This window comes from Eggerthia catenaformis OT 569 = DSM 20559 (genome assembly GCF_000340375.1).
Lineage (GTDB): Bacteria > Bacillota_I > Bacilli_A > Erysipelotrichales > Coprobacillaceae > Eggerthia > Eggerthia catenaformis.
Genome location: NZ_KB446648.1, coordinates 58,576 through 102,882, shown reverse-complemented (window position 1 = coordinate 102,882; position 44,307 = coordinate 58,576). Strand labels below are relative to the sequence as shown.

The window sequence follows — 44,307 nt, the reverse complement described above, 5'->3', positions numbered from 1 at the left end:
TGCCATCCCCAATCCGATGCTTTAAGATATGGATTCTTTAATCCGCCGATAAGGTTTCCTCCAATGTCGGGAGCATTAGGATCAACTGATACACAGTTAGACATGTAGTAAGAGAATGTATACATATCAACTGTTCCTGCTCTTAAAATAGCCTGATCTTCATCAGTAATAAATGATGTATCAATACCATGATTCTTTAGATAAGCAACAGCGAGAGGATTATATACTCCTAATACTTGTACGTCACCACAGAAATCATTAAACATAAGATCTTTTTCTTGTGCTGCCAGTTCATCTAATGGATTGCATGTAAGAGGATACCATGTAATATGACAAATCATACATCCAATCATAAAATTAGGATTAATTTTATGTCCTTCAATGACTGCTTTAGCACTTGCTACAAATTCATTATGTAAGCCTTCAAATCTTTTTTGCGGATCATCTTCCAAATGATTATTAGGAATAGGTTCAGTTCCGGCTAAATCTTTAGAAGTAACATAACCAATTCCATTATACTGACCTAATGGTTCAGTTGCTCCATTAATCTCATTAAAAGTCAGCCAATACTTTACTTTATTTTTATATCTCTCAAAACATACTGTTGCATATCTAAGATATAAATCTATTGTTTTTCTATTAGTAAATCCTCCATATTTAGATGTAATAGCCCAAGGTATCTCATAATGACAAAGAGTGACTAATGGCTCAATATCGTATTTAAGACATTCATCAAACATTGAATCATAAAAAGCTAGACCTTCTTCATTAGGCATACTGTCATCACCGTTAGGGAATATCCTTGCCCAGTTAATAGATGTTCTAAATGTCTTAAATCCCATTTCTGCGAACATTTTAATATCTTCTTTATAATGATGATAAAAATCAATAGCATTATGTGACGGATAAAACTTATCCTCCATAATATGCGGACAGAAAGTTCTAGGTTCTGTATGGCTTCCGCCTAAAAGCATATCTGCATCAGATAGACCTTTTCCTCCTTCTAAATAACCGCCTTCACACTGGTTAGCTGCTACTGCACCGCCCCATAAAAAATTACTAGGAAAACTCATATTTATTACCTCCATTTATTTTTATTATATATAAAATAATAATAAATAATGGATTATTTCAAAAAGAGAAAGGAGGATTACTCCTCCTAGGCATCTGATCTTGAAAAGCCATTTTTCATTGCCATGCCGGCTTCATACAACACTTTTGATAATACATCATTGGTTTCTTCTTCTAACATATCAATAATAAATTGATTAGCTTCTTCTTGTGTACATTTCTGATTTAAGATCATTTCATCATATTTATGAATCAGCTGATGACCTTTAGAATGAACAGATAACTGATATCTTTCTATATGAGAAGAACATAAACTATAATGTGCATCGCTTAATGCTCCAATAAGTCTATTTGCCCAATAGAAATTATGTGTATCTACAGTTTCCGTTGTATTAGATACATAATCCGGAACAGATGAAATCTGTGTATAGACAGGTACAAAAGCATTAAAAACATTTGAACCGAATGTAAACCATTCAATGACCTGATTTTCTTTTGGCATATATGGTCTAATCTGTACCAGTGATAAAAAGCTGGTTCTATTAATACCGATTGGTCTAAAGATTGTTTTCTTATCTAAATCCTTACTATAAGGATCATAGATAGTCCCCTGATAATGATCACTTAAAACATATTTAACATCTTCTACAGTAATCTTTCTTTCCGGTACAAGTGCCCAGGGAAGAGTATCTGATAATGGAGATTGCTTAAGTGATGGATTTAGATATTTTTCTATACTCCATGCTCGTGGTGTATTATAGGTATGATCACTATCACTATGACTGCCATAAGCAAGTCTTGGATTAAATGTATTATTCATTGATAAATCAAGATAATACTTTTCTGTAAATTCCTTTAAATCACTTGAACATAAGTGATCCTTTTTATCACCGTAAGCATCTTCAAAATCAAATGAATCTATTCCCTGCTGATTTGGCATAACAACATAATGGTCATCCGGTACCCTTTTAGCCATCCAATGATGTCCTCCTATTGTTTCCAGCCACCATATTTCTTCCTGATCCTGAAAAGCAATACCATTCATCTCATAAGTCCCATAAGTCTTTAATAAATTTCCTAAATAAAGAACACCTTCTCTGGCACTATGAATATATGGTAATACTAAAACCACTATATCCTCTTCACCAATACCATTTTTAACGAGAGGATCCGCTCCCAGCACTCTTTCATTTGATGTAATTGTCTCAGTCGCACTCATAGAGATATTCTCTTCATTTACTCCTGCCGCTGCCCAAATACCTTCTCCTGATAATGCATTTGGCATAGCAGTATATTTCATTGGTCTATTCTTTAATGGAATTTCTACACCTGAAATAACCGACTTATAAACTTTCGGCTGATTTTCCGGCAGAACCACTGTAAATTTCTTTTCTGTAAAAACACCTGACTGGGAATCATCGTTTCTGGCAATCATTGTTGACCCATCATATGATGCCTTTTTCCCTACTAAAATTGTTGTACAAGCCATAAGATTTCCTCCATTTTAATTATGTATATGAAAAATATAAGTATCCAGTCTGCGGAATGCTTCCTTGATTTGTGATAACGGAGAAGCAAGATTCATTCTTATTCCATAAGGATGACCAAACATCTTACCATCCTGCCATGCAACACCAATATCCCATCCTAATTTTTCTAATTCTTCAATAGTAAGATGGTGAGTCTGACAATAATCAGTACAATCAAGAAAAAGCATATATGTTCCCTGCGGCTTACTTACTTTAATATCGGGATAATTTTTTATAATATGATTATAAGCATAATTTATATTATCTGAGAGAACTTGCCTAAGTTAATCAACCCACTGATATCCCTTTGAGCTGTAGGCACCTATCAATCCATGCATAGAAAGAACACTCATATTATTATAGTGAGAAAGACTTGACTCTTTATCTATTCTTTCTCTTAAATAATCATTATAAATAATATGATAAGAACCTACCAGTCCGGCAAGATTAAAAGTCTTGCTGGGTGCATATAAGGCAATAGTATGTTCTCTGGCATACTCATTAACCATTTGCACAGATATATGCTGATAATCATACAATGTTAAATCTGACCATATTTCATCACTAATAATATAAACATGATGTCTTTCAAAAATCTCCATACATTTTTCTAATTCCTCTAATGTCCATACTCTTCCTATTGGATTATATGGAGAACAAAGAATAGCAGTATGTATTTTATAATCAATAATCTTCTGCTCCATATCTTCATAGTCCATTCGCCAAAGATCATGATCATCCAGTACTAAAGGACTATGAACGATATGGTAGCCATTATTATTTAAAGAATTAGTAAAGCCAATATAAGCAGGTGAATGTAATAAGACATAATCACCCTTAGAACAAAGAACATTCATAGCACTTATTAATCCGCCTAACACACCATTTTCATATCCTATATGTTTTCTTTTTAATCCGGTCACATGATTTCTTTTAGTATGCCAGTCAATAATTGACTGATAATATTCTTTTGTTGGAGAAAAATAACCAAAGGCCGGATGTTTTGCACGCTTAATAATAGCTTCAGTAACAGATGGTACAGTAGGAAAATTCATATCAGCAACCCACATAGGTATAACGGAAAATCCTTCTTTTGGCTGTGACGGTGTAAAGCCCGGATTTAATCCTAATCCATCAACTGCGATTGCATCCTTACCATGACGATCTAGAATGCTTGTAAAATCATATTTCATTTTTTGTTCATCCTATCTTTTAATTTTTTTAATTTATTAACTATATATGTCTGATTATTGGTAGTAAAATGAGTCATCTTTTTTAAGCTTTTCCATTCTCTTCTATTAATAGATTCTGCTACCTGAGAAATTTTTATAGTAATATAATTAGAATAATTATCCCATTGTTCTCTAAGTTCTTCAGTCTCTTCTCCCACTCGATCATAAATCCACTGAATCCTATTACCTAGCTGTTTTTCAGTCATATTAAGATGATAGACAACTTCTGATAAAGTAGATAATGTTACACCTAAATCAATAGATATTAATCCCATTAATAATAATGATAAGCTCTCAGCAAATAAAGAATGATGAGGAGGAAAATGATTGTTTACAATAGGAAAAACAAATTTTACTATTATAATACCAGCTATGCCGAATGCAACGGATATCGGTAATGCTATTCTTCCTTTAATATTGAACGGTATATTTGAATAATCCCACCATCTGGCATGATATATCTTCTCCAATATATAACTGGTTACATACTCTATAACAGCACTGCCGATCATGCAAATTAAAAATACAATGATTAATGAACTGTTTACTGATAACCTATGATGCCCAAAAATAAAATAAGCTAACATAACAGCTGAACCATAAATAGGACAATAAGGACCAAATAAAAAGCCTCTATTTTCCCATTTTCCTGTATTTATCATACAAAATAAGCATTCCCATACCCATCCTAAAAAACTAAAAAATACAAAACCTATAAAATATCTGCTTATAATCATTTTATCACCTGAATTAAGTGTACTCTATTATTCCCTCTTTGTAAAATATAGTATTTATATTTATACTAAAAACAGATGATCTTTCGATCATCTGTTACTTGTAAGCTCTACATATAAGTCACGATACTGTCTGGCTGAATTCTCCCATGATACATCTTTATCCATATCTCTTTGTACCATTTCATCAAAACACCATCTATTTGTAAAATAAAATGTCTTTGCTCTATTAATCGCATCCAGCAGTAGTCCGGCATCATAATAATTAAATGTGAAGCCATTTCCTGTATTTGTATTCATATTATATGGCTCTACAGTATCTTTAAGTCCGCCTGTTTCCCTGACAATAGGAATAGTTCCATAATGCATTGCAATCAGCTGTGTTAAGCCGCAAGGCTCAAACAATGACGGTACAAGCAATGCATCACATCCGGCATAAATCTTATGTGCTCTTGCCTCATCATACATAATATTTGAACATAAATTACCCTTATATGCATTTTCATAATACCTAAATGAATCTTCATACATAGCGTCACCGGTTCCTAAAATAACAACCTGTGTATGCTCATCCATAACCTGAGGAATAATACTATTAACTAAGTCCAAGCCCTTCTGATTGGTTAATCTTGATACTAAGCCAATCACAAATTTATGATCATCAGTTTCTAGCCCTAATTCTTCCTGCAATGCCCTCTTATTTTCCTTCTTATTTCTTAACACATTGCTTAAATCATAATTAACTGCTAAATAAGGGTCAGAAGCAGTATTCCAGATATCATAATCAATACCATTCACAATACCTCTTAATTTGCCGGAATGGTATCTTAAATGAGCATCCAGATGTTCACCAAAGAAAGCTGTTTGTATTTCACCTGCATAAGTATTAGATACTGTAGTAATCATATTAGCATATGTAATACCGCCTTTTAACATATTAGCATCCAGCCAGTTTTCTACCATTGCATCTTTATTAAATACATAATCAGGAAGATTAGTCCAATATTTTAATGTCTCAATATTATAAATACCCTGGAATCTTAAATTGTGGATAGTTAAAATAGTTTTAGCACTGGCAAGAGGTGTCTCATTAAACATTTCCCGTAGATAAATAGGTACTAAGCCTGCCTGCCAGTCATGGCAATGAATAACATCAGGTACCCAATTCAGATAATTCAAGGCAGCTAAAGCGGCTTTTCCAAAGTAACAAAACTTAGGAATATCTTCTATCAGAGAAGTATAAGGATTTCCTCCGGCAAATAATTCCTGATTATCAATAAAATCATAGACTACTCCATCCCATACATATTCCATAATACCAACATAGAATGAACGTCCATCAGAACATAAATCCATATCAAATGAACCGACATAAACCATTTTTTCCTGATACTCCCAAGGAATACATCCATAGCGAGGAAGAATAACCTTAACATCACAATTCTGTTTAGCAAGCATTTTAGGCAATGCATACATAACATCTCCCAATCCGCCTGTTTTTACAAACGGATAACACTCAGAACCAATAAATGCTACACTTCTTCTAGGCTGAGGAATATATTCTTCAACATATAAAGATACTTCTGCCGGAATCTTTATAACTTCATCTTTAACAGTTTCTTTTACTTCATCTTTTTTAGCCTCAGTCTTCTTAGCAGTCTTTTTCTTTGTATTAGTTTTTGTAGCTTTCTTTTCTTTCTTGACAGCTTCTTTTATCTCATCCTTTTTAGTTTCAGGTGCTTTTGAAACAGTCTTTTTCTTTGTATTAGTTTTTGTAGCTTTCTTTTCTGTAATCTTTGCATTCTTTACTGACTCGGTTTTCTTCAAAGCAGCTGATTTATTTTCTTTACTATCAGTCTTTATTATTTTTTTAGTTGTTTTCTTTTCTTTTGTCATAAAGACCACCTCCCTCTATCTATTATTTATTATAGCATAATCAGAACTAATATTAATTTTTTTAAGTCATTTTTGAAAAAATTATTATCTATCCATGATTCGATTAATCTTAATTTTTTAAAATCATGCTTATTATAATTATAAAGTCAAAAGAATCATCTGATATCAGATGATTCTTTTCTAAGTATAATATAGGAGATTAATTAAATTTTTTCTTTAGTGTGATAGCACCTGCTAAAGAGATGAATATCACAATAATATAACCAATAATATGAGTAGAATCTGAAGTATCAGCTTTAGAAGGTTTCTTCTTCATATTCTCTTTTGCCTTTTTCTCAGGCTTTTTTGTAGCAGGTTTTGTCTCCTCTACCTTTACCATATCCTTAACTGTGAATTTAGCAGTTGCCTGACCGTCTACAGATACAATCTGAATTGTATGTTCACCAACAGAAAGAGTCTTAGTATATTCTTTAGAAAGAGTAATAATTGTACTTCCTTCTGTAACTTTATAATTTTTAGAATCCACAATCTTATTGTCAATTAATAACTGCTTAAATTTCTTAATATCAGCTGAAGATCTAAATACTGCTTCCTGACCTTTAATAACATCACCTGGTGTCATCTTATAAGTAATATTTTTCTTAACTAATCCCGCAATAGCATTATTAATTTCCTCAGCAATAGCTTCCGCTTTTTTCTGCTGAGAAATCTTCAAGTCTCTCTTCTTAGCGGCTTCTATAGCTCTATTCAATCTTTCTACACTTTCTTCAGTATATGAAGATAAATCCTTAGGAACATTCTTTAATGCTTTATCAACATTACTGTAATCAGCTTTCTTTTCTTCAAGCTTACTGATAGCATCTCTGATATTTTTAGCATACTGATCAACCTTATCCTGTTCATCAATCTTTAAGCCTTCCTGAACTGCTGCTAATGCTTTTGTAACAGCCTTTGCCGTTTCTTCAGTATAATTCTTAAGATCAGGCACTTCTTTCTTAGCTTTTTCTACCTCACTGTAATCAGCATCCTTTAATTCTAATGCCTCATACGCATCTTTCAATCGTTTAGCTAAATTATTAACTTTTTCTTGTTCCTTAATAGTTAGATCAAAGCTGATTTCGTTTAAGACTTTTTCTAATTCATCAATTGTTTTATCAACATAATTTTTTCTATAAGCAACAGCTTTTTTAGCCTTAAAATAAATCTCATTGATAGCTGTATAATCAGCAGGCTTTAACTTAAGCTGTGCAATAGCACTTTCAATCGCAACAGCATATAAATCAACAGTTGGCTGTTCTTCTTCATACTTATCTCTGATAACGGCTTTAACTGCCTTATCTAGCTTATCATAGCTTTCAGCAGTATAATTATTCTTCTCTTTTTCATATTTCTTAGCTTTTTCTAAGGCTTCATCAACTTTTGAATAATCTGCACGTTTCTTAAATACATCCGGATTATTATTTGCAAAAGCATCTACCCACTGGAAGAAATTCTTTTCTTTATATGCCTTACCCGGATTATCACACCATAAGCAAATCATAGAACCGACAGTTTTAACCGGATTTCCTACATTTTCAGCAAATTTATGCTTAGAGACACCTCTCATCGCCATATTGAATCCATACCATGACTGATTCCATGGACTCTCTGTACCAATCACATAATACCAGTTATCATTTGTATTTAAGATTTCATGATCTTTTTTGGCTAAGTAAGTTGTTTGAGCAGGCTGATACCGATGTCCATTATATGGGAATCCTGAAGTCCAATAAGCAACTAAGATATTAGGATCAAACTGACCATCATTATCTTTTTCACCATAGTAAATACCATCATTAAATACCATTGGTCTTACCTTACGATCAGTTGCATACTTAGCCAACTCATTGATATAAGCAATAAATGTCTTATATAAGCCTAATTTCTGTAAATCAGCAAATCCCTGGCAATTTGAATCATGATTACCATATTCATCAGCACCAATATTGAAAAACTGACATCCTTTTTTAGAGAAATAGTCCATATACTTCTTAACCAAAGTCTTAGTAAATTCAAGAGCTTCTTTATTCTCCATGCTTATAGTTGTAGCAGAAGGTTCATCAGACTGATCATATTTTGGATCTTTACAATCATATCTTACCTGAGTAAGACCGGCTTTTTCCATAACAGAAAGGATTGTATCCATATGACCGGGAGTGTTAATTAAAGGAATAATCTGAATACCCTTCTTCTTGGCGAAGTCTAAAATATCATTCATTTCAGTTTCTGTTAAGAATCTGTCAGCATTTTCTGTATCCTCGGCATACTTAGATGTCATATACTCTTTATTTCCGGCTTTAATATATTTTTTAATATCTTCACCTTTATATGTCTTATTATTTGCTTTAATATCCATATTATCTAAAGCAAATCTTAATCCATTATTACCTAAAATTAACTGTAAATGTGTATAATCTTTTTCTTTCAGGCGAGCAATAGCATTCTTGATATCCTGTGCAGAGAAGAATTTTCTGCCGGCATCAATAGAGGCCACTTTCATAGTACCTTTAACAGACATTGTTCTTTTCATCTCTGGGGCAACAGGATTTTCTTTTTTAAATACATCAGGGTTGCTGTCTGCAAAAATATCCATATATTTAAAGAATTTATCTTCTTCATAAGGCATACTAGGAATATCACACCATAATGCAATCATTGAACCTAATGTTTCAAGATTTTTATTATCATTTGGATGTTCTCTTACATAATCAAATGTTACATCTTTCATTTTTACAGTAGATGCTTTACTTGGATCCATGCCTTCGTATGGGAAAGCAGTATAGGCTCCGCCGCGTGATGGACAATCCGCTCTTTCCCTACCTAATACATAGTACCACTTCTCATTAACATTAACGATCTTATGACCTTGTTTAATAATTGTTTTTGCACTTCCTGAATCCGGAGCACCCCACCATGTATGACCGCAAGACCAATAGAAAACTCGAATCTTACTAGAAAATTTATGAGCTGTATTATCATTATAATACAGTCCGTCATTGAAGCAATAAGGAGTCATACCGGCAGCATCTACCTGATCAGCCAATTTATTAATAAATTTAACTAATGTCGCATACTGTGCAGGCCTTTTTGATAAATAGTCATATCCGCCTTTATATCCGCTAACTGCATCATTACCAATTTCATCAGCACCAAAATTAAATTCTTTGATACCTTTACTCTTAAAGTAATCTAAATATTTCTGTAAAAAGCTTTTCATAAATTGAGCAGCTTTTTCATTATCATAATTCATAGTTGTTAGTGAAGTACCTTTATCACCTGTGAAACGAACATTTCCCAGATCTTTCATTTCCTCCATAACAGTAACAATAGAATCCATATGACCAGGCATATTAATACCAGGAATAATCTTCATGTTTTTAGCTTTTGCATGAGCTAAAATCTTATTCATATCGGATTCAGATAAAGTCTTAGCAGCATCTTGAATATTCTGAGCTTTCTGTCTCGTCATATATTCAAAATTCCCCTTAGTGATAGCTTTGTTAATATCTGCCGCTTTGTATACTTTATCATTTACATGGACATCCATATCATTTAATGTAAATCTGAATGCATCATTGCCAAGCAAAAGATGCAAATGAGTAAAACCTTTGCTACTTGCATGATCAATAATTCTATTAATCTGATCAGCAGAAAAATACTTACGACCGGCATCTAAAGAAATCATCTTATATTTCTTACTGTAGTCTTTTTTCTGTGGTTCTGCTTTAACAGTCAGAGGTGTAGCCATCCCGGCAATAACCATAATAGAGACAAACGAAGACAATAAGACTTTCTTTAGTTTTTTAAAACCATAAGCTGAAATCATAACCCTCCTTTTGGAGCTAATTCTACAAGCTCCAATTCCTCCTTTTTTATTGAGTTTTTCAAACAAAATACAAAAATACATAAGCGCTTACACACTTACATAGTAGCATACCAAAATCACCATTTCAATATATTTTTTCATATTATAAAAATTTTCATATTCATAATGTGATGTTTTTTTATAATATTGAATTATTTTAATAAACAATTAAAATATCCTCCTTATAAAAGTATTTCATAAAGAGGATATATGACCATTAACTTCTATTATATTCTTATGAGAGGAAACCTGATTTTCGCTCATTCATATACTGTATAATTTCATCAGAGGTTAGCTTTCTTACCTCAGTATGAGGATATTCTTTATATTCATCGATAATAAAGACAGGCGCCATCAGCTTACATTTTTTATCTTTATTCTTTTTCAAAAATAAAATTAAATCTTCTTTTCCGGCAAAAATTTTATAGGAAAGTCTTCCCTTTGTATTTTCTATCTCATAAATACCGCATGCTTTTTTTACCGTATAGTCAGCCGTCCGTAAATATAGCTTCGCAATTTCTAATGATTTAAATGGGAAATTCCATCTTTGTAAGCCTTTATTAGGATCATGTTCAATACAAATACAGCGCCCGCATGTTCCACAAATATATTGTGTATGATTCTTTAAACATTCTAAAGGATTTAATAATGGGGTTCTTCTGTTTTCTTCACAATAACATTCTTTACACATATTTTTCATCTCCATCTCTTTTTATTAATCATATCATTTACTGTTTTCTTTGTCAGTAATGCCTTGAATTATTTAATATAATCTATTTATATTGAAATTTATTATATTTCAGTTCATAATATAGAAGAAGCCGGGGGGGCGAAAGCTGAGATAGACATTGTCTAATCCCTTACTATCTGAACTGGGTAATGCCAGCGTAGAGAGCGCGTTCTTAATGGCTTCTTTATGGGGCTTTTTTTAATGCCCGGAAAGGAGAAAATATTATGGAAAGAAAATTAAACACACGAACAATGGCATATATTGCTTTGTTCATTGCGATGCATATTCTTTTAGAATATGTCTTCAATTTGGTTCCTGAGTTGCCTCAGGGAGGAAGAATCACTTTAAGTCTTCTTCCGATTTTTATGGCTTCTTACCTGTTAGGAGCCAAAGAGGGAATACTTGTTGGATTCTTATGTTCACTTATGCAGTTTGCTTTAGGACTTGCTAAATTCTATGGACCTTGGTCTGTCTTATTAGATTATATTGGTCCTTTGTCAGTCGTAGGCATGGCTGCTTTAATTAAGAACATTAAAATTAAGGAAACAGAACTTCCTTTAGGTATTATTATTACAATGATTTTAAAGTACATCATTCATGTTTTATCCGGAGCTTTGTTGTTTGCTTCTTATGCTCCTGCTAATATGAATCCATGGCTTTACTCTATTCTTTATAATCTTCCTTATAATCTGGGAACAATGATTCTTTGTTTTGTAGTCTTTACAATTATCTATCCAAGAATGAAAAAGCTAAAACGACATGTCATTAGATGATATCGAATTCAATGTTTTTGTACTCTCAATAATTTCCTATCAGTAAAACTCATGACACCTCTGTTTAAGACAGATGATTGGAAGGGAAAACAAAAACTTTTTTCACTTACTGCAAGGGAATATTTTGATATCGGGTTGCCGCGAGGAATGAGCAAACATAAGGTACAAAACATCAGCAGAGATAGTTGTATTACCTCTCTTTATGACAGAGGGTTAAAAGAAGTTGCGTTGTGCAAAATAGGATAACAATATTAAGGTTTGCGATATTGTTCAATTAACGATAAACTGTGGTAAAATGAGTTAAATTCACATCAAAAGACCGATTTTTGTCTTCCAAATCATATTTCTCGAAGAACTATCCCTACATGCCATCACAAACGGAGAGTGCATATACACTTCTGAATTTCCAAAATAATATGTCTTACTGTCATTATATATCTCCATTACCGGCTCAGGAGATGGTCCGATTTCAACCAAACCTTTATCTGAAACCTCAAAAAGCTTTGCAATTGTTTCGGTAAATCCTTTGTATTTCTTGGTATTTAAAATCAATTTGCCGTTTTCTTCATACAGTTCTGAATCCAATGCCGAAATAAAGCTCTCTTGATAATAACACAAATGCTCTTTGGTATGTTCCTTAAAATCCTTTGAAAATACATCCAACAGAATGTAGTGCGGTTGTCTCTTATCTTCCGCCGGTTGTTCCGGATTACCAAAACCGAATGCACAGTGAAGCACAATGATTTTTTCTTTTTGTTGATAAATTCCTATGATTCCATGATTTCTAAATGCAACACCTTCTAAACACAACGGATATCCTATTACCATTCAATCCCCTCCCCTTTGCTCATCTAATTGACCTTTCACTAACCGCTCCTTATTATCTACATTCTACCGTCCGAAAAGATAATTTCTCTGACGATATGTGCATTTGATTGCCATTTCTTATGATATTGATTACTCAATTCTTCCAGTTCTTTGTTCTTTTTGGCACTGCTTGTAAAAAATGCACATTGTTCTACTTCAGGATTCTGCATAATTGGAAGTATGCAGTCTGTTGTAACGGAAGACGGACATACCGTTTCTGCAACAGACTTAAGGCAAGGAGCGATTTGAAGCGGACTGAAATCCAACAGGCTCTTCATATTTTCTAAGCATAGATGCTGTAATTTTGATTTTGATAAGTCAGGAAGTTCCTGAACATTCTTTAATTGACACACTTCTGCAACCTTCAAGTTCGGCAAATTGGCAAGTATGCCCAAATTGTTCAGTTTTGGAAGATGAAACAGATATAATCCTGTAATGGTCGGATTGCCGTACAATTCAGAGAAATCCTCTGTATTCCCTCCTGAAACCGCTAAATTTTGAAGTCTTGGTAACTGATTGAGAAAAGAACAGGAAGGTAGTGTAATTCCATGCAATTTCAGACTATGCACCTGTTTCAATTCTGAAATACATTCGATGTTTTTATTGCATTTTCGTAACCCTAGCACCTTCAGCTCAGCAAAACGGGACAGAGGTTTCAAATCAAATGACTTTGACGAAACTTCCAAATAAAGCGTTTCTACGGACTCCGGAATTTTAAAAAGAAACTCTTTGTCCTGTATTTTAGATGCCTCAATGCAAAGATGCCTGATTCCTGATAAAGAATAGATTTCTTCAATACCCAATATTTCTTTGGATGTTTCAACAGATAAGTTACGAACATTATCCATAACATGAAGAGAACGCAAATCACAATCACCATATGTATAAATACGCAGCTCCGTATTTGGAAATTTGGAAAAGTATTCCTCATTTAACCTCTGCATGGTAGGTAAATCCAAAGGAAGAACATTGGTCTGTAATGTATCCACACTTCCTCTTTTGACAATTTCTTCTATCTCATCAGTTGTCAAAGCACCTCTAAAATCAATTCTTTCTTCCAAATAGAAAACTCCCACTCTACCTCCTCCAATCAACATCATTTACCGGACTGAATGACAAATATCATTCCAAATCACAAAACTCAAAAAACAATTTTTGATATGTGATGTTACATCAAGTTGTAACTCCAATCGAAAACTAATATGTTCCGGTTCCAACTAAAAGTTCTACAATATCTGTGTTATAAATTCTTATCTTCTGCTATCTACTTTCTACCCCTGTCTTCTGTTTGTGTTATGATAAAATAACTCCGACTGTTCTTTTGTAAGCAAGTTATCTTGCACAAGACGGTTCACAAAATTTTCTTCGTATCTTTCAAAATCCTCTATACAACCTACATTCTCAGCAAGGAGCAATAAAGCTTTCGCTATAATTTCAGAGTTTCGATTTCTTCCAAGCTCTGCTTCTATCTCTTCACACAAATTGTCTAAAATCTCATAATTTTCCTTGTCCGCCTTTTCAAAATCTCCGTTCCAATCGATTGTATCAAGTCTTTCTTTGAAATAAAGCAAATCTGTATCACTCATAGTATTCTCTCCCATCCTCTCTGTATGACCTTACTATATCAGCACTCTTTCAAACTACAACCATCATTTCAACTCTTGTTCAACCTAAGCGATGTCATCCTCAATTTTCCTAACTTTGAGAAGAAGAGAAGAACAAAGGCATGGAGTTTTGTTGTATGGAATGTATGACAATCTGATTCGCTTTCGTATCAATCACCTTACCATGACGATCCGTTACATCTGTTTGTCATCACAAGCCGGCGGAATACTGAAAAAGGTATCCCCTATCTTGATTCTTGCGTAGAAGATTCCGTCTTGATAATAGTATCCCTCAAACGGAGGATATTTGTCCAAAGTCTTCAGCACTTTATCTGGCAGACATCTAAAATCATAATCCCTCAATGCCCCCGCACCAATCAGTTTCTCTGTTCGGTAGGCTTTGATTTCTTTTTCATATTTTTTGCAGAATGTTTCCTGTTCCGCTTCATAAAGCTCTAAATCGCCTTCCTCCATTCGGTAATATCGGTCATATCCCGCAATCCAAGAGATATGAACACACAGCAGATGTTTCTGTATTTCAGGACAATACCCTATTGCAAAAAATTGCTCTCTATTGATTATCTGATTTTCTATGGTAATATTCCGTATCAAACAGTTCACTGTTAATAAATCCTTTCTCTACCTATCATTTTAATTATCTTTTCATCAAAAGATTGCTCTTGGTTGACTTTCTATCGCTCTGCTTTGTATCAAATCATTCGTATCTATAATACTTATCTACACCAATACCAATCGTATCCCAGTGTTTATTTTGATTATCTTGACGCCACAACCCTATACCGGTATTCAAAAAACAATAACAATAATCTGCTTCACTGTCGTCAACCTCACCGTCTTGTTCCATCATCATCTTAAGCAATTCATCTGCACTTGTTTCAAAAGCCGATACCCCATAAAGATACGGTCTGAGATTCCCGTCAATTCCGCCAAGAAATTCAATGAATTCAAGCAATCCGCTTTCATCAAAGTCCAATCCCAATTCACTGTCAAAATAATAATGCCTGCCAGATTCTCCGTCACAGTTCGAAAAAACTCTATCCGGTATTCCAATCAGCTTTTGCACCTCATTTATGTTCATCCCCAACATAATTTCCTTGTTGTCAATTGTTATCTTCTCAAGAGGAAATACTTCTACTCTCATTTCATTCTCTCCTAATTACATTCTATCAGCTTGTTTCTTATCCCTTTTATGGCAAGACCACCCTTGAAACATCATAATTCGTTTTGTTTCCCTCACTTTTAGAAATTCTTTAATTCATCGAATAAGTTCAACAATCGCTCTTTATCGACTTTCAAGTCCTCCGGTAGCAAGTCTAACATTTCATCAAGCGCAGTATAAATATCCTCTCGCTCAACGGTATAGATAAAGCAGTTTCGCTTATCCATCTTATTGAATCCCTCGGTATACTCCCTTACCAAAGTTTCGGCACTTGTCATAGCGTCTTTATCGGAACCTTCTGCAATCTTTACGATTCCTGCTCTTGTTTTTCTATACAAAGCAGCGGCTTTCTTCGCATTGGCAGGTGTAATATTCTCCTGTCCGTCCCACGAACGAAACGGATTGTCCAAGTTCTGAGCAAGCCACTCGGGTTTTCTCGGCTTGCTAATCCAAAGATGCAGTCCGTCTTCTTTTCGCTTTTTATAAAGTTTCTTCGTTACTTTTGCAGCATCCTCCGGCAAGCTGTCCATCCAAAACATATACAAATTCGGAAGTCTATCGGGAGTTGGAATATCCTCTGCTGTAAAACCGAACAAGTCCATTGTTGTAAAAACTTCCAACTGCTGAAACTCCGGCAACTTATCAAAATGAACAAGATTTCCCGGTTTTCCCCACAATCTTAACTCTGTAAGTTTTGGATATGCGTTCAAAACTTCCTCAATATCGAGTTCTTCGATTTTGATAACATGTAATTTCCCTAAAGCTTCCAAGCCTTTCAACTTAGGAATCACTTTATCATATTGTAACAGCAAGGCCTCTTCGTTTCCATTCGCCTGTATGTTGCAATTTTTCCTTACTTCTCCCAATAAAATAAGTTGCTCCAAACCGTCATTTAAGATAAGTTCTTCTACCCCTGTCATATCAATTGAAAGCGTACAAACTGATGTTTTGGAGAAATCAAGTTTTGTTTGGTTATGGTTTTCGAGAACCAGTTCAGAAATAAATGGAGTCGATTGCAAATACTCGTATAAATTTTTGTGCCATTTGTTTAATGTTAGATGAGTCAAACAAGGAAAAACCTTTAATTCCATTGCATCTTCAAAAGGTTTCCACTCATCATTCAAACGGCGCTTGGAAATGCCACACTCCTCTCCTGCAAAGATGACTTTTTCTTCGCTCTTATCCGCTTCCTTAAATGCATCTCTCTGTTCTTTCGGTATTTCCTGCCATTTAAGCTGTCTGTAGACCTCATAACCGTTTCCCCATGTTGCGTATGAATTTGTACTCTCATCAGTTAAGGGAGTAACGTTGCCAACAAAAGTATAATTTGTCGGTACATTCACATCAACATTCGATAGATGTATCCCTCGGTTCCAGTACATAAAGTCCTTATAAAGCGGTTTTATGGAAGATAATTCCTCCTCTTTCAGAGGCTCTTCCCCCGACCAATCCAGCGAAAGAATAACCGCCTGTGGTTCCTTGTCATCTTCTTCTATCTTTGTGATTTGACAAGCTGTATATTTCTTTAGGTATTTATTATAGACGCAGTACACATCTCCTGCCTTTGCTCTCATATCAATTCCTCCTTCTATTTTATGTAGGCTCTCCGGTCGTTCGTTCAAAACTCCCTGTTCTATGGTTTGCCGATATGACACTAAAATTCAATAGAATGATTTCATTCTTCCTTGAAAAATTAAGTGTTTTAGATACTTAAAAATGATGAACAGACTCTGTGAAAGTGTAAATAAACGGATGAATGAAAGTATCAAAAGGATCATTTTTAGAAATTACATCGGTTCCATCATTTTATCCGATTTTCATATCAAATAATATCGCACGGAATATTAACAAATTCATCCGCTATTCCCACAGATTGTTATTTCCTGTAAAGTTCCGGTTTATCAACTAACAATCCGTATTTCAAACGTGGAAGTTGAATCATATCGTTATATAATGCTTTCACTTCTTTACATGGTTTTAGTGTTAAATGCTCTATCCGTTCAAGACTTAAAATAGGGGTGTAATCCTTGCTTTTTAGTATTCCGGCTAAAAAATTAAAATATCTTAACTGCTTCATCTCATGCAGAAAATCAAAAGAAGTTACATGAATATTTTTAGGAGCAAAACAATCTCCCTCAATCGACAAGCTTTCCAACTTTGTAAGATTGGCAAGCAAACTGTAATCGTCCACTCTCTGAAAATTTTCTACCGACAAGGCAATTAAGTTTTGTAATTTTGTAATAGGCTCTATGCTCCCAACACTTGCACCTGAGCCTATGTGCAGATATTCCAGATTAGCAAGGTTGGTAATCTTGGAAAGATCCGGATATACTCCCCATTTGATATATAACTTTTGAAGATTTTGTTGTGCACAAACAGCATCAAACAGCTCTTGAGGCATCCTTGTACAAAAAATCAGCTCTGTAAACGCTGTCGGATTATTCTGCAAAAAATCACACCATTCCTGTAAGACACGCTTCTTTTCCTTTGCTGTCTTATACTCCGGTGTAGAGCTGTCCCCTAATTGCGTACAGTTTATTGTCAATGCTTTTTCTCCGGTGTACTCCGATACTTCAACAATACATTTGTTCTCCGGTTCATCACGATGAAAGTAATCAAAACCGTATTTTATTTGCTTTTCGTTTAGAATCGCCATAGATATCACTTCTCCTTCCATCTCCTACTCCAACTGTTTATCTACTTCAGTTCAACCGAACTGATTATCCTATTTTGATTATCATGAAGTTGCTTGTACTGATACTTATGAAAGCTATTCGCAACCTACTCTCTATCAACAACACTCTTCAGCGATATGTATCATAGTAGTTTCATACTGTATGGATCGTTTGTGTCAAATTTCGGTCATACTCACTTCTTCAAAATATTCTTCCAGATGACCATATATTTCCATATCTTCATCTGAACTGTCTCGCAAGACTGCATACTGATGTCCCTCCTCCTCATTGACAAAAACAAAATTATATTCACCGTAATAAGCCTGATATCCTTTGTCAGCTAATATCAAAATTTCCCCTTTTTTGAAGTTGAATATCTCTTTTTTAACACGGTAAGTTTTTCTGACTTCCATTTTCATCCTATTCCTTCTCCTTCAAAAATGCACTGTCATTACTGCCATCAACCTGCAAACGTGTTTTTTTGTATCAACCCATATCTTCTCTTACAACAAACTTAACTGCAACAGACTTTACATCATACTCATCTTATGTTCCGAAATCAGAGCATTTCTATTCACGCTTTCTGAAATGACAACATTCTTATTTCGGATTTCTTTTCCCATCATTCAGATGATTTGTGGTAACGGAGTACCTCGTCTATCATTTTCTCAATTTCATCATGATACTGCCGCTTGAACAATAATGTTTCTTTTACCGGTATTTCATTTTTTTCATCCTGTATCAACTGTTCCAAAACAAGTCCAATATCTTCCCTCACATTGCCGCTCTTTCGTATTTTATAGCAAAGGCAATCAACCGCCCAATAAAACTTTGTTTTTTCTACATGATAGATTTCAATCGGTTTATAACATCTGATGACATGGGAAAATCGAGTTCTCACATCTTCTGTACAATACAAATGATTGTGAATCAAATACAACTCCTGTTTTCCATATAATTTTTCTGCTGTTGTGCTTATATTTTTTGCAATCAAATGTCTGACAACAATCAAAATCAGCAACGCAACCATACCCAATAATACCAATAGGATGATATGATCTGTTGCGAACCATAATGTAGGTCCGATAACTACCGACATTGTGATAACCGCTCCAAACACAGGAATCACATCTTTTAACAAAAATATCATAACATCAATCGTAATTCTTTTCCTCCAATGATATCCGGTAATCTTATCGTTGTTTCGATTCACTTTACTCCCCACCTCATATATTATTATTTCACTTTTTTGAATTGATTGTTTTACTTTTTTTGTCAGCGAAAGTACAATCATATTTATTTTTTCTTCTTAGGTTTTGGGTTTGGCAATTCTTCATACATGGTCTTAAATAGTCCGATTAAATATTCTTTGTTATCTACATTATCTACCAAAAGCATTTCCTTTGCTCCATCATATGGTAACTGATATTCTGCATTCGGCATATAATTTATCGCTGCTTGCACCGGTTTCACAAGCAACCTATCATCATATATTCCACCAACAATTTTTCCGTTGTAGTAAATAATATATTCTCCCATCATTGCCCGATATGTTATTTCTTCCAACTCGGATAGTTGTTCTAAAATAAAATCTAAATATTCTTTCCTTGAAGCCATTTTTAACTCCTCTCTTATTCCCTAAAACTTCAATAGTCCATTTTCGTCAAATTGAAAATTTGAACCCCATGCAACTTCCCAATAATATCCATCCAAATCAGAAAAATATGCGTGATATCCACCCCAAAAGGTGTCTTGCGGTCCTTTTACAATGGTTCCCCCGGCATTTCGTACCAATTCAATAACATCATCAACATCTTCTTTATGTTCAACATTGTACGCTAATGTAATTCCGGAAAATCCATTTCCCTTTGGCGGATTGTCTTCATCAATATCTTTTGCTAACTGTTCTAAAGGAAACAGTTCAAACTTTGTTCCCGGAGTATTGAAAAAACATACCGGCGGATTATTTTCTTTGCAATCAGTCTGGTATCCCAAACCGTCTCTATAAAACTTTATTGATTGTTCCATATTTTTAACACCTAAGCAAATACAAGTAATCTTGTTCATTGTTCTCTCCTAAACTCAATTTTTCTCTCTAACTATTTGCCAATATTATACCATTTTGAAACTGTTTCTTCTACTACCCGGGTTGCTTACTGTTTTTCAATCAGCTGATATTGGTTAATCCTTACTTCAACAGAAATGATTCCTCGTAAACTTCCAATAAATCCGACAAAATCGCATCCGCAGCTTCTTCGGATAAATCATACTATTCCACTACCGATTTAATATTCTCATAAATCACAGCTAAATTCTCAGGACTTTGGTTTTGATAATCTTCTACGGTCATTATCTTGTATTCATACAATATTTCGTCAATCTCCTGTCTGGCAATGACATGAAAGGTATCCTTGACAAATTCTCCGTTTTCATCCCGATAATACCCTGTCCCAATTGGAGAATGAAGAAACGGGATAATCTCTACATCATTGTTCGCAACTGCATTTAAGGTATAGAGTCCTGAATGATTCGGTTCACTCATATACTCATCGTCTTCATCCCCGGCAGTAAATCTCCAACCGCTATCTCCGTTATAATCGGGATTCTCACGATACATATAGCCGACCTTTTCTCCGTCTACCATAATTCTGTCTGTTGCAATACAACCTTCTCCCTCATTCCAATGAAAAAGTTCTTTCATATCTTCTGATTTTATGTTCCAATTTTTCTCCATGGTTCTCCTCCGACAAATTGATATCCACATTTTTACAGGCAAATTGTTATCCTTGATTGATGGTTCATTGATTGAATATGACTCCAAATGGATTTAAAGTTCAGCAAAGGACTGTTTTAAGTCAGACAGTTCCTGTAACTTTCGTTCCAACACCACCGGATTCATTCCGTTTTGAACTGCAATTTCATAATACTTGTCAAATTCAGGATGATGATCTTGTTTTACAACTGCTAACAGTTCTGCAAAATATCCCCAAACATTATTATAGCTTCTTGTGGAAGAATAATCTTCTCTTTTCGGCATCCACTTGAGTGTTACAAAAAATTTGTACAGTATCTTACTCCACGTTTCTATATCATCATAGCAAAAAACTTGGTCTCAAACAAACTTGCGAAACGCCTGTCCCAAAATTTAACATCATCAGGCAAATACCACGTGTTGCGGGTATCACGACAAATCAATTCTACTGCTATTTTTTCAAGTATTACAGCCGGATCTCCACCGGCACAATCATAACTTCCGGCAACCATACTTTGTGAGCCTTCTTCTTTTAATTCTTCATAGGCTGTCTTGCTGTCAAGAAGCACCAGTGCAAGTTGAGCACGATGCCCAAATGCTTTCCCTGCACTCAATATTCGATATTTCTCAATCTCGTTCATAGTTCCTCCCAAAATCGTGTTTCCTTATAAGGATTTCTTTTATTGAGCCAATCCGTTATATAGATATCCATTTCTCTCTAAAATTCATTTTTTATTTCCTGTTCCGTTCATAATTCATCTTTACTGAAAAACATTATTTTCTTGATTTATAGAATTTCTGATACTTTGGATCATCAGACTGAAAATATCGGTTGCCTACACCTTTTTGTTTAAGCAGATTTTTCGTTTTTGTACTCTCAATAATTTCCTATCAGTAAAACAGTAGGTGTGAAACTGGACAACAAGGCTGATTTTTAGACAATAGACAAGTAGAAAAAGTTACAAATCCTGTGTATAATTAAGAAATAGAGCTAGAGGTAAATCGGAAATTGTGAAGTAATTATGAAATGATCGAATAGGAAAAATTGCAAAAAGAACAAATGTATAATGATTTTGACGATGATTTATTTCAAAGATGAATTACTGCCAAAAAGCTGTTTTGGGCATATAACAAAATAGAAGATGACGAACTGAGCTTGCAAAAAAACAGCTTTTAGCAGTAAGATATTGATTGATCCGGATTTCAGATGTAAATTCGAAAAAAATGTCTGTCTTGGTGGCGATGTAAAAATTCTTTCTGGTGTCACGATTGAAGATAACTCAATTATTGGAACTGAGAGTATTGTGACAAAGAGTATTCCAGATAATATAATCGCTGTAGGAAATCCATGCAGAATAATTCGCAAAATTACAGAAGAAAATAAAATTGATTACTTAAAAAAGAGGAATTAAAAGATGACAGAAAAAGAAAAGATGCAAAAGCAGATGCTCTATAATGCAAATTATGATAAAATTCTATTAACTGAACGTACAAAAGCAAAAGAATTGTGTTATCAGTTCAATCAGCTTCATCCGTCTGATGAAAAAAGCAACAGGAGATTATACGTCAACTGCTCGGAAAAACAAAAGGTGCTTTCTGTATAGTAGCTCCATTCCGGTGTGATTATGGTTATAACATTGAAATAGGAGAAAATTTCTTTGCTAATCATAATACGATTATTTTGGATGGTGGGAAAGTTTCATTTGGGGATAATGTGTTCATTGCCCCGGACTGCGGCTTTCATACTGCAGGACATCCCATTGATTCTGAACGACGCAACAAAGGGCTGGAATATGCTTATCCGATTAAAGTCGGTAATAATGTCTGGATAGGTGCTGGAGTTCAGGTTATGCCAGGAGTGACCATTGGTGATAATGTAGTAATTGGCGGTGGAAGTGTTGTGATAAAAGATATTCCAAACAACTCTGTAGCAGTTGGAAATCCATGTAAAGTAATTCGTGCAATTACAGAAGAAGACAAAAAAACTTGTTGGGATAGATAACTTCCAATTTGTAAGGATGACATTCCCATTTGAATTGTCAAGTTAAGTGCAATACAGTTGAATAATAGAATGTACCTTTGTCAATGATGCGAGACCTTTTTTGAACAAAAAAGCATTATGTATGAGAAGCTACTTTTAGGTTTTGGAGGGGTGCTAGCACCCCTCCAAGAATTTTCGGGTTTCCATGGGAGTCTTCCATCCAAGTGTTTGCATCGGAGTGTTGTATGATTTCAGGAGAGTATCCGAAGTGTTTTATTGCCATTTCTATGAACTGTATCGTTGAATAGGAGCTTTGTTCCAAAAATGGATAAATGAATCTCTCCCTGCTTGCCTCGTCGATTACGGTGTACTGATAGAATCTTTCCGGTATGTCTCCTGTATAGTACTCTTTGGGAACGTGTTTGACATCTAACTGCCATTTGATGCCCGGTTTTTCAGGAGTATTGTAAGGCTTTGGAATATACGGCTTTTTCTTCTTCACCTTATTCTTGAAATAACCGAGTTTTCTCAGCACTCGGAAAAGGGAAACTGGATTGCCTCCTCGGTAAAGTTTCACTGCATAGTATCTTGTATCAAGTGTGTGTGGTAAATACCTCTGTGTTTTTGTTATAATATCCATAGAGAGCTTATCCTTTCTTTTGTTGTTGTGGTAGCTACATTGTACTGGATAATGATATGTACCCTCTTTACTGGACAACCAGTAAGGAGGGTACATATCAAATTTTATGAATCTATTTTTTCCTAATTATTAATTCTCTATATAATTCTGTGCTTTTATATATTTCAAAATTGGTTTTATCCAATAATACATTTTTATCATATAAAGTAGATGTTATTTCATATAATTGACATAACAATAATTGTTTTTCTATTGTTTCATTATCTTCCTGTTTATATTTATTTATTATATAATTCATATAAGCTTTTTTATTTTTATATTCTTGAAAAGAATCATCTTTTTTAAATAATTGTTTCATCATTTCAATGAAATTACTCATAACTATTATAAATGAAATCATTTTGGTGATTGATACTAGTGATATGTTATTTATATGCCCACTTTTTATTATAAAAACCTTTATTAGAAAATATACAGACATGTAAAAACAAAAAAATATATTAGTAAAGCTCGTAATTCTATAAATATTTAATAAGCTAAAATCATCTCTAAGTTTATTTAACAATGAGCATATGCCATTAAATACAATCATTATTATCAACCATAAAACAATCCATTTAAATTCCCAAACTAAATTATAATATTTAATTAGTTCTGAATTAATATCTATAAACTTCATTGGAATCAGAAAAAACACTATTGTTAAAAAATTTATTAAGAGAGTTGCCATCTCCATAGTAGTAAAACCTCTTGGTGCGAAATCCTTTAATTCGTTTTTTGCAATATCTAAAAGTTTATCTATCATTTTTTATATCCTCCTTATTTGTGATATTATTTTATAATAATTAATTATTTAATACAATGCATGGCAGAAATCACTTATTATTTCCATAAAAAAATGATTTAAATTCATTTGATGAACTCAAATCATCTTCATATATTTCTATTATCTTGTTGTCATAAAATATCAAAAATTCATACATAATATCTCGACTTCTATTATTTTTTCACGAAAAATTTACAGCATTTATTTATCACTTGTATCTATGCTATAAAACGCAAAAAAATGATTTTATCAATACTTTTTAAATTGTATAACACCTGTTTGTTACCTGCATATTTATTTTGTCTTCATTGCAGGAAATAAGATGACCTCTCTAATTGTTTCCTGACCGGTTAAGAGCATAACTAATCTATCAATTCCCATACCCATACCGCCACATGGAGGCATACCATATTCTAATGCTTCTACATAATCAATATCCATTTCATTTGCTTCATCATTTCCTAATTCTTTTTCTTTTAACTGATTAGCAAATCTTTCATACTGATCAATAGGATCATTCAGTTCTGTAAATGCATTAGCATACTCATTACCACAAATGAATAATTCAAATCTTTGTGTCCATCTTGGATCTTCTGTATTCTTTTTTGCGAGTGGTGAAATCTCTAATGGATGCCCATATACAAATGTAGGATCTATTATTGTTTCTTCAACATATTTTTCAAAGAATGCATTCACAATATGACCATAGGCAAAATGCGGTTCCACTTCTATGTCATGTTCTTTTGCCAGTTTTAGTGCATCTTCAAAGCTCATCTGCTGATTAAAATCAATATCTGTTATTTCTTTAATAGCATCTGTCATAGAAATTCTTTTAAATCCCGGTGCTAATGATAACTGATGACCTTTATATTCTACATCATATGTACCATTAACAGTCATTGCTGTATTAGAAATAATACCTTCTGTTAAATCCATCATGCCCTCTAAATCTGAAAATGCTTTATAAACTTCAATAGTTGTAAATTCCGGATTATGAGTTCTATCCATACCCTCATTTCTAAAAAGTCTTCCTATTTCATAAACAGCATCCATACCGCCTACTATTAATCTCTTTAGATTTAATTCTGTTGCTATTCTTAAATAAAAGTCTGAATCTAATGCATTAAAGTGAGTAACAAACGGCTTGGCCGCAGCACCTCCTAAAATATTATTCATAATAGGTGTTTCAACTTCTACATAATTCTTATTATCTAAATAATTCTGAATAGATCTGATGATTTTAGGTCTAGCAAAAGCAACTTTTCGTGCCTCTTCATTCATGATTAAATCTACATATCTTCTTCTGTATCTTTCTTCTGTATCACTTAATCCATGAAATTTTTCCGGTAATGGTCTTAATGCTTTAGATAAATGAGTATAATTTTCTACTTTTACTGTTAATTCTCCAGTATCTGTCAGCATTAATACTCCTTCTACCCCGATAATATCTCCTAAGTCTCCTCTTTTAACAATTTCATAGACTTCTTCACCTACAATATCCTTTCTTACATAAAGCTGGATAGTTCCATCTCTATCAAGTAAGTCCATGAAAGCAACTTTTCCTTTCCTTCTTCTTCTAATAATTCTTCCTGCTAATTTAACTTTAATATTCTTTTCTTCTAATTCTTCTTTAGTCATTGATCCATAATCTTTTCTAATATCTGATGTATAGTTCTCTACATCATATCTTTGTCCAAATGGATCAATACCTAATTCTTCTAATTCTCTTAGCTTATCTCTTCTTACTTGCTCCTGCTGAGTAAATTTTCTTTCTTCCATTATTTTCTCCCTTCAATATAAAAACTCTCATCCAAGGGACGAGAGCTAATCGTGGTACCACCCTAATTCATCATTCATATGATCTCATTAACCTTAACGCGGCTCTACGTTATTTTATCACTTACGATCCAAAATACAGCTCCTAGTCTTTATTCATTCTATTATCTTATCTCTTCTCACCAGCCAGAGACTCTCTTAAAAGAATCATAGAATTACTCATCTATTCATTGCCTTTGTGATTGTAATTATGTCAATTTCTATTGATTTTGTCAAGATGAATAGTTATTAAATAAGTTTCTTATGAATTAATATTCTATATGCCGCTATACAAATAATAATCTGTTTTTCACTTGTAAATAATTCAATAACAGCCTCAGAAACAAAGCCTATTCCGGAAACAATACCGATTCCTATAAATAATACTTTTCTGACAAATTCTTTTTTACCTGCTCCAATACTTTGAAAAGAAATAGTGAAAACAGCTGACATCATTGTTGATGGAATAATAAATAAGAAACTGATAATTTTTTTCTTTTAATGGCTACAAAAAAATCAGTACACTAATTGCCTGGGCAATAATTGTTCCTAATGCCACTCCTATTGCCTGCATATGAAAATATCCTATAAATAAATAATCTAATAATATATTAATAATACAGGCAATTAAAATAAAGTACATTGGACTCTTTGAATCACCCATACCCCGGAATATTGAGCCGATCAGATTATAAGCAATAATAAATGGAATACCGATGAAACAGATATGCAGAAGTCTGATTATATGATTCTAATGGCGTAGACATAATATGTATAATATTATTGACTGATAAAACAAGTAATAAAACAAGAGATACACCGAATATTGTAAAAAAAGAAATAGCATTGCCAATTATTTTAGAAATCTGTTTTTGATTGTTTGCCCCTACACTTCTGCCAATCAATACTAAAGAACCCATAGCTAATCCCACAATAACAATTGTCAGCATATAAGTAATCTGTGAACCTACTGAAACTGCTGTAATAACATCCGCTCCATTATATTGACCAATAATAAATAAGTCAGCCATTCCATAAAGTATTTGTAAAAAATAAGATAATAGGAATGGCAGAGAGAATGTTATAACATTTTTTAATATTTATATTTTTTCTCCACATACCTATTTTTATATATCTTCCGTGAAAATCAAGATATAAAATTAAAATCATGTTATAATATATGATACAAGGAGGGTTACTATGAAAAAATCACATAAATTAGCTGCTTTACTTATTACAGGTACTCTGTTATTTGGTTGTTCATCTGTTAAAAAGAATAAACAAGATAATCAGCCTGTTGCTGAAACGGAAAAAGAAACAGAAAAAAAGGAAGACTCTAGAAAAGAAGATACAAAGAAACAGGAACAAGAGAATATATCTCCTGAAAAGAAAAAACAGGAAGATATTAAGAAAACAGAGCAGAAAAAAAGTGCTTCTAAAAAAACACAGCCGATAAATAATACTAAGAAAGAGAAAAAGAAAACAGAAAATACTCCAAAAAATAAAATAATACCTAATAATAAAGTTGTTTGCATAGATCCGGGTCATCAGGCAAAAGGTAATCTAGAAAAAGAGCCTATTGGTCCTGGTGCTAAAGAATATAAAGCAAAGGTTACTTATGGAGCTACCGGTAATTATACTCACAAGACTGAATCACAACTTAATTTAGAGGTAGGTTTAAAATTAAAGAGTGTTCTTGAATCAAGAGGATATAAAGTTGTAATGGTACGTACAAGTCAAAATGTGAATATATCCAACAAAGAAAGAGCTGATATTGCGAATAATGCCCATGCCGGTGCATTTATTAGATTACATGCTGATTCAAGTACAAATCATAATACTCATGGAGCTACCGGTTTAGCACCCAAAAACAATAATCCTTATCTAACAAGCTCAGTTATTAGCGGATCACAAAGACTTACCAGAAATGTCCTTAACTCTATGTGCAAGAGAACCGGCGCTAAAAACAGAGGTATTTCTTATGTAAATAATATGAGTGGTATTAACTGGTGCAAAGTCCCTGTCGCTTTAATTGAAATGGGCTTTATGAGTAATAAAACTGAAGATTATCTGCTGAGTGACAGCACTTATCAATATAAAATTGCGAATGGAATCGCAGATGGTATTGATGCTTTTCTTAAATAGAAAACCTTCTGACATTTTATCATGTCAGAAGGTTTTTATTATAATCTATAAAACTAATAAATAGAGATTTATCTCTCTGTTCATTGATGCTTTTTAAAATACCAATAAGAATAAGCATAGAGAAAAACAGTAGATACCAAAACAGATACCATTGTAATAGTGAATGCTATATTTCCCGGCAGAAAAGCACTCACAATAAATAATAGTCCTAAAACCACATAATTGATTCCTCCGATACGATGTGTTGCTTTCCAGTTATTCTCATCATGAATAGCCCATGGGGTTTTAATACCTAAAAAGTAGTTATGCTTGATTCTAGGCATATAATTTCCTATCATCACAAAGAATACTCCTAGAATAATAAGTAATCCCATCTGAATAGAAAGCTCTTTAAAGAAGATTGATGCAGTCATTATAATAGTTATTCCTAAAATTAATCCTGTAACTAAATATTTCATTAATTCATAGTTATCACTTTTTTCTAAATTTTCTTTTCTAGGATCAATTTTCTTAGTAATAGACATGAGACCATAAACAGCTAAAGGAAGTAAATCAAATAAATACATCCAGTATTTGCTTCCCATTCTATCCGGAGCTCCTGATATATTATAATGTAATGGGACAGTATCAGGCATAAAGAATACTGATACCTCTAATAATATTGTGAAGATAACCAGCATAATAAGATATTTTTTCATTTTTTATTCCTCCTTAAAACTGTAAAACCAGCTAATCAGTTCCTGAAAAACCGTACTATTCAGATTATAAATAATCTGCTGTCCCTGTCTTTCATCTTCAATCAAACCTGCTTGTTTTAAAATAGATAAATGATGCGAAATAGACGGTTTTGTCATATTGAATTGATCAGCTATTTCACCCGCATTTTTAGGTCCATCCTTTAATAAATTTAGTATTTCTCTTCGTGTACTATCACTTAAAGCTTTAAATACATCTCCCATTTGATCACCTCTTTTAGACATTTAGATAATTATCTAAATGTCTAAATATATAATACTATATATTTATTAAATGTCAAGACTCAACCACCTGTATTTCAGAAAATGGTTGAGTGATTTAGCTCACGCTCATTATAAGATTAATAATATATTTAATAACTCCTCAAATATAACTTAAGATTTTTTATGCTTCTTTAACTAAATAGAGGTTATTCATTAACAATTATAAGTTTCTCTATAAGTTCTAATGACAACCGCCTTCTACAAATTCATTTTCTACTCGAAGTGTCACTTGTTCTTTTCAAAGTCACGGATATCCATGTTTTCAGAATGGAAACCTATAGCCTAACTGATTTTTACTTTAAATCTTCTAAAAAATTCCTCAACAATAAGCCAAGAACATTCTCCAACATCAGCAAAGGTCGTCACGAACTTCATCTGCTTAGATTCTAATTAGTTTCAGTTCCAATGCTTTTTTAGAGGTGTCATTACCTAGATTTCACTTTGGTTATATTCTAATGCATTTTATGTCCCTGCCTCAGTATTCCATCAATCAGATTTACATTCCACTTTGGCTATATTCTAATTTTTTATTATCTCAGTGCTTTTTTGACTGTTTTATTATTTACATTCCACTTTGGTTATATTCTAATGCTCTTAAAGCGTCCTGAAATCAAGGCCTATATAGACATTTACATTCCACCCTTGTGTCAAGTATTGGATACCTATTTTCTTTTAGAAATTGCTTATATGAGGTCAAGATTTTTAATCTCACTTACATTACAATTATTTATAGTGAAATTTTTGAACTTTGAAACTTATACATCTATTGTTCATAAGGTTTTTTGAAAGTTTTAAATCTTGCACTATCTTTGTAGAATAAACATTTTCTTTTAAGAAAATTTCTATAAAGCCTAGTTGATATCACCATGCAAGTTTATTTTTTCCATTTCACTAACTTCCAAAAAAAAGAAAATATTAGACCTGTGGTCAGGAAAATTATTAACAACTCACACTTTATCAATTTAAATTGATCAAAGAATTTTATGTTAAAATCCCTCCCAAGTATAAAGTTCATTAGGTCTAAAAGTATGGATAAAATAGTAATACATCCGATAAATAGTCCAAATCGATTAAACTTATTCCCATAATCCACATTATTTTTTTCATATAATATCTCTAAATTTTTTTCTAAGACTTCCGTTTCTTTCTTGATATACAATTGTTTTTGAATAAGCTCATATAGCTCTATTCCCTGCTCTTGTGAACTTACCTCAAAAAAATGTAATTGATTGCGATAATCAATATATTTAGATTGAAGTTTTTGAATCTTTTTATTATCCATATTGCTCTGTATTTGTTTTTGAAATCGTAAAATAGATGCTCTTTGAACCAAAACTAAAATAGCAATTTCTACATATTGTGTTAAAAAAGGCCAAGTAATAATCGTGTCCAAAAATTCATCTTCTCTTGTAATTGCAACAAAAGAAGTATGAGAAGCTCCATAAATTGTACCAATTTCTGTCCAACGATGATATAATGAATTGTTTAAAATATTTTTTCTAAAATTGAACGTAGCTGCTGTGCAGCTATCATCTTTATCAATATAAATATATTCATATAAGTATTTAGATAACTTTTCGAATTGTGCATCATCATCCTTTTGTGCGATATAATCCCGTGAATATACTCTGGCAAGTCCATCATCTTGAATTAAACAACAAGTGAACATTCGATCATCTAAAGATGGCTTAAAATTATAATTCGATCGATATTTTTTGTTAAGAATTATATTTTTCAAAAAATCCACCATATAAGTTTTTTCTTTTGGTGATTTTTCGTTCAGAAAGCATTCATTTTTTTTGCCAAAATTATATTCTTTTTCATCCGAATGTAAAAAATCCCATATTAATATTTGAGCAGATGCAATGTTTTTGCTTTCCAGTGCAATATATGGCAAACTAATATGTCTTCCAAGTTCATTAATATCTTTAACGCTTTTGAAGTTTCTATATAAATCATTACATAATTCTAAAATTAAAATTCCGATTCCTGTATTAAAAAGTTTAAGACGAACGTTTGACACCTTTAAAACATATTCATTATTATCATTGGTGTTTTTATTTTCATTAGTACTTTCATCATTAATGTTTAAGTTTTCCTTTATATTTTTACAAAACTTTTTAATTATGACACGCTTGGTGTTTTTTTTATCAAATTGAAACACATATTCTGATACTATTCCACTTTTCCCATCATCATGAATCGCCTTTTTTACATTGTTATGGAAATACTGTTCTTGATTATACTCTACCAGCCGTACTACAGACTCAATTAGATTATTATTTTTTTTCTTACTGTCATCTTTTTTTATTCCGTTTGTTGAGATGACAGAATCGAATGCCGAAAGATGGTCTCCTGACAACCGTTTCCAATACTCCTGATTCAAAACATTTTCTATCTCTTTTTTACTGCATAGAGTTTCGTTGTCGCTTTTTAAAATTTCAAAAGGAAGCAAAAAAGTATGATAGCTATAGACTCTTTCATTTTTATCTTTGATTTCCATTATTCTTCCCCTTTTTATTAAACTTTTTTCAAACTTCCATATCCGGTATTCGTTTTTGCACCAATACCTAAATCCAAAATTAAATCCTTATAAAGTTTAAATCTTTGTTCCCGATTCATTTTTGCAATTATCTTTTCTCTTAACAAAAAATGGAATTCAAGTTTTACTTCCGGTTTAATTGCCAATATTCGAATTGGTATCGGATTTTTAAACATATATGGATGCGGTGTTATATAATCTGATTTTAAAATCTTATCGTTTGATCCATCAATAATAATGGCATCCAAAAACACATCTCTCTCTAATACATTAGTATTATTCTTGATTTTGTCATTGTCTACATCATCATTCCCATCTCCAAATATTTCATATATCATTTCTTTAAATAGTCTGTCATCAGTCAAAATGCCTATATCATCCTCAAGCCACTGACAAACATCTGTCTTATACTTCTCAATGGAAGCTCTCAACATCCCCTTAATTGAAGATCCCGGAATATAAGGTAAGCCTGTTACATAGTCAAAACTAAAACCCATTTTAAATGCACTGTCTTGCCCTTTCTCATACGATCCCTGTTTCAAACTCGACATTACAGGATTCGACAGGCCAACCAACAACCCCGGATAACTCACACAAGCTTGAAAACAGCCTATATCAAGCTTGGAAGTTTCCCTTTTTGTCAATTTTTGTAATTCTTTTTGTCGACTTTTAATCATTTCCTTTGTCTTATCGTCCAATGTAAAATCAACGATTCTTTTTACATCCTCTTCGACCTCCTCTGTTTGCATATAATAATCCTGTGTTTGAAACACATACCCCAAATTTGCAATCTTATTTTTTTCTGAATTATTCATTTTCTCCTCTATTTCTTGCAGCCCATTTCTCCGATCACCATTCATCTTCCATTCTCACCTTTATTTTTTTCTTTTGGAAAAAAATTAATTGCTAATTTCACCGCTATTGCTGCATTTAAAATATCTTGCTGAAGCTGCCCATAATCCAGTAAGGAACCTACATCTCCTTTTTGACTATGAGTTTGTTCGTATTTTTTCTTAACATAGGATAGTAAAACTGCCTTAGAATTGTTAGTGTCATTTCCACTTGCACTTTCTCCCGTAATTATTTCGTAAATTACATTCATTAGCTCCTGACGCTCAACAGCGGATTGTTTCTTTTCACTAAAAAATGCGACGGCAGATAGTAAACTTCCTGTGGACACTGCAACTGAAAAGGTAGCAATTTGACCTGCAAATCCACTTTTAATTTCTCCATTTATCACTATTTTTTTATTTTTGGAAAGACTATTAATCGCCTTAGGAATGTATTCATCAATTTTTCTCTTATTCTCCATCATTCTCCTCCCACTCTCTATTCATTGGAGTAATAGTGCAATAACCATAGCCAACAGAATTATTTCCGCCAAAAGCAATCGGTTGTTTACTAATCTCTTGAATAAAATTTGAAAAAACTTCCGCCTCTTCTTTTTCCCACAACACAGGAAAATAAAAATAACTTTGATGAGGAACAAATTCTTCATACCATAAGTTGGTGCTTTTTCCATCTTTCAAATAATTTCTGGCAATAATCGGCAAATCGATCATCCGAAAAAAATCCGTTCTCATAATAACAACCGGAACACCCTCGCTAATTTCCAGCAAAATTTTATATAGGTCATTCTCTTTGCTTTGTATTTCTTTTACATCATATCCTTCAACTTCCATGATGGCATGGTCATCTTTGTTTACAATTCCCGCTACGACTTGCCCTTTCTTTTCGTTCAGTTCCTTTTTTATTTCATTAAGAGCTTTTTCGAAATCTTCAGTACTCTTTGCAGATTGGAGATTTAATTTAATTTGAAAGGAGTCAATGGTATCTATCATTACTTGAAGTAACTCAGGTGTTGTCACCAAACAATATGCATGATCTCCTTTTGATACCCTCATCGGTCTAAACAGCAGTTGCCCACTTACAAATTTGCAGTTTCCTTTTCTATTTTGATTTTCTTCTTCAGCATCGGATCCAAAAATAGTAACAGAAGTTTCTGTAGTCCCATTTGCTCTCCAAAAGTCTCGCAAAGCCCCTTTTATACCTGAAGAGGGCATAATCGGCGTTGCTAAAACAGCATCCTTCTCCACCTCGCTTTTTATGTCTCCATAAATATTTCCACTTGTGCCAATATGCAGATTAGTAATGCACTTTGCTTTTAATAATGCGACTTTCATATTTCTCCTCCTAAATAATAATGATTGTATCCTATTTGCTGTAACCCATTTTTTTGAAATTCTTTTATAATTTCATTCACACGCTTCGTAATTAAGACACTTCCTGAATCCATCATACGATATAAAGTTTTTGTCTTTCTCCACGCATCATCAATATTGCCACCATTCATCGGGCGATTGACCACTGTATCTAATGAAGCAAACTCACTTTTCATCAAAATGTCTTGTGGATTGCTTACATAGCACGGAGATATACAATACAAAATATTTTCTTTCTTTACATGATTCTCAAAAATTTGGTCCACATTTAAAATCAATCCATTTTTTAATCTTTTTTTCTCTATTTCTTTTATTTTTGATGTTCTTACAGAAAATAAAGAACCTCCCAACCCCATTCCGACAACTCGGTTCATTCGTTTTGTTACTTCCTCTTCCTCACTATTTTCTATCTCTACATAGACTCCAAACGAGTATTCCACTTCACCTGATTCTTGTTTCAATCGAACATATTCTTTTTTGAATAAAGAGCTCATAGGGTCTTGGGGATTGGTCAAATCCATCATATCCTTCGATTTGGCCACTTTTCTATTAATTTTTAATCCTGTTTTTAAAACATATTCAAAAGGATATTCTATAACCGATAACTCATTTTGTAACAACTCTCCGGCATCGGAAATTCCTGCATCAATACTGATAAATCCAGTTGCCAATCCCTTTTTCGCATTATATCCTGAAGGGATCACTTTTCCTCCATTTGGAGTCATTATCATTTCTTTTCCTTCATCAAGAATAGAAGTATAACGCCGCACATCCTTTTTAGAATGTTTTTTTGCGTCTTTAGGAAGTGTTACATAAACTCGATTCACTTTATCCTCTAAATCATATCCATGAAGAAAAATACTGCTCATACGCTTTATTATTCCAAAATTCTGAACTTCACTGTTAGAACTGACGGCTGATTCGATAGAAAATCCTTTTTCCCCGACAGTCTTATTATTAAGTTCCTTTTCTTCCTGTGAATATGATCCTTTGTCTTTTAGACATAATAAATTTAAATATCGAATAATTCCGAATACAGTCGTTTGGCTCGGAAAAAATCTGGAAGTAATAAAATATTCCGCATTGCTTACTCCTTCACGAAAAGAACCGTCTTCTCCAAAAAAGTATTCTTCCAGTGGATGAAATAAAACTTTATATATCGCCATTTATTTTATCTCCTTTTCATTATAAAACTTCAATAACCCTATAACTGTCTCTATTTCCTGTAAACTATCCAAAGCTGCTTGCCGTTTTGTTTTTTCTGTTTTATCTTGAATCAGAGATAATTTCATATAAAAAATTTCTTCCAACAAATCAACTATCATTTCAATGTAATTTGCCTCCTCGCCTTTCTCCTCCTTTGTCTTAGTCTCATCAAAAATTCCGGGATATTCTTCAAAAAGATTTTTAAAAACTTCATTTAGATAGTTTTCCTTTTTCTTACCATCCTTTAGCATGGCAATCAAAAAAACATTTCGATAATCTTGTAACTTCGTACCAACCGACCTTAAAAAATCTTTCGAATTATTTAATTGCCCGTTTTGTTTTCCATATTCTTCCAACAAGTCTAGAAACATAGTATAAATTTTATTATTTTCACCGTTATTGAAAAAATTTATAAATTGAATTCCATGTTGTTTTCCCGAATGTTTTTCAAAATGAACACTAATTGTATTTTTGGTTTTGATTTTTTTAGATTTATCCAATTGATCTAAAACGCCGATTAGTGCTTCCTTCAAAGGGTATTTATAATAGCAAATCATAACGCCTGCTGAAAATCCCATCTTTTTTTCCTGTCCTTCTTCCTTGAAAGAAAAACCGCCGAAACAATTTATAAATTCATCATTTAAAGTAGATAGTAAATGAAAAATTGTTTCTCCATGATTTTTTACCGGAGCAATGAATAGGAGATCATCGCCTCCTGCATAAATCATCTTTCCACCATATTTTCCCACTTTTTCAAAGGCTCTTCTTGCATAATCGAAACATTTTTCTGAAAAGCCTTTGATTTCTTCTATTACTTGATTTCCTTCAATATCTTCCATACTTTTTAGAACTCCCCCCAAATTATCTCCATCAGCTTTTACCAACGCAAAATAATTTTTGGTTTGAGTATTTACATCAATTTTATTTCCGTTAACTCCTGCTATATCATCAATTGTAATGATGTGTTCCTCTTCAAGAAAATGCCATTTCATCAACTGTTGTGTTTTTTCTATTTTTTGAGTGAATCTTTTTATATTTTGATTTCTATTTTCCGGTTTCTCCTGCTCCAAACTATCTCTACTTTCTAAAAAATCTAACAAATAATTTTTATCTTCCTTCGGAATATAGCTTTGTCCCAATTCCAAAATATCCAAATTTGGACTCAAAGCTAATATCGGATTCTTTCCCTTTTCTACTTCTTTTTCAATTACATGAACTTGCAAATAATCTTCTATGAATTTCTTCGCTCTTTCAATATCCTCATCTCCCGTTAAGAAAATTGTTAAAATTTCCTTTGCTAAATCTTCCTTACACTTTTTTATACATTGATCGACTTTGCTTAATGGAATAGAATGATCTGTCTGAAAAATAATTCTGTCATGAAACAACCCTGCCCAAGGACAATTCTTGATAATCTTTTCTACCTTTCCGGTATTAACCGGTACTATAAAAAAATCATCCGGAATTTTAAGTTCTTGTTTAATCTGCTTGATTAAGTTCTTTGCATAATACGAAAAAATATAACTTGCCCCCCACAAACCTGCAGGAGTCGTTGTCAACATCAAGGTTTTTACAATCGGTCCGATTGTTATTCCAATATATTTCTTGTTCATAACCCACCTACCCTATTTTTATATCAGAAATTACACTATATTGCCATTTCCTAGTTTTTTTTGTTATCTCACTTTCAAACTCTTTTATTTCGTTTTCTATTACACCATTTATTTTGAATAATTGATAAATACTGTATTGCTCTTCATTTGGTATTTGTAAATGGATTTTTGAAGATAATTCCCTCTTGGATCTATCTAAAGAAAAAACGACTGAATGTATTTTATCACCCTTTTTTCGAAATTCTCCAATTTTACTATAGTCTACAAGAATAATGATTTCTTCATATGAAACTGGAAGATATTTAATCGGTGATGGAAATCTCTCTACTCCCTTTATTTTGACCTTAAATCTCGCTGTAATTTCTGACCGGTCTCCTTTTTTTACATTTCTGAACTCGTAAAATGGAGCCAATCCTAAAAGCCCTCTTACATAGTACAATTCTTGATTATTCAAATCATCTTTTTTATCTTTTTTAATAACATCATCTTTTTTAGAAGATTCTTTTATATTATAGCCCTTTTGTTTTAAGAATAATTTTAGTGATTTTTTTTCAAAAAGCACTTCTTCCTGTTTTTTATATTTTTTTAGCATAAATGATGGAATATATACATCATTCTTAGAATTGCAGTCACGCTCTTTGTCAAAATTCAAACCGGACTTTAATATTTGATGAAAAAATTTAATATCCTCCAATAAGTTTTGAACTTTCTCAGGCATTGAACCGACTTTATTTTCAATTTGTAATTTATAAACTCCCACACCTTTTTCTTTATCTTTTACTTTTAATTGTTCTATATATTTGTTTTCCAAACTTTGATACTTTTGTATATCTTCTAATATTCTTTCCTTTGTATTTCCTTTCAGTTTGAAATATCCATATCCTTTATTATTTCTCAAGCCAAAGCCGTTGACAGTTAAAAAAACGGGAAACAACTCTTGTATTTGATTTCTTAAATCTTGATGTGGCGAGAGAAATAAAATCTTAATTTCATTGTAAAAAGAAAATTTATTATCTTCTAATTTCCCGTAAAATGAGCCATAAAATGAATTTTTATCTTTTTTTTTCTTTTTATAAAAGGTCATATTAGAGTTTTTACAACCGTTGTTAAAGATTTTGACCTTGTAATCAAACGAAACTCTCTTTTTTTCATCTAAAGCATTGTTTTCGAATTCTTCCTCATTTTGTTTTAAAATACAGCTTTCTATTTCCGTTTTTTCTCTTTCTGTCTTCAAGTCATACCAATATCTTTTTAAAAAAACATCAAACCGTGGTTTCAAATCACTTGCTCGTATTCCTGCTGATTTCTCTTCTCCTTGAAAATGAATCATAGGTGTTATCTGCTCCAAACAAAACTCCACTATCGATTTCTTTACAATATTCATCTTTTCTCATGTGTTAAATATATTTATAACACAATTCCTCCTTTCTTTTAGAGCATAGATAATTTATTTGACGAATATACCCTGACTTTCTTAAGAACTTATCACTCTCATTCTGAGTTCCATATTTATATTTCCGTTCGGTTCTATTATAAAAACGATTTTATCGCTCTTGTACACAATTTACATTTCAGTTTGATTCAATTAATACCAACTCTGGAAATTATAACCCGGGAGACAAAAACACATCTACATTTCACCCTTATGTTAAGTATTGGATACATATTTTTTCAAATTTCCAATCTGATTTAGTTCTATTTTAACTGCAACACCTGATTTTTGGAATGTTATCTTTCCTAAACGGATATTCTTGGCAGAAATCTTGATATTCAAGGCTGTGCAGTCCTTTGCCGATATTGTCGCTGAATATAATGACCTCTACCAATAAAGGAACATCTTTCAATAAAACCAAGGTTTTCACTCCGATATAGTTATCGACGATATAAATACTCTTTTTCGCTATGCTGTAAATGTCCTTATAAGCAAGATTTACTTCGATCAGCTGTCCGTTCAAGAGTAAAAATCCATATTTGAGTTGTGGATTGCTGAGGTCAAGAATCAGGTTGGACAATTCGGATTTATGCACCACATTATTAAGAATGTCCTCCATTTTCGCCACCTGTTCTTCCACATCTCTTAAATCTCGTCTTAAATCCTGCATTTTCACGACATTACTCGTAATCTGCATCGAAAGCTGCAAAAACTCTCTCCTGCCAATCAACCCTTGATTTTCTATAATGTAGTCTTTCATTTGCTTAAAAGTACGAACTAAAGCTCTGCTTTGCCTTACTGCAAGATCTCCTTTTAATAAGGTAAGTATCTTCTATCCGGAACCTGTTTCCGATTTTGAGGTCAAATTTTTTGACCTCAAAAATTCCCATTCCTCTTTTGTGAAGGGAACAAATCTGCTATTATAATACAAAATAAGTTCCCCAATAATGCCTTCTATAGTTACATTTTCTTCCAACAATTCTTTTTCATAAAATTAGAAATTATAGATATATTCTCTCCTTCATAATACCTTACAAGTAAACTTTTGAATTCTGGCACTTCTTTTTCAGGAATAACTAAAATGCCTCCTCCATGAGATATTAAATAGTGATTCGCAAAAATAATAGATGCCCTCTTATACCGTCAAAGAAAATTTGAATCTTCATACAATAAAAGCATAATTTGATTGCAACATCAATTACATCGCCATTTTCTTCCGTAAGCTCTCGTATTCTGTCTTTCACATCACCTTCATTTGGTAACGGTGGTACATAAGAGGAACCTCCGATGGTTACGGGAACACCTCGAATACGACCGCCTTCTGAAAAAATCCTTCATTCACAAGCCTTGCAATATGGCTAAGCATATAATAATCCGATGTACTTGCTATTACATCCTTGTCCAAAAGAAATTCCCATGCATGTTTCAGATTTAAGATTTTCTATACATCCGTTGCTGTCATGCCGGAAACTTTTCCATTATCTATGATTTCTTCTGTTTGTGGAAAAGATGTAGCCACCCTCCCTTCAATACAGCCTGTTCATAAATATTCACCTTCATATTTGTTCTTGCGAAGGAAATATTATTCATAACATCAACAGATAATTGATCTTCTGAGTATCCTGCATCAGCAAGTTTCTTTTCTGCACGTCTAAGTTCTTTCCTTATTTCACATAATTTCACATATTTCTCTAGCGTTACGAAGTAGTAAATTATAGAGTTCTTCAGTGTATATTCCTACATATGTTGATGTCAATTTACCGGCTACACACTTTCTAACGTATAAATACTTCCCATCGCCACGTTCTTTCATTTCAGGTGTACCATCATAGGGCATCAAATTCAATCTAGCATGGAGATCAGCACGACCTCTAAGTAATTCTTGTATTTCGTTATATTTTATATTCATTATTTTTACTCCTTTGGAGAACATTTCTTGATAAAATTGTACCATTTTATTCCCCAAATCTCAATGCTTTATGGGAAACAAACATTATTTATATTCATCATATTTGTTCCCCAGTTGATTGCTAAAATTCTATTTTTCTTTCGTTCCAATGCAAATTTTATATCCTTTGTTCTCTCAAAATATCCAATATCTTTATGATAACTCATTCCCCATTTACAATGTAATAAACCTATAAACTGCTGCTCCTATCATCCGGTATTCCGTAAGGACTTAGTAGAAATTGAAAACAAGAATATTTTAATTATCCATGTCATTTCATTCTTACCTTACCACCGAAAAGGCGAATATATCGGCTTGAAATATTTTTACATCTCATAAAATCCTCCTTTTAGACCTGATTATTTGATTTTCACGATTTCTAAAATAAGGATACAGTGCTGAAAGCTCCTATTTATCTGGCTTTTCTCTCTGTATCTCTCTCAGACCACAAGCCCACTTTGGTTATATTCTAATAAGGACATGAAGGAAATTGCAATTATGTATCATTAATTTACATTCCACTTTAGTTATATTCTAATTGTATGTAAAGATTCCTAATGATATCAATGATTATGATTTACATTCCACTTTGGTTATATTCTAATAAAGGATTTGCAGTATTCATGACTGTTCTCATGACGAATTTACATTCCACTTTGGTTATATTCTAATTGTATCTTGCTAAACAGAATGAGCTTGCTGAAGCAAATTTACATTCCACTTTGGTTATATTCTAATGAATAGATATCAGTAGTTATTATCATACCGTAAAGTCATTTACATTCCACTTTGGTTATATTCTAATTGAGTTTAAAGTGGAATACAGATTATATCGCACATGAATTTACATTCCACCCTTGTGTCAAGTATTGGATACATTTTTAATTTCTTTTTTTTAATTATTTCAATCCTATTCTTATCAGAAACATATACTTCTCTATCACACTTTACATCTTTATGTTGTTAATCTTCAAAAGCACAGTTAACGCAAAATCCACCCATATCCTCACAATGATCCGTGAAAATTTTTCCACATTTAGGACAAGTAAACACTCCGCTTTTAAATTGTTTTTCTTCAAAATCAAACTCTTCATCAAAATACATATCTTCACTACTATTTACATAAATTTGTTCTATATTATTATTCGTAATTTCTAATTCTTGATAATCCTCATCTTCATCCAAATAATTATAGTTTGATTCTATTTCACTTTCCTGAATAATTCTTTCTACTGAAACTATAACATTTCCCTTAAAAGCATGCTCAATAGCTGGTGATTTTATAACTTCTTTGGTATCATCATCACGCCCCCAATATTCATATGAGTTACAATATAATTCTATCTCATATTCTAATTCATAAATTATACATACTTCACCATCAATTAAATCCGAATATACTCCATTTATGCCTATTAATGAACATTCTACAATATCTACATCTTCAATTCCTTCACTACCAATATCTTCTGACTCTAAATAATCATATGCATTATTATATATTTCTTCAATTACATCATCTGCTATTCTATCAGATACTCTTTCGATAAAAGATTCATCATTTCTATTCAAATCCACATAAACTCCAAACTCATATAAATCATATAATTTAGAAGCATATTTTTGAAACATACCTATTGTCATAAAAATAATAGACACATTAGGATTGATTTCTGTAAATTCATCAAGAAGTTCACCTCGTATTTCTAAGTTACCATGCTTATCCTTTCTCCACCAATCATCTTTTTCATCATTAGTGACAAAGATAATATTATTTATATTTTTATTGGTGGGTAACTTTAGTATTTCTTTCCACACAAACAAATCTCCAAATTTTTCCATTCCATCTTTTTTATCATCTTTAAATCCTGGTGGTAATTTATACTTATATCTTAATTCTCCTTCCTTTATTATTTCCAATTGTTCCTTAAAACCAATTTCTTTCCCTATTTGTTCGTTTGTTCCTAAATCAGAAATAAATTTTTCTATATCTTTTATTATTTCAGGCGAATCAGATGTGATTTCATTATATTCTCTTCCTACAGTATTTTTATATGATATTATAATCTCTCTACATTCTTCCATTTTTTTTGATATATCGTTTGAAAGAGCTCTATTACCAAAATATTTATATTTATAAGAACTATTCAAAGCATTTTCAAGTTTCTTTTCACTAGCATCAATTATAGATAATAGATTATTTTCAAAACTTAAATACCTTTTTCTTAAATCTCCAAACACACGATACTTATTTTTACTATATTCTTTAAAAACCTGATACGGAATCCATATTAAATCTGCACATTCATTAAAAATTCCTAAAACATTTTTACTTGTATATAAAGAATATCTTGCTAAATCTAAAATCACATTAGTATCTAAGACTATCGCTGTACCCTGTTTTTTCATTATACTTTCAAAATCCTCATATTTCAAATTTAAATCCTCCTTAAATCTATTTTATTACTTTTTGAAATCTCCACAAATCAAGTCTATCATTTATGCTATATAATAAAACTACATTATATCACTTAAAACAGTACCCACATAGACAATTAAAAATTTATCATCTGTATATCTTTATATCTCTACATTTTTACATCATATCAATCCAGAAACAGATAACTTTACCATTATATTTGATAATACTCAGATTTAATTCTTTTATATTATATCTTTTTATGCATATAGTCATACATTATTTTAACTTCAACACTGGATTTTTCAATAGATTATTGATAAGGTCGGTGTAAATCATCTGATCTACTACTTCCGTTATGCTCGTAATTCTTTGTCCTGCATCTTTGGAAGACGCTCCGCAATGATAGATTCTCTGATGTTCGGTATTCCAGTCAATAATAATGTATCTGTCATGAAACTCTCCACCGGATTTTTGGAAAGTTATCTTTCTAAACGGATATTCTTGATAGAAATCCTGATATTCAAGGGTATGAAGTCCTTTGCCGATGTTATCGCTAAATATAATGACCTCTACAGATGAAGGAACGTCTTTTAGCAAGACCAAAGTTTTCACTCCGATGTAGTTATCGACGATATAAATGCTCTTTTTCGCTATGCTGTAAATGTCCTTATAAGCAAGATTGGCTTCAATCGGCTGTCCGTTCAAAAGTAAAAATCCGTATTTGAGTTGTGGATTACTGAGGTCAAGAATCAGGTCAGACAGTTCGGATTTATGCACAACATTCCCTAAATTGTTCACTAATCCTGCCACCTTATCTTCCACATTCATTAAATCCCGTCTTAAATCCTGCATTTCCACGACATTACTTGTGATTTGCATCGAAAGCTGCAAAAACTCTCTTTTCCCAATCAACCCTTGATTTTCTACAATGTAGTCTTTCATTTGCTTGAAAGTACGAACTAAAGCTCTGCTTTGCCTTACAGCAAGGTCACCCTTTAATACAGTCATCAGCATATAGATTCCCTGTTCAGTAAAGGCATAAGGAAGGTATCTTGTACCACCCCAACTTGAGGTGAAAAGTTTGCACCTCAAGTCATCCATTTCTTCTTCGGTGAGCCTGAACATAAAATCTTCGCCTTCAAATTTCTCAATATTATTCTTGACCTGCCTGTTGAAATTTTTCGTTTCATATCCATAAATCTCTGCCAGCTCAAAATCAAGCATAACCTTTTGTCCCCTAATAATATAAATCTTTTTTACAAGGGATTCATGATTTACGATCATCATTTCATCTTTTTTATCCATTTCTTTGTCCCCTTTATTCAAATCTCCAAACAATTCATTTTATAGAGCATATTGTGTCATAAATAAAATGTCATTCATCATAAAAACTTTAAAAATTAAAAACTTATATGTATCCCTATCCGACCACAAGACCACTTTGGTTATATTCTAATAAACGAAAAATCAAGCCGAAAACAAAACAATTCAAAATTTACATTCCACTTTGGTTATATTCTAATTTAAAATTAATCCGTGGTCATGGCTT

General features: G+C 32.6%; 44 protein-coding genes, 2 pseudogenes, 1 riboswitch and 1 other annotated feature. Of the genes and pseudogenes, 5 read left to right on the top strand and 41 right to left on the bottom strand.

Annotation, left to right across the window (positions count from 1 at the left end; genetic code table 11):
- The 8 genes from HMPREF9943_RS05285 to HMPREF9943_RS05255 all read right to left on the bottom strand — a co-directional run.
- On the bottom strand, positions 1-1,073 hold a 1,073-nt coding region (locus HMPREF9943_RS05285; RefSeq protein ID WP_004802795.1), incomplete at its 3' end, for a glycoside hydrolase family 1 protein.
- 86 nt (positions 1,074-1,159) lie between these two features.
- Positions 1,160-2,560 (bottom strand): C69 family dipeptidase, encoded by a 1,401-nt coding sequence (locus HMPREF9943_RS05280; RefSeq protein WP_004802794.1) that lies wholly within the window; start codon positions 2,558-2,560, stop codon positions 1,160-1,162.
- A gap of 15 nt (positions 2,561-2,575) precedes the next feature.
- Positions 2,576-2,788 carry a hypothetical protein gene (locus HMPREF9943_RS10270; protein WP_004802792.1) on the bottom strand — a complete coding sequence of 71 codons (213 nt, stop codon included), beginning with the start codon at positions 2,786-2,788 and terminating at the stop codon, positions 2,576-2,578.
- 96 nt (positions 2,789-2,884) lie between these two features.
- Positions 2,885-3,793 carry a MalY/PatB family protein gene (locus HMPREF9943_RS05275; protein WP_004802789.1) on the bottom strand — a complete coding sequence of 303 codons (909 nt, stop codon included), beginning with the start codon at positions 3,791-3,793 and terminating at the stop codon, positions 2,885-2,887.
- Positions 3,790-4,569: a putative ABC transporter permease gene (locus HMPREF9943_RS05270; RefSeq protein ID WP_004802788.1), complete on the bottom strand. Its 780-nt coding sequence runs from the start codon at positions 4,567-4,569 to the stop codon at positions 3,790-3,792. The genes HMPREF9943_RS05275 and HMPREF9943_RS05270 overlap by 4 nt, the downstream gene beginning before the upstream one ends.
- Before the next feature lie 87 nt (positions 4,570-4,656).
- A complete protein-coding gene (locus HMPREF9943_RS05265; RefSeq protein WP_004802785.1) occupies positions 4,657-6,462 on the bottom strand; it encodes a glycogen synthase in 1,806 nt (601 codons plus the stop codon).
- 199 nt (positions 6,463-6,661) lie between these two features.
- Positions 6,662-10,327, bottom strand: a complete 3,666-nt coding sequence (locus tag HMPREF9943_RS09700; protein WP_004802782.1) for a family 20 glycosylhydrolase — start codon at positions 10,325-10,327, stop codon at positions 6,662-6,664.
- A gap of 274 nt (positions 10,328-10,601) precedes the next feature.
- Positions 10,602-11,057 (bottom strand): hypothetical protein, encoded by a 456-nt coding sequence (locus tag HMPREF9943_RS05255; protein ID WP_004802781.1) that lies wholly within the window; start codon positions 11,055-11,057, stop codon positions 10,602-10,604.
- Positions 11,058-11,179: 122 nt separating this feature from the next.
- Positions 11,180-11,278: riboswitch (TPP riboswitch) on the top strand.
- Between the two features lie 42 nt (positions 11,279-11,320).
- Here HMPREF9943_RS05255 and HMPREF9943_RS05250 point away from each other — a divergent pair.
- Positions 11,321-11,869 carry an energy-coupled thiamine transporter ThiT gene (locus HMPREF9943_RS05250; RefSeq protein ID WP_004802778.1) on the top strand — a complete coding sequence of 183 codons (549 nt, stop codon included), beginning with the start codon at positions 11,321-11,323 and terminating at the stop codon, positions 11,867-11,869.
- A 306-nt stretch (positions 11,870-12,175) separates the two neighbouring features.
- Here the strand turns inward: HMPREF9943_RS05250 and HMPREF9943_RS05245 are convergent, their stop codons facing one another.
- From HMPREF9943_RS05245 to HMPREF9943_RS10260, 14 genes are all read right to left on the bottom strand, one after another.
- The gene (locus tag HMPREF9943_RS05245; protein WP_004802777.1) at positions 12,176-12,697 is read right to left on the bottom strand and encodes a hypothetical protein; all 522 of its coding nucleotides are present in this window, start codon (positions 12,695-12,697) and stop codon (positions 12,176-12,178) included.
- Positions 12,698-12,753: 56 nt separating this feature from the next.
- Positions 12,754-13,797 carry a hypothetical protein gene (locus HMPREF9943_RS05240; protein ID WP_196793797.1) on the bottom strand — a complete coding sequence of 348 codons (1,044 nt, stop codon included), beginning with the start codon at positions 13,795-13,797 and terminating at the stop codon, positions 12,754-12,756.
- Between the two features lie 210 nt (positions 13,798-14,007).
- Entirely contained in the window at positions 14,008-14,322 is a 315-nt protein-coding gene (locus HMPREF9943_RS05235) for a hypothetical protein (RefSeq protein ID WP_004802773.1), read from the bottom strand.
- Positions 14,323-14,535: 213 nt separating this feature from the next.
- The gene (locus HMPREF9943_RS05230) at positions 14,536-14,961 is read right to left on the bottom strand and encodes a hypothetical protein (RefSeq protein ID WP_004802772.1); all 426 of its coding nucleotides are present in this window, start codon (positions 14,959-14,961) and stop codon (positions 14,536-14,538) included.
- Positions 14,962-15,055: 94 nt separating this feature from the next.
- The gene (locus tag HMPREF9943_RS05225; RefSeq protein ID WP_004802771.1) at positions 15,056-15,502 is read right to left on the bottom strand and encodes a hypothetical protein; all 447 of its coding nucleotides are present in this window, start codon (positions 15,500-15,502) and stop codon (positions 15,056-15,058) included.
- Between the two features lie 98 nt (positions 15,503-15,600).
- Positions 15,601-17,094 carry a hypothetical protein gene (locus tag HMPREF9943_RS05220; protein ID WP_004802769.1) on the bottom strand — a complete coding sequence of 498 codons (1,494 nt, stop codon included), beginning with the start codon at positions 17,092-17,094 and terminating at the stop codon, positions 15,601-15,603.
- Positions 17,095-17,396: 302 nt separating this feature from the next.
- Positions 17,397-18,176 (bottom strand): leucine-rich repeat domain-containing protein, encoded by a 780-nt coding sequence (locus HMPREF9943_RS05215; protein ID WP_241431584.1) that lies wholly within the window; start codon positions 18,174-18,176, stop codon positions 17,397-17,399.
- Between the two features lie 195 nt (positions 18,177-18,371).
- Positions 18,372-18,614, bottom strand: a complete 243-nt coding sequence (locus tag HMPREF9943_RS05210; protein ID WP_004802765.1) for a hypothetical protein — start codon at positions 18,612-18,614, stop codon at positions 18,372-18,374.
- Positions 18,615-18,817: 203 nt separating this feature from the next.
- Positions 18,818-19,408: a hypothetical protein gene (locus tag HMPREF9943_RS05205; protein ID WP_155957277.1), complete on the bottom strand. Its 591-nt coding sequence runs from the start codon at positions 19,406-19,408 to the stop codon at positions 18,818-18,820.
- Positions 19,409-19,491: 83 nt separating this feature from the next.
- A complete protein-coding gene (locus HMPREF9943_RS05200) occupies positions 19,492-19,812 on the bottom strand; it encodes a TfoX/Sxy family protein (RefSeq protein WP_004802758.1) in 321 nt (106 codons plus the stop codon).
- A gap of 21 nt (positions 19,813-19,833) precedes the next feature.
- Positions 19,834-20,262: a VOC family protein gene (locus tag HMPREF9943_RS05195; protein ID WP_004802757.1), complete on the bottom strand. Its 429-nt coding sequence runs from the start codon at positions 20,260-20,262 to the stop codon at positions 19,834-19,836.
- Between the two features lie 202 nt (positions 20,263-20,464).
- Positions 20,465-20,929 (bottom strand): DUF2185 domain-containing protein, encoded by a 465-nt coding sequence (locus HMPREF9943_RS05190; RefSeq protein WP_004802754.1) that lies wholly within the window; start codon positions 20,927-20,929, stop codon positions 20,465-20,467.
- A 93-nt stretch (positions 20,930-21,022) separates the two neighbouring features.
- Positions 21,023-21,232 carry a hypothetical protein gene (locus HMPREF9943_RS10265; RefSeq protein WP_004802752.1) on the bottom strand — a complete coding sequence of 70 codons (210 nt, stop codon included), beginning with the start codon at positions 21,230-21,232 and terminating at the stop codon, positions 21,023-21,025.
- A 47-nt stretch (positions 21,233-21,279) separates the two neighbouring features.
- The gene (locus HMPREF9943_RS10260; protein ID WP_004802751.1) at positions 21,280-21,588 is read right to left on the bottom strand and encodes a hypothetical protein; all 309 of its coding nucleotides are present in this window, start codon (positions 21,586-21,588) and stop codon (positions 21,280-21,282) included.
- Between the two features lie 546 nt (positions 21,589-22,134).
- On the opposite strand from HMPREF9943_RS10260, the gene HMPREF9943_RS05180 reads away from it, so the two are divergent.
- The 3 genes from HMPREF9943_RS05180 to HMPREF9943_RS10420 all read left to right on the top strand — a co-directional run bounded on the left by HMPREF9943_RS05180 (position 22,135) and on the right by HMPREF9943_RS10420 (position 22,949).
- Positions 22,135-22,359 (top strand): LbetaH domain-containing protein, encoded by a 225-nt coding sequence (locus tag HMPREF9943_RS05180; protein ID WP_051053883.1) that lies wholly within the window; start codon positions 22,135-22,137, stop codon positions 22,357-22,359.
- A gap of 3 nt (positions 22,360-22,362) precedes the next feature.
- The gene (locus tag HMPREF9943_RS10425) at positions 22,363-22,551 is read left to right on the top strand and encodes a maltose acetyltransferase domain-containing protein (RefSeq protein WP_004802748.1); all 189 of its coding nucleotides are present in this window, start codon (positions 22,363-22,365) and stop codon (positions 22,549-22,551) included.
- 77 nt (positions 22,552-22,628) lie between these two features.
- A complete protein-coding gene (locus HMPREF9943_RS10420; protein WP_004802747.1) occupies positions 22,629-22,949 on the top strand; it encodes a DapH/DapD/GlmU-related protein in 321 nt (106 codons plus the stop codon).
- Positions 22,950-23,169: 220 nt separating this feature from the next.
- On the opposite strand, the pseudogene HMPREF9943_RS09890 reads toward HMPREF9943_RS10420, so the two are convergent.
- The 5 genes and pseudogenes from HMPREF9943_RS09890 to HMPREF9943_RS09685 all read right to left on the bottom strand — a co-directional run.
- Positions 23,170-23,481: pseudogene (locus tag HMPREF9943_RS09890) on the bottom strand (DDE-type integrase/transposase/recombinase); the annotation flags it as partial.
- Between the two features lie 199 nt (positions 23,482-23,680).
- Positions 23,681-24,373, bottom strand: coding sequence for a hypothetical protein (locus HMPREF9943_RS05160; protein ID WP_004802742.1), 693 nt, complete (start codon positions 24,371-24,373; stop codon positions 23,681-23,683).
- Positions 24,374-24,688: 315 nt separating this feature from the next.
- The gene (gene lysS / locus HMPREF9943_RS05155) at positions 24,689-26,173 is read right to left on the bottom strand and encodes a lysine--tRNA ligase (protein ID WP_004802741.1); all 1,485 of its coding nucleotides are present in this window, start codon (positions 26,171-26,173) and stop codon (positions 24,689-24,691) included.
- Between the two features lie 31 nt (positions 26,174-26,204).
- Positions 26,205-26,410, bottom strand: a binding site (T-box leader).
- A 48-nt stretch (positions 26,411-26,458) separates the two neighbouring features.
- A complete protein-coding gene (locus tag HMPREF9943_RS09690; RefSeq protein WP_004802738.1) occupies positions 26,459-26,665 on the bottom strand; it encodes a hypothetical protein in 207 nt (68 codons plus the stop codon).
- Positions 26,666-26,714: 49 nt separating this feature from the next.
- A pseudogene (locus HMPREF9943_RS09685) lies at positions 26,715-27,240 on the bottom strand (MATE family efflux transporter).
- 169 nt (positions 27,241-27,409) lie between these two features.
- Between HMPREF9943_RS09685 and HMPREF9943_RS05145 the strand changes: the two are divergent.
- The gene (locus HMPREF9943_RS05145) at positions 27,410-28,354 is read left to right on the top strand and encodes an N-acetylmuramoyl-L-alanine amidase (protein ID WP_004802734.1); all 945 of its coding nucleotides are present in this window, start codon (positions 27,410-27,412) and stop codon (positions 28,352-28,354) included.
- An 80-nt stretch (positions 28,355-28,434) separates the two neighbouring features.
- Here HMPREF9943_RS05145 and HMPREF9943_RS05140 read toward each other — a convergent pair whose 3' ends face one another.
- From HMPREF9943_RS05140 to HMPREF9943_RS05080, 14 genes are all read right to left on the bottom strand, one after another.
- Positions 28,435-29,052: an SdpI family protein gene (locus tag HMPREF9943_RS05140; RefSeq protein WP_004802732.1), complete on the bottom strand. Its 618-nt coding sequence runs from the start codon at positions 29,050-29,052 to the stop codon at positions 28,435-28,437.
- 3 nt (positions 29,053-29,055) lie between these two features.
- On the bottom strand, positions 29,056-29,313 hold the full coding sequence (locus tag HMPREF9943_RS05135) for an autorepressor SdpR family transcription factor (RefSeq protein ID WP_004802731.1): 258 nt from the start codon (positions 29,311-29,313) through the stop codon (positions 29,056-29,058).
- Positions 29,314-30,247: 934 nt separating this feature from the next.
- Complete coding sequence (locus tag HMPREF9943_RS05130) at positions 30,248-31,876, bottom strand: hypothetical protein (protein ID WP_004802728.1); 1,629 nt, start codon at positions 31,874-31,876, stop codon at positions 30,248-30,250.
- 17 nt (positions 31,877-31,893) lie between these two features.
- Positions 31,894-32,730 (bottom strand): type III-B CRISPR module RAMP protein Cmr6, encoded by an 837-nt coding sequence (cmr6, locus tag HMPREF9943_RS05125; protein WP_196793796.1) that lies wholly within the window; start codon positions 32,728-32,730, stop codon positions 31,894-31,896.
- A 41-nt stretch (positions 32,731-32,771) separates the two neighbouring features.
- The gene (locus HMPREF9943_RS05120; protein ID WP_004802724.1) at positions 32,772-33,227 is read right to left on the bottom strand and encodes a hypothetical protein; all 456 of its coding nucleotides are present in this window, start codon (positions 33,225-33,227) and stop codon (positions 32,772-32,774) included.
- On the bottom strand, positions 33,217-34,098 hold the full coding sequence (cmr4, locus tag HMPREF9943_RS05115) for a type III-B CRISPR module RAMP protein Cmr4 (RefSeq protein ID WP_004802723.1): 882 nt from the start codon (positions 34,096-34,098) through the stop codon (positions 33,217-33,219). The genes HMPREF9943_RS05120 and cmr4 overlap by 11 nt, the downstream gene beginning before the upstream one ends.
- Complete coding sequence (locus HMPREF9943_RS05110) at positions 34,095-35,303, bottom strand: type III-B CRISPR module-associated Cmr3 family protein (RefSeq protein WP_004802721.1); 1,209 nt, start codon at positions 35,301-35,303, stop codon at positions 34,095-34,097. Before HMPREF9943_RS05110 ends, cmr4 begins: the two co-directional genes overlap by 4 nt.
- Positions 35,304-36,956 (bottom strand): type III-B CRISPR-associated protein Cas10/Cmr2, encoded by a 1,653-nt coding sequence (gene cas10, locus HMPREF9943_RS05105; RefSeq protein WP_004802720.1) that lies wholly within the window; start codon positions 36,954-36,956, stop codon positions 35,304-35,306.
- A 7-nt stretch (positions 36,957-36,963) separates the two neighbouring features.
- Complete coding sequence (locus HMPREF9943_RS05100; protein ID WP_004802717.1) at positions 36,964-38,340, bottom strand: hypothetical protein; 1,377 nt, start codon at positions 38,338-38,340, stop codon at positions 36,964-36,966.
- Positions 38,341-38,656: 316 nt separating this feature from the next.
- Positions 38,657-39,097 (bottom strand): hypothetical protein, encoded by a 441-nt coding sequence (locus HMPREF9943_RS05095; RefSeq protein WP_004802716.1) that lies wholly within the window; start codon positions 39,095-39,097, stop codon positions 38,657-38,659.
- A gap of 773 nt (positions 39,098-39,870) precedes the next feature.
- Positions 39,871-40,071, bottom strand: a complete 201-nt coding sequence (locus tag HMPREF9943_RS09880; RefSeq protein ID WP_004802715.1) for a hypothetical protein — start codon at positions 40,069-40,071, stop codon at positions 39,871-39,873.
- Entirely contained in the window at positions 40,058-40,297 is a 240-nt protein-coding gene (locus HMPREF9943_RS09875) for a DUF6788 family protein (RefSeq protein WP_004802712.1), read from the bottom strand. Before HMPREF9943_RS09875 ends, HMPREF9943_RS09880 begins: the two co-directional genes overlap by 14 nt.
- A 1,002-nt stretch (positions 40,298-41,299) precedes the next feature.
- Positions 41,300-42,772, bottom strand: coding sequence for a PIN-like domain-containing protein (locus tag HMPREF9943_RS05085; protein WP_004802710.1), 1,473 nt, complete (start codon positions 42,770-42,772; stop codon positions 41,300-41,302).
- 262 nt (positions 42,773-43,034) lie between these two features.
- On the bottom strand, positions 43,035-44,063 hold the full coding sequence (locus HMPREF9943_RS05080; RefSeq protein ID WP_004802708.1) for an ORF6N domain-containing protein: 1,029 nt from the start codon (positions 44,061-44,063) through the stop codon (positions 43,035-43,037).
- Positions 44,064-44,307 lie beyond the last annotated feature (244 nt).

Bases quoted from the DNA above. Each gene is read 5' to 3' on its own strand.
- HMPREF9943_RS05130 (WP_004802728.1), bottom strand. From the start codon at position 31,876: ATGGAAATCAAAGATAAAAATGAAAGAGTCTATAGCTATCATACTTTT.
- HMPREF9943_RS05215 (WP_241431584.1), bottom strand. From the start codon at position 18,176: ATGGCGATTCTAAACGAAAAGCAAATAAAATACGGTTTTGATTACTTT.
- HMPREF9943_RS05220 (WP_004802769.1), bottom strand. From the start codon at position 17,094: ATGAGAGCAAAGGCAGGAGATGTGTACTGCGTCTATAATAAATACCTA.
- HMPREF9943_RS05255 (WP_004802781.1), bottom strand. From the start codon at position 11,057: ATGTGTAAAGAATGTTATTGTGAAGAAAACAGAAGAACCCCATTATTA.
- HMPREF9943_RS05275 (WP_004802789.1), bottom strand. From the start codon at position 3,793: ATGAAATATGATTTTACAAGCATTCTAGATCGTCATGGTAAGGATGCA.
- HMPREF9943_RS05235 (WP_004802773.1), bottom strand. From the start codon at position 14,322: ATGAGTGATACAGATTTGCTTTATTTCAAAGAAAGACTTGATACAATC.
- HMPREF9943_RS05145 (WP_004802734.1), top strand. From the start codon at position 27,410: ATGAAAAAATCACATAAATTAGCTGCTTTACTTATTACAGGTACTCTG.
- HMPREF9943_RS09700 (WP_004802782.1), bottom strand. From the start codon at position 10,327: ATGATTTCAGCTTATGGTTTTAAAAAACTAAAGAAAGTCTTATTGTCT.
- HMPREF9943_RS05245 (WP_004802777.1), bottom strand. From the start codon at position 12,697: ATGGTAATAGGATATCCGTTGTGTTTAGAAGGTGTTGCATTTAGAAAT.
- HMPREF9943_RS10260 (WP_004802751.1), bottom strand. From the start codon at position 21,588: ATGAACGAGATTGAGAAATATCGAATATTGAGTGCAGGGAAAGCATTT.
- HMPREF9943_RS05160 (WP_004802742.1), bottom strand. From the start codon at position 24,373: ATGATAGATAAACTTTTAGATATTGCAAAAAACGAATTAAAGGATTTC.
- HMPREF9943_RS05270 (WP_004802788.1), bottom strand. From the start codon at position 4,569: ATGATTATAAGCAGATATTTTATAGGTTTTGTATTTTTTAGTTTTTTA.
- cmr6 (WP_196793796.1), bottom strand. From the start codon at position 32,730: ATGAATAATTCAGAAAAAAATAAGATTGCAAATTTGGGGTATGTGTTT.
- HMPREF9943_RS05135 (WP_004802731.1), bottom strand. From the start codon at position 29,313: ATGGGAGATGTATTTAAAGCTTTAAGTGATAGTACACGAAGAGAAATA.
- HMPREF9943_RS05080 (WP_004802708.1), bottom strand. From the start codon at position 44,063: ATGGATAAAAAAGATGAAATGATGATCGTAAATCATGAATCCCTTGTA.
- HMPREF9943_RS10425 (WP_004802748.1), top strand. From the start codon at position 22,363: ATGACAGAAAAAGAAAAGATGCAAAAGCAGATGCTCTATAATGCAAAT.
- HMPREF9943_RS05200 (WP_004802758.1), bottom strand. From the start codon at position 19,812: ATGGCTTCAAGGAAAGAATATTTAGATTTTATTTTAGAACAACTATCC.
- HMPREF9943_RS05250 (WP_004802778.1), top strand. From the start codon at position 11,321: ATGGAAAGAAAATTAAACACACGAACAATGGCATATATTGCTTTGTTC.
- HMPREF9943_RS05280 (WP_004802794.1), bottom strand. From the start codon at position 2,560: ATGGCTTGTACAACAATTTTAGTAGGGAAAAAGGCATCATATGATGGG.
- HMPREF9943_RS10270 (WP_004802792.1), bottom strand. From the start codon at position 2,788: ATGCTTTTTCTTGATTGTACTGATTATTGTCAGACTCACCATCTTACT.
- cmr4 (WP_004802723.1), bottom strand. From the start codon at position 34,098: ATGAAAGTCGCATTATTAAAAGCAAAGTGCATTACTAATCTGCATATT.
- HMPREF9943_RS09875 (WP_004802712.1), bottom strand. From the start codon at position 40,297: ATGAATATAAAATATAACGAAATACAAGAATTACTTAGAGGTCGTGCT.
- HMPREF9943_RS05225 (WP_004802771.1), bottom strand. From the start codon at position 15,502: ATGAGAGTAGAAGTATTTCCTCTTGAGAAGATAACAATTGACAACAAG.
- HMPREF9943_RS10265 (WP_004802752.1), bottom strand. From the start codon at position 21,232: ATGCCGAAAAGAGAAGATTATTCTTCCACAAGAAGCTATAATAATGTT.
- HMPREF9943_RS05120 (WP_004802724.1), bottom strand. From the start codon at position 33,227: ATGGAGAATAAGAGAAAAATTGATGAATACATTCCTAAGGCGATTAAT.
- lysS (WP_004802741.1), bottom strand. From the start codon at position 26,173: ATGGAAGAAAGAAAATTTACTCAGCAGGAGCAAGTAAGAAGAGATAAG.
- HMPREF9943_RS05190 (WP_004802754.1), bottom strand. From the start codon at position 20,929: ATGGAGAAAAATTGGAACATAAAATCAGAAGATATGAAAGAACTTTTT.
- HMPREF9943_RS09690 (WP_004802738.1), bottom strand. From the start codon at position 26,665: ATGATGTCAGCTGTTTTCACTATTTCTTTTCAAAGTATTGGAGCAGGT.
- HMPREF9943_RS05110 (WP_004802721.1), bottom strand. From the start codon at position 35,303: ATGGCGATATATAAAGTTTTATTTCATCCACTGGAAGAATACTTTTTT.
- cas10 (WP_004802720.1), bottom strand. From the start codon at position 36,956: ATGAACAAGAAATATATTGGAATAACAATCGGACCGATTGTAAAAACC.
- HMPREF9943_RS05195 (WP_004802757.1), bottom strand. From the start codon at position 20,262: ATGAACAAGATTACTTGTATTTGCTTAGGTGTTAAAAATATGGAACAA.
- HMPREF9943_RS05265 (WP_004802785.1), bottom strand. From the start codon at position 6,462: ATGACAAAAGAAAAGAAAACAACTAAAAAAATAATAAAGACTGATAGT.
- HMPREF9943_RS05100 (WP_004802717.1), bottom strand. From the start codon at position 38,340: ATGAATATTGTAAAGAAATCGATAGTGGAGTTTTGTTTGGAGCAGATA.
- HMPREF9943_RS05210 (WP_004802765.1), bottom strand. From the start codon at position 18,614: ATGAAAATGGAAGTCAGAAAAACTTACCGTGTTAAAAAAGAGATATTC.
- HMPREF9943_RS05140 (WP_004802732.1), bottom strand. From the start codon at position 29,052: ATGAAAAAATATCTTATTATGCTGGTTATCTTCACAATATTATTAGAG.